Consider the following 51,124-nt stretch of genomic DNA (forward strand, 5'->3'; position numbering starts at 1 on the left):
ACCTCGTCAAAGGGCAAATGTTCTATCGGTGCGCCGGTCACGATCAGGCCGTCGAATTTCTCGTCGCTGGCTTCGATCTCGGCAAAAGGGCGGTAGAATGCCTCCATATGCGCCGCTGCGGTATTTCGGGTGCGGTGCTCGGTCATCCGGATGAGGCTGAGTTCGATCTGAAGAGGCGTTGCCCCGATCAAGCGGGCGAATTGTGTTTCGGTCTGAATCTTCTTCGGCATCAGGTTCAAAAGCCCGATGCGCAGGGGCCGTATGTCCTGGCGGTCGGCTGCTTCTTCGCCCATCACCATCACGCCTTCGCGTGTCAGAACGTCATAGGCGGGCAGGTCGCTCGGAATCTTGATGGGCATGGCCGCTTTTCCTCGGATCGTCAGACAGGTAGGCGGACTTTCATCGCGCCTCAAGGGCCGCGGCGATCACATCGACGAAGTCGTCGGGATGCCGGACCCGTGCGACATCCTCGGCGCAGATCCTGACCCCCCAGTTCCGGGCCATCGCCGCGTAACGCGGCTGGCGGTGCGCCAGCGCGCGGGCATAGGCCCACCGCACGAAGGCGTCCGGATCAACGTCGTTCTCTTGAAGTTTGTTTTCGAAAAGATATTCTTGCCATGCCGAGTGCAGAAAGGCCGGCTGGTAATACATCGGCTTGGGCGCGCGGTCAAAGCGGCGGATCAGTTCCTCGGTATGGGCGTCGCTTCCCTCGATCCAGACCAGCAACAGATTCTCTGACAGTGTCTTGAGGACCGGGTCATCGGGGTTGTCCGGCTCGACGACCTCGCAGATCGACCCGCCCGAGTCACAAACGAAATTGCCGATCCCGTACAATGTCCTGGCCCGCGCGACGAATTGCGGCGTGTCCATCAATGCGCTGATCTCGGCCACGCGATGCTGTTCCTGCCGCCGCATGTATTCGTCGAAGGGCAGACCGCCCTTTTCGGAGGCCCCGGGTTTGCCCAGGTAGGTCGAGAGCGGTGCCAGGTTATCGAATGTGATGTTGGATGCGATGTAAACGCTGTCGCTGAGCAAAAGCTCGCGCAACAGGGGTACTTTCATCGCTTCGCGCTTGAAATTGTCGGCGATATGCTCGCCCATGTAGCGCGTGCCGATGCGGTAATCGATCGAGTAGTGAAACCATTGCCCCTCTTCGCGCAACATGGACGAGACATGGGTTTTTCCCAGCCCCGACATCCCGAACAGCAGAACCCGCTTGTCCTGTGCCTGCCGCCAATCCCCGGCTGTTTCGTAGATCATCCGCGCCCTCATCGCCCGTTTGACAACCCTCGTAGCCAGCCCGCGCAAGGCGGTCAAACGAAACCGCCCGGCCATCGCGGACCGGGCGGCCGGGCGCGTCAAATCGCGCGGTTCAGAACATGTAGCCGATGCGCAGGCCCAGGGCGACACCCTCGTTATCCTGGAACCTTGCAAGCGTTGTTCCGGCCGGGTAGGGCGCGGGTGCTTGGGTTTCGGCATCGCCGATCCATATATAACGCGCGCCACCAGTGATCTTGACATTGCCCGCGGTGCGGGTAAGCGCCAGACCAAGCGACTTGTAGCCGTCGGTGGGCCCGAGATTGCCAGAGAAGCCGTCCTCTTCCTTTTCATAGCCGAGCGTGACCGCCCCCGACCACTTGTCCGAGAACTTGCGCCCCAAGCCCAACGAATAGGTGATCGTGTCATTGGTGTAATCGACCAGCGAACCCAGATTCAGGCCCGCGGGCGTTGCGTAAAGCGTTGGCGTGATATCAAAGGCTGTCCAGTCCACCCAGCGAACCGAGCCGAACAAAAGCGTGTCGGCCATGATCCCGGTCTGGAAATCCAGCGTCACGCTTTGCGGGACTTCCGTGGCGAAAGACGTTGCCGCGCCGATGATCCCGGCGGGTAGAATGGTTTCGGAGGCGTTGAAATCATGGGTGATCGAGGATTGGTAAGTTAGGGCTACTCGCGCCGCGATCTCGGGTTTTTCCCAAGCTATCCCGACGAGGTAGCCGAAATCCTCTGCGGTGTCGGTACGCATCTGATAGCCATTGAACAAGGCGACCTCGCCCGAGGTCCGCAAGTGGCGCAAGCCCCCATGGATGCTGAAATTCGAGGGAAATTCATAACGCAGAATGGCGGTAAAGCCGGTATTTTCGATCTCTGCGGTCGACCCACCGAAAAGCAGCGAACTGCCGCCATAGGCATAGCCGGAATCAGGCGCGTAATTGACATCGGCACCCAACGGCTGATCGATCAGGAAGCCAAGGCTCAGACGCTCGGACAGGTCTGTCTTGAACGCAATCGCCCAGGTCGTGTAGTCGCCGGTCATGTCACCCGACGAACTGGGAAACACTTCGCCCGGTGAAAACAGCGGTACGGCCTGCATGCCGCTGACATCCGGGCTGACACTGCCATAGGTGAATTCGGCATAAGTCCCCTCTTCGAACATGAAACCGACCGATCCGGTCGACCGTTCGATCCCGCCGGCATGTGCCGTGCCGACACAGCACAGGGCCAGCGCACTGAGGCTTGTGATTTTCTTCATTCTTCCTCCCCTCCGTTCCGGATGTCGGTCTACGTTATCGGCAACATTTTGCCGGTCAATCTTTGACGCCGCGTAAATCCTTCTAGGGGCGGTATTTCCTGCAAGGCGTGTCACCGGGGCCGCAGCTCTGAACGGAGATTGACGAAATTTGCCGCCAGGATCACCGCCGCGCCAACAAAGACAGCCAGTTCGATCGGCTCGCCGTAAAGGGCCATGCCGACCAACGCAATCACCGGCAGCCGCAGGAAATCAAGCGGCATCACGATAATCGCGGGCGCAACCATCAATGCGTTCGTCAGGCAGAAATGGGCGCCAAGCCCGGCCAAGCCGATCACGAGCAATGGCAAGAGATTGCCAGCAGAGGGCAGGGCGATCTGCCCGTCGATGCCCGCGCAGAGCAGCGCCATCGCCGCCTGCATCACGGTTAGCCAGAACAGGATCGATACGATGGACTGCGTGGCCGTCAGCCTTTTGGTGAACATCGCCGATCCGGCGAACCCAATGGCTGCCCCCAGCGCGGCGAGCGCGCCGGGATCAAGCGCGGCGGGGTCTGGCCGGGCAACGATAAGGGTGCCAACGAAGCCCAAGAACGCCGCCAGCGCCCGCGCGCGCGTCAGCCGTTCGCCAAGGATCAAAGGTGCCAGAACCGCCACCCAGAGCGGAGAAGTGAATTCAAGGGCGAAAACCTGTGCCAGCGGTATCGTGGCGATTGCCAAAAACCACAGGTTCTGGCCGGTAAAATGGCTAATGTTGCGAACCAGGTGCAGTCCCATCTGCCGTGTCGACACCTCGCCCAGTCGGCCCGCCAATGACGATATGCCAATCACGACGACGATCCCGATCAGCGAGCGATAAAGCATCAGCTCGAACGTATCGAGTTCCAGCGAAACCTCCCGCCCGGCAACTGCCATGGAGGAAAAAGAGGCGATTGCCCCCGTCATCCAGAGCGCGGCCCGCGCAACATGGCTTGTCATGGCGACAGACCCGTCACGGTATAGTGTCGCTGGATGTCGCGACTGACCCAGGCCCAGTCCGAGGCATCGCAGCGTCGCCGATGTGCGCGCAACGCGTCAGCATCGGTGAATTCCTCGTAAACGTTGAAAAGGCCAGGCTCTTCGGCGTCTTCCGTTATGTCGAAACAAAGGCAACCCGTTTCCGCCCGGCTCAAGCGGACATGGAGGGGCAGGGCCGCGCGAACGGCGTCAAGATGCGCCGGCGGAACCTTGAAATATCCCGACAGGATCACTCCCACTCGATGGTCCCTGGCGGTTTGGAGGTGATATCGTAGGTGACCCGGTTGATCCCCTTGACCTCGTTGATGATCCGGGTGGCCGTTTCGCCAAGGAACTCATGGCTGAACGGGTAGTAGTCGGCGGTCATCCCGTCGACCGAGGTCACCGCGCGCAACGCGCAGGCATAATCATAGGTCCGGCCGTCGCCCATCACGCCCACCGTGCGCACCGGCAGAATAGCGACGAAGGCCTGCCAGATCTCGTCATAGAGACCATGCTTGCGGATCTGGTCGATATAGACGGCGTCGGCCTTGCGCAGGATCTCCAGCTTGTCGCGGGTGATCTCGCCCGGGCAACGGATTGCGAGGCCCGGTCCGGGGAAAGGGTGCCGGCCGATGAAACTGGCCGGAAGGCCCAGTTCATGGCCCAGCGCACGCACCTCGTCCTTGAACAGTTCGCGCAAGGGTTCGACCAGTTTCAGGCCCATCTTTTCGGGCAGGCCGCCCACGTTGTGGTGCGACTTGATCGTCACCGAGGGGCCGCCAGAGAAGCTGACAGATTCGATCACATCGGGGTAAAGTGTCCCCTGTGCTAGGAATTCCGCGCCCTCGATCTTGTTCGCCTCGCGCTGGAAAACGTCGATGAACAGCTTGCCGATGGTCTTGCGCTTGACCTCGGGGTCGGAGACACCCTCGAGCGCGCCGATGAAGAGATCGGCCTCATCGGCATGGATCAGCTTGATGTTGTAATGGTCGCGGAACATCGCGACGACCTCGTCGGCCTCGTTCAGGCGCAACAGACCGTGATCGACGAAGACGCAGGTCAACTGATCGCCGATGGCCTCGTGCAGCAGAACGGCAGTGACGGAACTGTCCACGCCCCCCGAGAGGCCGCAGATCACATGGCTGTCGCCGACCTGGTCACGTATTTTCCGAATGGCCTCTTCGCGGTAGGCGCCCATCGTCCAGTCGCCGGTAAAGCCCGCCATCCGCACGAAATTCTCATATAGCGTCTTGCCGTTGGGGGTGTGATGCACCTCGGGGTGGAACTGGACGGCGTAGAACTGGCGCGACAGGTCCGCGGTGATCGCAAATGGGGCGTTGGGCGAGGTGCCGAAAACCTGGAAACCCGGAGCGATGTCGGAGACATGGTCGCCATGGCTCATCCAGACCTGCTCGCGCCCCTCAAGGAACCAGCCGGTCAGTAGATCGATGCGATCATGAGAGGGCGTGACATAGGCCCGGCCAAATTCCGCAGTGCCGTGGCCGCGCTCGACGCGGCCGCCCAGCATCTGCATCATCACCTGCTGGCCATAGCAGATCCCGAGGATCGGCACACCAAGCTCGAAAACGCTTTGGGGTGGACGGGGCGATCCTTCGTCCAGCACCGAGGCCGGACCGCCCGAGAAGATCACTGCCTCGGGCGCAAAATCGCGCAGGAAGGCATCGGTGACATTCTGGTAGGGATGGATTTCGCAATAGACGTTCAATTCGCGCAGGCGGCGCGCGATCAGCTGCGTCACCTGGGAGCCGAAGTCGATGATCAAAAGGCGGGCGTGTTGTGTCATGTTCACCTGATAGGGGGGCTTTGCGCGCCGCGCAAGGCCCGGCCCGATAATGCCGATTTCTCGACGAAAATAGCGGGCCTCCGGCCCTTTTGGGTATTTCAGCCAAGAAGAAGCGAGGCCATGTCGCGGATGGCGGAGGAAAGGCCGCAAACCGGCCGCGCCCGGGGGGGGCTTTGCCGCTAGGTAGGACCGGACGGATTGCACCCCAGGGGAGAGGGTCATGACAGAGGGCAGAGCGACAGGGCGAAGGGGCGGCGGCGGCGCGGCACGGCGTGCGGCGCGTGGGGCTGCAGGTGTTGAATGCGCGCGTTTCATAGAGCGCAATATTCCTGATTTCGATTTGCTGAATGCCGAGGCGCTGGAGATCATCGAGCAGAATGCCGAGATCGTCCTGGAAGAGATCGGCGTCACATTCGCCGAGAATCCCGACGCGCTGACGCGCTGGCGTGAGGCGGGCGCGGATGTACAGGGCGAGCGGGTGCGCCTTCCGCGCGGTCTGGCCCGGACGCTTTGCGCCACGGCGCCGGCACGTTTTACCCAGCATGCCCGCAACCCGGCCCGCAATGTCGATATCGGCGGCCGGTCGCTGGTGCTGGCGCCGGTCTACGGGCCGCCCTTCGTGCGCGACCTGGACGGCGGGCGGCGGTATGGCACGATCGAGGATTTCCGCCGCTTTGTCCGACTGGGCTACATGTCGAAATGGCTGCATCATTCGGGCGGCACCGTCTGCGAGCCGACGGACGTGCCGGTCGCCAAGCGCCATCTAGACATGCTGTTGGCCCATATGACGCTGACGGACAAGCCGTTCATGGGCTCGGTCACCGAACCCTCGCGCGCCCGCGATTCCATCGAGATGTGCGAGATCCTGTTCGGGCGCGATTTCGTGGCCGGGAACACGGTGATGACCTCGCTGATCAACATCAACTCGCCGCTCACGTTCGATGCCACGATGATGGGCGCGCTCGAGGTCTATGCTGCGACAAACCAGGCCTGCATCGTCTCGCCCTTCATCGTCGGCGGCGCGATGGCGCCGGTGTCGGTGGCGGGCACTCTGACGCAAGTGCTGGCCGAGGTAATGGCGGGGGTTGCCTATTCTCAGCTCGTACGTCCCGGCGCGCCGGTGATCTTCGGGGCGTTCGTGACGTCCATCGACATGAATTCGGGCGCGCCAACCTTCGGCACGCCCGAGGCCAGCCAGATCCTTTATGGCGCGGGCCAGCTTGCCCGGCGGCTGGGGTTGCCATTCCGTTCGGGTGGGGGATTGTGCGGATCAAAGCTGCCTGATGCGCAGTCCGCTTACGAGACCACCCATACGTTGAATGCGGCGCTCTTGGGCGGAGTGAATTTCATGCTTCACGCCTGTGGCTGGCTGGAGGGCGGGTTGGTTGCGAGCTATGAAAAATTCGTGATGGATGCCGACCAGCTTGGCGCGCTGCACAAGCTGGCAGCAGGCGTGGCCACCGACCCCGAGGCGCAGGCAATGGACGCGCTGCGCGAAGTCGGACCCGGAGGGCATTTCCTGGGCTGTGCCCATACCCAGGCGAATTTCCGCGATGCCTTCTGGCGTTCGGAGTTGCTCGATTACAAGCCTTTCGAAACCTGGGACGAGGAGGGTGCGCGCGACACCTCGATGCTTGCCGCAGACCGGGTTCGCGCGTTGTTGGCCCGTTACGAGGCACCAGCGATCGATCCCGGCCTGAAAGAGGCGCTGGAAGAGTTCGTTTCCCGGCGAAAGGCCGAACTTCCCGACAGCGCCTACTGATCGTCCGAACTGGCCGAGATCAGCCTGGCCTCGGCCAGCAGCGCGATCATCACTTCGACGTGTCGGGCCACCGGATAGGTGGCCTCGCCCGCGCGGCGCGCGGCGTCCAGCCCCTGTTCCATCTCCATCAGCCGACGCAAACCTGCAAGCGCCCCGCCCGGATATCCGCCCGGCATGAGTCGGGCCAGAACACGCTCTCGCCGGTAGTCGGCCTGTCCGGCGCGGGCGGCTTGTACCAACAGGCGCGGGCGACGAAGGGTCAGCAGGTCATGGGGCAAGGTGGCCATTACACTTTCTCCGATCGTTGATCGGGATCGAGAATGCGCAACCTAAACGTGTGTTGCGTAAATAGCGTGACCTCCGCGCGCAGCTTTCAGGAAAATTTATCTTTTGGAAACAATGATTGGGTAAGAGGCGTTTGTTAACGAAACGGTAACAATTACAACCTTGGATTGCATCCGGATACAGATGATCCCTGTTAACGATTTCGAAAGAACCCCGATGATGGACCGCGTATCTTCGTTTGACAACGCACCGTCCTGGCTGCCCCGGGGCGCGCGCTGGTACCTCGCCCATATCGAACAAGGCCTGTCGATGCGCATGCTGGCGCAACAAGCAGGCTGCCATGCCTCGACGGTGCAGCGTGCGGTGCGCCGCATCGAAGCACGGCGCGATGACCCTTTGATCGATAGCGCGCTCGACCGATTGGCCGGGCGTTCACCCTCTCGTTTCCTGTCCCCCTTGATGGAGTGTTCTGCGATGACTGCAACCATCCGAAAACCGCGTGCCTCCGCCGATGAGACAACGATCGCGCGTGAGGCGCGGCGTATTCTGCGCCGAATGAGCGAACCGGGATCGCTGTTGGCGGTGGCGCACGATCTTGAAAAGGCGGCGGTTCTGCGTGAAGGATCGCATGGACAGACCACACGCATCGCCGTGCTGGAACGCGCCGTCGCCGAGGCCTTTGCCGTCAAGGACTGGATCGCTGTGCACAGCCGAGGCAGCCGTGTGACCACCTATGTCATCACGCCGACAGGGCGCGCCGCGCTTGGACGGTTGCTGACACAGGAACAGACCCGCCGCCGTGCAGAGGAGGGCGCATCTCCTGAACGGCAGCACGGCGAGTGGATGGGCCCGCAAGAGAATGGGGAGGGTCGTATCCGTGGTCTCCGGGCGGAATCGCCACTCGCGATCCTTGCCCGAAGAAGGGGACCCGACGGCGCCCCCTTCCTCGGTTCCGACCTGGTGGCGGCGGGTGAACGGCTGCGCGAGGATTTCGAGATCGCCCAGATGGGACCGCGGGTTACACAGAACTGGGAGCGCTTTCTGACCGGCGCCGAGCGTGGCGGATTTTCCGGCCGTGGCCCGGCAGAAGGCCCCGCGGCCGCCCGGGAAAGGGTTTTGGCCGCGCTACGCGAACTCGGCCCTGGCCTGGGCGATGTTGCCTTGCGCTGTTGCTGTTTTCTCGAGGGAATGGAACAGGCCGAGAAGCGGCTTGGCTGGTCGGCTCGCTCTGGCAAGATCGTGCTCAAGATCGCGCTTCAAAGGCTCAGGCAGCATTACGCGAGGCAGGGCGGTGGGGGCCTGATCGGCTAGGATGCGGCCACCGCCACGCCCACCCCGTATGCCACCAGTGCACACAGGCTGCCGACCAGCACGGTCTCTCCGACAGAGCGCGCCAGCCTCAAACCGGTTGCATTCCAACGCAACAGCCCCAGAGCGATCAGCGCCGCAAGGGTGGCAACCAGCGAAAGCACCAGCGCAGTCGCTTCCGGGGGCAAGAGAAAATACGGAATCAGCGGCACCGAACCGAAAAGAACAAAGGCAATGAACGTGGCCAGCCCGTTTATGGCCGGGCTGTCTTCGTCGGGATGAGCCAGACCGGTCTCGTAGCGCATCAGCATCTCGGCCATCATCTCCGGGTTGCGCGCCATGATCGCGCTGGTCGCTGCGGCATCGGTCGAGGACAGGCCGCGCGCCCTGAGATGTCCGGCCAGGCGCGCGCGCGCATCCGGGGGCTCGCGCCGGATGCGGGTCATCAGCCTGTCGTGCTCGGTCCGGTAAAGGTCACGCTGCGCACGGCCCGACAGGAACTCGCCAAGGCCCATCGACACCCCGTCGGCGAAAAGGTTGGCAAGCCCGAAGACCAACACCGCCAGCGCACCGATCCCGGCCACTCCCTCGGCGCGTGCGCCCGAAAAGCCCGCAACGATGGCAAATGTCGTGACGATCCCGTCATTTCCACCATAGACGATCTGTTTGAGGAATTCCTGCGTTCGACCCAGCATGCGCGGCCGCTTGGGAATGGGGGACATTGCTGTTGCTCCGTTGTCGCGCCAGAATACAGCGCAAGACGCGCCCCGCAAGCGTCCCGGCCATTGGACAAGCCCGCTCTCGCGGGTTAAGTCCACCCCAGCAGCAGCAGGAGTTCCCATGCGCCCGCGCGATCTCAAACTTCCCGATCAACGCCATCCCGAAAAGGCGCATCGTCCCGACAATGCTCAGCCCAGGAAACCGGCCTGGATCCGGGTGCGGGCGCCGGGCGGGCAGGGATACCAAGACACTCACAAGGTGATCCGCGAACACGGGCTGGCCACGGTCTGCGAAGAGGCAGGATGTCCAAACGTGGGCGAATGCTGGGCGCTTGGCCATGCCACGATGATGATCATGGGCGAGATCTGTACACGCGGTTGCACCTTCTGCAACGTGGCCACCGGGCGGCCCGACGCGCTGGACCCGTTCGAGCCGGGCCGGGTCGCCGATGCCGTGGCGCGGCTGGGTCTGCGCCACGTGGTGATCACCTCGGTCGATCGCGACGACCTGGACGATGGCGGGGCCGAGCACTTTGCCCAGACCATCCGCGCACTGCGCCATCGCGCGCCCGAGACCACGATCGAGGTTCTGACGCCCGATTTCCTCAAATGTCCCGCCAGCGCGCTTGAAACCGTGGTTGCGGCGAAACCCGACGTGTTCAACCATAACCTCGAAACCGTGCCCGGCCTCTACCCACAGGTGCGGCCCGGCGCACGCTATTTCCATTCCTTGCGGCTGTTGCAAAGGGTCAAGGAAATCGATCCATCCGCCTTTACCAAGTCAGGCATCATGGTAGGTCTCGGCGAGAATCGCCAGGCCGTCCTTCAGGTGATGGATGACCTCCGTGCCGCGGACGTGGATTTCCTGACCATAGGCCAGTATTTGCAACCCACGCCGAAACATCACGCCGTCGCGCGCTTCGTGACACCCGAAGAGTTCGCATCCTATGAGAAAGCGGCCTATGGCAAGGGCTTCCTCATGGTTTCGGCAACCCCTCTGACGCGCTCCAGCTATCACGCGGGCGAGGATTTCGCGCGCCTCAGGGCGGCGCGTGCCGCGCGCCTTTCCGCGCTCTGATACGGCCCTTCTTCTTGGCCTAAATACCCATGATCCCGGCCCTGCCGCCGGAACCTGCGCCCGGGCACGGGCGCGGCCCCCTCAGCGTCGGGCATCGCGCCCCGAGATAACCATCAATTCACCGATATTCTCGCGCGTGATATAGCCGACCATCCGCCCCGAAAGGTCGGTCACAGCCACTGCGGGCGCACCACTATCCTGAAGCGCGTCCAAGGCGGCATCCAGGGGGGCGCTCAGGGCTACAGCCGGAATTCCCTCGGTCATCGCCTCGGCGACCGGGCGCATCTGCCCGCCTTCGTTAAGGCTGCGGAACAGCGCCGTGCGCGTGAGAATGCCGCGCAGGCCGCCACCCGGGTCCACCACCGGGAATTCGTGCTGGGTGGTCCGGATTACCGCGCTCGAGGCGGCCTGCAATCTGTCCGAGGGCGCGAGCGTCTCGAACTGGGTGATCATGGCATCGCGCGCGCGCATGTGCCGGGCCATGTCGCGCAGGCTGACCTCGGCGCTTTCGGCCCCGGCGGCTATAAAGACGAAGACAGCGATCAGGACCAGGACCGGGCTTGCCCAGGTCAGGCCGATAAAACCAAAGAGAAATGCCAAGGCCTGCCCGCTTCGCGCCGCGGCCCGCGTTGCGGCCACGCGGCCCATTCCGATCGACAAGACTGCACGGAACACCCTGCCGCCATCCATCGGAAAAGCGGGGATCATGTTGAACAGCACCAGGAACAGGTTGACCGCCGCAAGCTTGCCCCAGAACCCGCCCGCCGGGTCCTCGATTACTGCCAGCTTGTCGAGATCGGTCTCGGCCCCGAGCGCGACCAGTACCGCCCATATCACGATGTTTACCGCGGGTCCGGCCAGTGCCACGGCGATTTCCTGGGCAGGTTTCTCGGGCATCCGGTCGAGCCGCGCAAGCCCGCCAATCGGTAAAAGCGTGATATCGGGCGTGGCGATTCCATACCGCCGCGCCATCAGGGCGTGACCGAATTCATGGGCAACGACGCAGGCAAACAGTGTCAGCACGAAGATCACGTTGACCAGCGCTGCAAACGGTCCGGCCTCGATCCAGGCCGCGGCCCCGATCCAGGCCAAAAGCAGGAAGAAGGTTGCATGGACGCGCAGTTGCGAGCCGAGGATATTGCCTATCGAAAAGGACCAGACCATCGTCGCGCCACTACCTGCCTAATCTGCATCCCTCGCTGTCAGAAGGGGATCTCGTCATCCAGGTCGCCCATGGGGGCCGCACCGCCTCGGCCGCCGCCGCTCGAACCGTAATCGCCAGCGCCATAGCCGCCACCCTGGTCATAGCCGCCGCTATGGCTGGCGCCGCCTCCGCCGCCTTCACCACCCCGGCCGTCCAACAAGGTCAACTCACCCCGGTAGGGCCGCAAGACGACCTCGGTGGAATAACGGTCCTGGCCGGACTGGTCCTGCCATTTACGGGTTTCGAGCTGACCTTCGACATAGACCTTGGAGCCCTTGCGCAGGTATTGCTCGGCGATGCGTACAAGCGGCTCGGAAAAGATCGCCACGGTGTGCCACTCGGTGCGCTCGCGACGCTCGCCGGTGTTGCGGTCCTTCCATGTCTCGGAGGTCGCGATGCGCAGGTTGCACACCTTGCCGCCGTTCTGGAAACTGCGCACCTCGGGGTCGCGGCCCAGATTGCCGATGATGATGACCTTGTTGACCGATCCCGCCATGTGCGTCCCCTTCGAATCCGCTAGAGTTTCCTCGTTTACACCATCGCCAAAGGTTTAAGGAAAGTTGAAAACGCCCATTGGCGGCCCACCTGCCGCACGGGTCAGGTCGGCAAACAACTCGCACAGGCCCCACAGCGCACAGAAGTGCCGCTGGGGACTGGCCGGTATCGGCGTTTCAATGTAAGCTGTCCGGGAATTGCTCAGAGGATCGAGGGGCAGGGTGAATCCGCGTTTCATGGCTTTCGGGATCTGCGCGTTATTGGCTATCCCTGCGCAGGCAGAGACAACGGTATCGTCGAAATCCCGTGCTGCTCTTTTCAAGAGCCAGCTCAAGGTTCTAGACGGGCGCGCGGCTCAGCAATATGCGAACTCCATCCGGTTGCAGCCGCGCCCGGTGATCACGCCGTCGCGAACGCCGCCCTATTCGGGCAGCTATAATGGCGAATACCTTGGCTTGGCGCGCGCCGCGGCGCGCAGGCATGCTATCCCCGAGGACATCTTTCTTCGGCTGGTTCAGCAAGAATCGGGATGGAACGCACAAGCTGTATCGCACAAGGGCGCGATCGGGCTGGCACAGCTCATGCCCGGCACGGCGCGCAATCTTGGGGTCGATCCCGAGGACCCTCGTCAAAACCTCGAAGGCGGCGCGCGTTACCTGCGCCAGCAATATGACCGTTTCGGGTCGTGGCGGCTGGCGCTGGCGGCGTATAATGCGGGCCCCGAGGCTGTCGAGCGCCACAAGGGCATCCCGCCTTATGCCGAGACACGCGATTATGTCGTGAAGATCCTCGGCAGCTAGGGATCAGCAATCGGGAATCACAGGATCGCGCGCGTCTTGCGTGCCCCGGCCGAGATATCCTCGCCCAGACCCTCGACCGTTGCACAGCCGGCCAGCCACAGCAAAAGCCCCAACAGCACGACCCGGATCATGCCTCACTCCTTTTCCGACAGGTCCGACCACCAGATATCGGGCAAAAACCCCATCCAGTCCCCGTAGGCAGGGATCGTCGCCGGATATCGCAACCAGGCCCGGTGGGCAAGGCGCGACACGGGAGTGTGCCAGATCGGGATCACGTAACGGCCCGTGGTCAGCACCCGGTCAAGCGCGCGGGTGGCGGAGACGAATTGATGGTGTGTTTCCGCGGTCAGGATCGCGTCGATCAGCGCTTCGGCGGCAGGGCTTTGCATGCCCATCAGGTTTCCGGTACCCGGCACGCTGACGCCTTCGCTGCCCCAGTAAAGGCGCTGTTCGTTGCCGGGAGACAATGACAGGGCGCGTATGTAAAACGTCATGTCAAAATCGTATGTATCCGTGCGCTGTGTATACTGAGCACTGTCAACCGCGGTGACGCGCACGACGATCCCAAGCCGTTTGAGCTGTTCGACGAAGATGTCGACGATTTGCTGAGTTTCGGTCGCGCCCTGGCGCACCAGGATCTCGAAGCTCAGCGCGTCGCCCTGCGCGTTGCGCATCATTCCGTCATCGCCCACAGTCCAGCCCGCTTCTTCCAACCGGGCAAAGGCCGCGCGCAGGTTCTTGCGGTTGGAAGGACGGCCATCCGAAACGGGCAGGGCATAGCCTTCCAGCGCACCCGGCAGCAGGCTTTCGGCAAACGGTTCCAGCATCGCACGAACCGGCCCCTCAGCTGGGCCAGAGCGCATGGCCAATTCGGAATTCGAGAAATAAGAGGTTATTCGAGGCGCTTTTCCCCCGTTCAACATGGCGTTGATGAACTCGAAATTGAAGGCATGCAGCATCGCGTCGCGCACCCGCCAGTCGGCAAAGACGGGCCGGCGCGTGTTCATCACGAAGCCCGCGATGCCCGAGGGGCGCTGATGCGGAATCTCGGCCTTGAGGATCTGGCCCTCACGCATGGCGGGAAAGTCATAGGCACTGGTCCATTTCGCGGCGCTGCTTTCGCGGTAGACGTCGATGGCGCCCCCCCGGAACGCCTCGAAGACGACATCGCCGTCGCCGAAATACTCGTACCGGATCTCGTCGAAATTGTGCTGCCCGCGATTGATCGCCAGGTCACGGCCCCAATAATCGGGATTGCGCATCAGCGACAGCATGCGCCCGGGAATTGCCTCCGCGAGCTGGTAGGGGCCGCTGCCGATGGGCGCCTCCATGCCGCTGGTGGTGAAATCGCGCCCGTCCCATTGTGCCTTTTTGAGAACCGGGCGCAGGCCCAGGATCAGGGGCAATTCGCGATCCGGCGTGTTGAAGGTAAAGCGGATGCTGCGCGGACCCGTGGCCTGGGCGCTGGCGATCTTGGTCCAGGCGGCGCGATAACGGGGATGGCCCCGGGTGCCAAGTATCTCGAAGGACCATAGCACGTCCTCGACCGTCACCGGGCTGCCGTCGTGGAACCGTGCCTCGGGGCGCAGGGTGAATTCGACCCAGTCGCGCGCCGGTCCTGTTTCGATCGATTCGGCGAGCAGCCCATAAAGGGTGAAAGGTTCGTCCCACGACCGGCCCATCAGGCTTTCGTAGCTGTGAAGCCGCAGACCCCACGGCGCGTTGCCTTTCAGGATGAAGGGATTGAGACTGTCAAAGCCGCCTGCCTCGCCCAGCACGATGCGTCCGCCCTTGGGCGCATCGGGGTTCACGTAAGGGAGCGCGGTGAAATCCGGGGGCAGGGCGGGGGTGCCGTACATGGCAAGCCCGTGCTGTGGCGCGGCCTGGGCGAATCCGACACCGAGCACGAACGCCCAAAGCCCGCCGCGCGCTAGGTTCCGAAGGAAAAAATCTAGTCTCATTTGCGCAACACTCCTGCTTGCCCCTTGTTTTCTTGGCGCCGAACCTACGGGCAGCGGCGTGCTATTTCAAACTTTTAGCTTGGATCGGGGTTCGGGATTGCGTATAGTCCAAGTACTGCTCGATAGGTTTCTTGCCTGTATGAAACCTGCCTCAATAACTTGACGCCCGCCTTGCGCGGGCGTTTTTTTCTGCTTGCCACCTTGGGGGACGCACCCGTGGCACGCGCAGCGCCATGGGTATTTTTCCCAAGAAGAAGGGGGCGGTGATCTTTGCGGAAAGCTGCTCTAGTCTGGTGGCGTTCGTATCTGCATGGGGAATCGCAGCATGTCTCTTTCGGGCAAGACCGCCATCGTGACGGGATCGAATTCCGGGATCGGTCTAGGGATCGCGCATGAACTGGCGCGCGCGGGCGCGGCGGTGGTTCTGAACTCTTATACCGATCGCGAAGAGGACCATGCCCTTGCCGCCGCAATGGCGGCCGAGCATGGCGTGGACGTGCGCTATATCAAGGCTGACATGGCCGATGGCAAGGAATGCCGCGCCCTGATCGAGACGGTCGGAGCCTGTGACATCCTGGTGAACAATGCCGGGATTCAGCATGTCGCGCCGATCGACGATTTTCCGGCCGGAACGTGGGATGCGGTTCTCGCGGTCAACCTCTCGTCGGCCTTTCATACAACGGCGGCCGCGTTGCCGAAAATGCGCGCCGCCGGCTGGGGCAGGGTGATCAACATCGCCTCGGCCCACGGTCTGACGGCCAGCCCGTACAAATCGGCCTATGTCGCGGCCAAGCACGGCCTGGTCGGCCTGACAAAGGTGGTCGCCCTGGAGACAGCGCGCGAGCCGATCACCGCGAACGCGATCTGTCCGGGTTACGTTCTGACGCCGCTGGTGGAACAGCAGATTCCCGACACCATGAAGGAATACGCAATGGACCGGGACGAGGTGATCGAGAAGGTTCTGCTGGAGCGGCAGCCCTCGCGGCAATTCGCTACCGTCGCGCAGTTGGGCGGAACCGCGGTTTTCCTGTGTTCTGAGGCGGCGGCACAGATCACTGGCACCACTATCAGCGTGGACGGCGGCTGGACCGCACTTTGACAAGGGGAGGCACGCTCAGAGGCCAAGCAGCAGGGTCCCGGCGATTACCCACATCAAGAGGCCGATCCCGAGATCCAGCAGCCGCCAGGCGCCCGGGCGGGCCATGACCGGTGAAAGGTGGTGCGCACCGAAGCCCAGCGAGAAGAAAAAGACAAACGACGCCGCCACCGCCCCGAGTCCGAAAGCGAACCTTTCACCTGGCACCTCGTATTGCGCAGACACGGCGCCGATCAGGCCCAGCGTATCGAGATAGACATGCGGGTTGAGCCATGTCAGAGCCGCCGCAACGCCCAGCACACGGGGCAGCGAACCGCCATCCTGCGCGCCGGGCAGCGCCTGCCCCCCGGCACGGGCCGCGCGCAACCGCAACGCGCCATAGACCAGCAGAAACCCCGCCCCGCCAAGCGTAAGGGCGAGCGGTATCCCAGGCAGGGCCGCGGCCAGAGCACCGAACCCCGCGACCCCGGCAGCAATGAGGAGCGCATCCGACAACCCGCAGAACAGGCATAACCAGAAGACATGCCGCCTGGCCAGGCCCTGGCGCAGCACGAAGGCATTCTGCGCCCCAATGGCCAGAATCAACGAAAATGATGTTGAAAAGCCGGTAATGGCCGCACCGGTCATGGCCAGATCACGCGCCGATCTTATGGCGCCGGGCAGTTCGGTGCAGGGCATCCGGGGCGGATATCACCTTGGTGTCTTCGGGGGCCACGAGGCCGGCCGAGATCACCAGCTTGGCGGCTTCTTCCACGCTCATGTCAAGTTCGATCACGTCGCTTTCCGGCACGAACAGCAAGAAGCCCGAGGTTGGGTTCGGCGTGGTCGGCAAGAAGACAGACACGATCTGTTCGTCACGCGGGATGCGGCGGTTCACCTCGCCCTTGGCGCGGGTCGATATGAATGCGATTGCCCAAATACCGTCTCGCGGGTATTGAACCAAGCAGGCGCGGTCAAAGCTGGTCTCGGACTGTGCAAACACAGTCTCAGCGATCTGTTTGAGCCCATTGTAGACCGAGCGGATCACCGGCATCTGACCGACAACGCGTTCCCCCCAATGGATGAAGAACCGTCCGATCATGCCCTTGGCGGTCCAGCCGATGACCAGCGTGAAAAGAAGGAAAACAATCACACCCAGGCCGCGGATATCGATCCCGATATACTGTTCGGGCTGGAACCGGCTGGGCACCAGGGGCAGAACGACGCCATCGATCCAACCTGTAACCGTCCAGATCAACCAGATCGTCAGCCCGACCGGTGCGATCACCACCAGCCCGGCGATGAAGTTGTTGCGCAGCCGCGCGAGGAGCGCCCGGACAAAGCCCGGTTTCTGCGGCTCTGACGGGTCCATGCCCGAGGTCTGGGAAAGCTTGTTATCGTCGTTCATCGGCCCGGTCCCTTTTCCCGACATAGCTAGGCGCGGACCATGACGATCACAATAGCCTGCCCGACGATGAAAAGTGAGATATGTGTGGTGGCCAGCCACGCGGCGTTCTTTGGCCGGGTCTGCCATCGATTTCGGCAGAAAATCCGTGCCCCCTCGGGGTGGGGGTTGCGGCAGACCGGAAAACCGGCTAAGCGCGCGGTCACTTCGACAGGCGGGGCTGGGCCCTTGCGGGGAGAAATCCCGCTTGGGTCCGCCGGTTGGGCGCAATGCCCTTAACGTCCCGCCCAGGCGCAAACCGGAAAGGAACATGCTTATGGCGCTTCCCGAATATTCCATGCGTCAGCTTTTGGAAGCTGGCGTTCACTTCGGCCACCAGACCCAGCGGTGGAACCCGCGGATGGCCGAATTCATCTATGGCGACCGCAACGGGATTCACATTCTCGATCTCACGCAAACGGTCCCCATGCTGGACGCGGCGCTGAACGTCGTGCGCGAAACCGTGGCCAAGGGTGGTCGCATCCTGTTCGTCGGTACCAAGCGGCAGGCGCAGAAACCGGTCGCGGACGCGGCCGAGAAATGTGCCCAGTACTACATGAATCACCGTTGGCTGGGCGGCACGCTGACCAACTGGAAAACCGTCAGCCAGTCGATCAAGCGTCTTGCCGAGATCGAAGAGCGGATGGCCACGGGCGCCGAGGGCCTGACCAAGAAAGAGCGCCTGGGGATGGAGCGCGAGCAGACCAAGCTGCAAGCCAGCCTTGGCGGCATCCGTGAAATGGGTGGCCTGCCGGACCTTCTGTTCGTCATCGACGTCAACAAGGAAGACCTGGCGATTGCCGAGGCGCGCAAGCTGGGCATCCCGGTCGTGGCCGTGGTCGATACCAACTGCTCGCCCGATGGCGTGGATTACGTGATCCCGGGCAACGATGACGCGGCTCGCGCGATCTCGCTCTATTGCGATCTTGTCAGCCGCGCCGCCCTGGACGGCATGTCCGCGCAGATGGACGCGGCCGGTGTCGATATCGGTGCGCTGGAAGAAACCCCTGCCGAGGAGCTGCTGGCCGAGGCCGAGGCGTCCGCGGAGGCCTGATCGGCCTGTCACTTTTCTGATACCGGGCGCGGGCATACCGCGCCCGACGAATGAATCCGAAATCGAGGAGAGCCAACAGATGGCAATCACCGCTCAAATGGTGAAGCAGCTGCGCGACCAGACCGGCGCGGGCATGATGGACGCCAAGAAGGCGCTGACCGAGACCGCTGGCGACATGGAGGCGGCGGTCGACTGGCTGCGCACCAAGGGTTTGGCCAAGGCCGCCAAGAAATCGGGCCGGACCGCGGCCGAGGGCCTGGTCGCCGTTCGCGTCGCTGGTGGCAAGGGTGTGGCCGTGGAGGTCAATTCCGAGACTGACTTCGTTGCCAAGAACGCCGAGTTCCAGGACATGGTTGCCGGCATCGCCAACGCGGCGCTGACCGCCAACGACCTGGAGGCACTGAACGCGGCCGACATGGGCGGCAAGACGGTGGCGGACACGATCACCGACAAGATCGCCACCATCGGCGAGAACATGACCCTGCGCCGCATGGCTGCGATCGAGGGCGAAACCGTCGTCGCCTATATGCACAATGCCGCGGCCGAAGGCATGGGCAAGATCGGTGTTCTGGTCGCGATGACCGGCGGGGATGAAGGGTTCGGTCGACAGGTCGCGATGCATGTCGCCGCCGCCAACCCCGCATCTTTGTGCGCCGACGATCTGGACCCGGCCGTGGTCGAGAAAGAGCGCCAGGTGCAGATCGAGATTGCACGGGAGTCGGGCAAGCCCGAACAGGTCATCGAGAAGATGATCGAAGGCCGGATGAAAAAGTTTCTGTCCGAAGTCACGCTTCTGGGGCAGGCCTTTGTCATCAATCCCGATCTGACGGTCGAACAGGCCGCCAAGGATGCCGGCGCCACCATCACCGGGTTCGTTCGTATCGAAGTCGGTGAGGGGATCGAGAAGGAAGAAGAGGATTTCGCGGCCGAGGTCGCCAAGGCCGTACAGGGCTGAACCTCCTTTCGCCTTTATCGCAGCGGCGCGGCCCAAGGGTCGCGCCGTTTTCGTTCGGGGACCAGGTCTTGCCGATCGATCCGGGGGCAGGGGGACGATGCAAGGAAACGATGCGGGGAAGGGCGGTAACCCACCCTTCCCCTTGACAGCCGCACCTCGGGGATGAGGACAGAACGGACTGAAAGAAGTGCGCCGGCCGAGAATTGACCCGCGGACCACGCGCCGGATACCCGGCCAAGACAGCGCGCTGACGAAACACTGTCGGATCACGCCATCCCGATGTTCCTTGGCAAATAGCCACCACTCACGGAACCTCGTGAATGTATCCAAGCGCGACGCCGTGGCAAATACGGGAATTCCTGACCTGCCCCCCGCGATCAGGACTTCCTTGGTGGCACGACAAATATCTGTTTTTGGAACCAGGCCTTGAGTACGGCCTGTGCGGTCGTTTCAACCCCCAGCGCCTGTCGCGCAAGGCGCAGGTGCTTTTCCACCGTCGCGGGCGATACGCCGAGGATCGTGGCGATATCCTGGGTAGTCTTGCCATCACCAACCCATTCCAGCACCTCGCACTGCCGAGGCGTCAGAAGTCGTCTGGAATCACCCGAAGGCAGGTCGAGGATCTTCAGGTGCATCACCTCGTTCATCAGCATGATATCGGCCCCATGCAGGGCCCAGACCGCATCTACATCGTCCTGCGTCGTTCCGGGACTCGCCGACAAGCCGATTGCTCCCTTGCAGCGGACAGATATCTGGCGAAAGCTGATCGTATAACCGGCAACAACCCCACGCTCGCGATTGAATTCGACCACGCGTCGCTCGGCGGCGGACAATGCGCCCGAACGATAGGCATCTTGCATGAGTTTCCAGCTGCAATGCCCCTCGTTTTCTGCCGCCCATTGGACCATCGGGGCGTTCTCGAACAACCGTTGGTCAACGAAACCCCGCGTATAAGCCTCGTCATGGCTAGACAGCAGTCGAACGTCTTCGGGGTCACCCAGCGACCGGTGCGTCTTGAAATGCGTCAAACCGTAGAGCAGCCGGTCAAAGCCATATTCTTCCATCTTGCGGGTGTGCAGCGCCCAAAGCTCTTCGATCGTGGTCGCCGCAACAACGCTGCGAAGATGGTCCACGATCATCACGCTCTCCGTCCTGTGGGATCCACAACCTGGCGATGTCACCGGCCTTGGAATGCACGGATTAATATTGTGTTCGGGTAAATTCAAGCCCGAGCCTGCAAAAGGGGCGCGCCACAAGGCCGAACGCGCAACGCCACTGCGCATGGCAACGGGCGTCGCAATAGGAATCACGATAACGTCTTTTTTACATAATACTTATTATCGGCCTAATTGATCCCGCAACCCTTGCGCGCGAAAGCGATCAGTTCGGTCCCCTAGTCGTTCAGGATATCGCGGTTGTATCGATACAAAAGCAGCATCCCCAATGCAAAGCAGATGGCGGATACGCCAAAGACGTATAGTTCGGAAACATAACTCGCATCGTAAGTGGCGTAGATGCCGTCGCGCGAGGTGCCGACCACCTGCACCAGCGGGTTCCACCAGATCCATTCACGATATGGCATCGGCACGGAATCGTAGAGAAATATGATACAGGACACGATGAATAGAGGCCGGTTCAGGATCGCCCAAGTCCGTTCCCAGACTGGAAACACGGACAAGAGAAAACAATTCAACGTCCCAATTCCCAGCCCCAACGCGATGGCCATTGAAAACGCCACCGCGATACGAACGGGTTCCAGGATGACATCTAGATCGTAAATCATGATGATCCCGGCCAAAACGATCACGGAGACCATCGTTTGCGTGAAAGTGTTCAGGATCAACCGCCCGATGATCGCGTCCAGAAAGGTGACCCCGGGATAGAATAGCAATTGTCGAGAAAATCGAATGGATGTCGATACTTTCTGGCTGATATCCATGTAGAGCATGAACGGCAGAATCCCCGAGGCAAAGAACAGGGGAAAGGATGTTCCGATCCCCGGCGAGCGGAATGCCAGCGAGAAAATGAACGTCAAAAGGAAGATTCCCGCCACGGGTTCTAGAATGGCCCAGACATAACCCAGTGCTGAACGGCCATAGGTCGAGGACATCTCGCGAAGAACCAGCGCCGCAACCACGCGCGCTGTGCCTGTCCGGCGGGGCGTGCGCGCCGGTCCGCGCGGTAATGGCGGCAGGTTCGTGGGGTTGCTATCGGTCATCCCGGTTCCCGTGAGGGCGCTTACCTCGAACCGGTTACGCCGCTCTGGGTGCAATGACAACCCCCGCGCCGGACTGCTTTAATAGGGTCTCAGGCGGCTTTGGCACGGGCCGCGCTTAGCCCCAGCTTTTTCATTTTCTCTATAAGCGTCGTGCGCTGAAGCCCGAGTTGTCTCGCGGCCTGCGCAACGCGGCCATCTGCCTGCGCCAGCGCTGCCTGGATAAGGGTTGCCTCAAGCTCTTGAAGATGACGGCGCAAGTTGATGCTTTCACCCGGTTTCAGAATGCAAACAGGCGCTTCTGCATCCCCTGCCCCCTCTACCGCCGATGCGAGGGGACTGACCCCCAACAACCTTTCGATATCGGCTGCGCCGATATCGCGGCCTGCAAACAGAACCATCGCGCGTTCAACCGTGTTGCGCAACTCGCGTACATTTCCCGGCCAGTCGTGGCGCGCCAACGCCGCCAGGGCCGCGTCGGTAAAATGAGGCGCCCCGCCCCGTGGCGCGCGCGCGGTACGGGTTTCGATCATGTGCTCGAGCAATAGCGGGATATCCCCGACACGTTGGGCAAGAGGCGGAACCTGAACCGGGAAAACGTTGATCCGGTAGAACAGGTCAGCCCGGAATTTCCCTTCTTTTACAGCTACCTCCAGGTCTCTGTGGGTCGCGGTCACAAGGCGGAAATCGACCTCGATGTCATGGCTTCCTCCCAGGCGGGTTATGCGGCGGGTTTCCAGCACCCGCAACAGCTTGGCCTGAAGCCCGTCGGGCATGTCGCCGATTTCATCCAGAAACAGGGTACCGCCCGCCGCGGCCTCAATCCGCCCGATGCGCCGGTTCTCTGCGCCGGTAAAGGCACCCTTTTCATGGCCAAAAAGCTCGGATTCAAGCAACTCTGCAGGTATCGCGGCACAATTCACAGCCACGAAAGACCCAGACCGGCCAGAGGCGGCATGAACCGCCTGGGCAACCATTTCCTTGCCCGCGCCAGTCTGTCCTGTGGCAAGTACCGGGGCATCCGTGGGTGCCAGCAGGCTGAGCGTTTCTTTCAAAGCCACCATGGGCGCCGTCTCGCCCAAAAGGTATGATGCGATCTCGGGCGCAATCGCGCTATTTTCAAACTGGACGCACTGATCAAACATCGGCACCCTCGCGTTGGGATCGAGAATAGGAAACATCAAACTAGAATATATCTAATGGCTGGTGCGCGCCCAGCAATTGCCCGAGCGAGTGGCAGGTGAACGCATCGGCGCCGCTCAATACTTCATGAGGGTAATGAGCGCTATTTCGAGCAAATGTTATACCCACCGGAATATAATCCTGCCCGTAGCTCATGCTGAATAGTCGGCCGGCTCCGCAAGACAGCGCACCCGTGGTTGGCTTGCTAGATGGTGAGCGGGGCGATAGGCCATAGCCAGCAAGCCAGCTCCAACGAGGTCAATAATGACGCTGTTCCCGATTTTTCTTGCCACCTGCGCCGTTCCGGCCGCGGCGGGCATCCTTTTCAAACCCGGACAGTGGTATCGTGACCTCGACAAGCCAAGCTGGACACCGCCAAACCGTCTGTTCCCAGTGATTTGGGCAATACTGTACACGCTCATGTCTCTGGCCGCTGCACGGGTCGCGACGCTAGCGGGCAACGACCTTGCGATGGCACTTTGGGGATTGCAGATCACGATCAACACGCTTTGGTCCGCCGTTTTCTTTGGCCAACACCGGATTTTCGGGGGAGCGATCATCATCGCGCTCCTCTGGGCGGCGGTGCTGGCCACGACGGTCGCCTTTGCCGCGCTCGATCCGCTGGCGGCGGTGATGATGGTTCCCTACCTTGCGTGGGGGAGTTACGCGTTGGCGCTGAATATCTCGGTCTGGCGCCGCAACGGGGCGGCCGTGGCCTGAAACCGACAGGGTCGGTTGCGCGTCACGCAAGCCGGGGCAATGATTTAGGCGGTTAGCCCCCATGTGCACCGCCCTACCCCTCTTGCCCCGACATCCGGGGGCGGGAACGGAATATCATGGTGTCCGAACGTGAATCCTGCGTCGAGGCACTACATGGTCCCGCTTACCGTTTATCCCCGCACGGGTGGCCGCGTAGACGTAACTGCGGCACGGCTGGTTGGAATGCGCCTTGGGCCTTCGACGGCCGATGCCAGGTCGTCCGTCGATCCGATCACGCTGTTGCCCGCCTATCCTTCACGCATGTACACCCTGCCTTTTGATACGTCCCTGCCCGTTCTCGTGGTGTCGAAAAAGGATACCGGCCTCGCCCAGGCTGTCGGCTGGATGCGGGCCGGCGGTTTTTCGGTGGGTCGTGCGGACGGAATAGAACAGGCCCTGTCCACCCTTCGAACCGGGGCCGGCAGTTGGGGTGGTGCCATGGTGAATGTAGACGACTTTGGCGGGATGGAAATCCTGGCCGGGGCGCTGTGCGAATTGCGCCTTCGAATCCCCGGATTGCCCATCATTCTGATCACACGCGATGCAGATCAGGATGACTTCGGTCCCTCGAGGCTTGGTCTTGCCGATGTCACGTTGCGTGCGCCATTGACGATCACGGCGCTGGAGGCTGGCCTTGCCTTCGCAGCCGAGAATAACCTTCGCTGGCAAAGAAGCTTGGCCACGCGCACCTGACTGGCGTTCGGCGCGTGCCCGAAGGGGCACTTGCCTTGTTTGTGCTTCAGGCTAACGGGCGTCTGCCTCGCCGCTTCCGTCCCCGTCCTCTTCAGGTGGGTCGGTCGGTATCTCGTCAGGGTGCATTGGGGCACTGGGTGCCACCGGGCGACCTGTCATCGCGGGGGCCAAGGCCTCGACATTGCGCACCCAGATGTCACGCTGTGCAAAGGGTATCTCGATCCCTTCCAGGGCAAAGCGTTCGGCAATCTGGTGGTTGAGTTCGGTTCGCACACCGAGCCCGTAATTGATATCGCGCAGGATCACCCGAAGTTCGAAATCAAGCGAATCCGCGCCAAACCCCTGAAACACGATCGTCGGAGGGGGGTTGATCATCACCAGCGGATGATTTTCGCCGATTTCACGCAGGATCTTTTCAACCTTGCGCGTATCGGTGCCATAGGCAACGCCCACCTTCAGGATCACCCGCCCGGTCAGGTTCTGACGGGTCCAGTTCGTCACCATGCCCGAGACCAGGTCAGCATTGGGCACGATCACATCGGTCCGGTCAAATGTCTGGATGCGGGTCGAGCGCACAGAGATATCCTGCACGATGCCTTGCACACCGCCGACCTCGATCCAGTCGCCCTGGCTGACGGGCCTTTCGATCAGAAGGATGATCCCCGAAACGAAATTCGACACGATGTTCTGCAAACCAAAACCGATGCCGACCGATAACGCGCCGGCGACGATCGCCAGCGAACTGAGATCGATACCGGCCGTCGTGACCGCGATGATGGCGGCAAGGAAAATCCCGATATAGCCGACCCCGGAGACCAACGCGGTCTGGCCGCCCGGATCGATCCTGGTCTTGGGTAGAACCGTGGATCTCAGCGTGCCCTGGATCAACCGGGTAAATGTATAGCCCAAGGCGAAAATCAGCGCGAAAGTCAGGAAATCAACGGGCGAGATACGCGTTTCACCCACCGTGAAACCGATCGTGAACCGGGACCAGACCTCGGTCAGGTCGGCCACGCGCGCGCCCCAGATCAGTGCAAGAACCGGCAACGCCGCCAAGGCCAGAACAAGCCCCATCAGGACCGGAACAAGTGCATCTCCCGCGGTCTCGCTGTCTTGTGCATGGCCTATCAGTAAACCATAGAGATCTGTCACGAAACGCTGAAGAACCAACAAGAACCCCATCAGCGCCAGCGTCATCAGCGAGGGGTAGACAAAGAACTCGGCGGCCTCGGTATAGCCAACCGCTGCCAGCACCGGACCGGCCAGCCCGACCACCACCGAGGCCCGCCCCAAAAGACGCATCACCCGCGTCCGGTATGGAAGTTCCCCGCTCGGTTGTGAATCCGTCATGGCATGGGTGATCAAAAGCTGTCCCATGCGCGACAGCATCAGACCCGCGGCCAGAAGCGGCGGAAATGACAACACGGCCACCGCCGCGTCGGAGTAGGACTCGAACTCGGCGGTCGCCGCCACCAGCGTCGACAAGGCAAGGATCAGGCCGATTATGCCCGTATTGATCCGTCCCTCTCGCTGGCGTTCGGGTGTCAAAGCCAGGATTGTCTGGCTAACACCCACCTCTGCAAAGATGCGCCCACCCAGCCAGCGGGCAATGAGGATGATCGCTCCCAGCACGGGCAGCAATTGCACGAGCCTGTCGCCGCGAAGCCCCAGCAACCCCGAACTTTGCAACGCTCCGGCCAATGCAAAGACACCGACAAGCGGCAGCACGATCTGGCCCAGCGAGACCAGCGCGCCGTAGACAGTGCCGCCCTCGGAGGGCGCGCGCGCGGTCACGAAACGCGACAGACGGACCATCCAGCGCCGTCCGCGCGCCAAGAGAACGACCGCGATCACCAAGTATAGAAACGTCGCAGGCAGAGCGTCGCGCGCATCTGCCCGGACGACGGGGTTACGCCAATTATCCCCGACTTCGGTCCCAACCGTCAGCACCGTCTGGCGCAAGACGCGCCACCCCTCGCCCCAATTGACCGGGTTGATAGGGCTTGGCCCGAGATTCAAAAGGGCATCGGCCTGCCTTTCGCGGATGATCGTGTCCAGTTCGCGTATCAGACCATCGGCCCGGCTATGGGCCTCTATGGCGCGGACCGCTGGGGCCTGCAAATCGTTGAGCTGTTTTTGCAACGCGTCGCGACGCGCACTAATTTCCTCGGGTTCACTCGCGCCTTCGACGGGCGGCGGGCCGATCGACGCTATCTGGTCGCGCAAGGTCTGGATGCGCGCCGCATTGACATCCTGGGCGGCGAGAAACTGCGAACGCCAATCTACAAGCTGTGCACGAAGTTGACCCAGGGCAGCATCAGAGGCACGCCCGACACCCAGAACGTCTTCGGCGCGCGAGGCAAGCCTTTCCCAGTCCTCGTAATCGAGCGCGGCTTGCCGTTGAGTGTCATCCTGCGCCAATGCGGGGGGCGCGCTAGACAACGGTAACGCCGTCAGCGCCAGAAGAAGGGCAAACAGTCGCAAGGCATGAATCATGTCGCAAACACCTTCGGTATGTCGCGGGGCGCATCGGCAAGCCATTCAGGCACCGGAAGCCCCTTTTCAATCAGGAACGAGGGGTTGAACAGGCGCGACTGATAACGCGTGCCATAATCGCACAGCACCGTCACGATGGTATGACCCGGCCCCATCTCGCGCGCCATGCGCATCGCACCGGCGACGTTGACGCCGGATGACCCGCCAAGGCACAGGCCCTCGTCCCGCAACAGTTCAAAGATGACCGGTAGAGCCTCTTTATCGGGTACACGACAGCAGAAATCTGGCCTCAGCCCTTCGAGGTTGGCGGTGATCCGTCCCTGCCCGATGCCCTCGGTTATGGAATTGCCATCGGATTTCAGGACGCCGGTGGTGTAATGGCTGTAAAGCGCTGCGCCTTCGGGATCGGCCAGCCCGATCCGAACGCCGCGGGGCTGAAGCGCCATGGCAACGCCCGCCAACGTCCCGCCCGAGCCCACGGCACAAATGAACCCGTCGACCTTGCCTCCGCTCTGATCCCATATCTCTGGACCGGTGCTCTCGAAATGAGCCTGTCGGTTGGCGAGATTGTCGAACTGGTTGGCCCAGACTGCGCCATTCGGTTCGCTTTCGGCAAGCCGCTCGGCCAACCGGGCGGAATAGCGCACGAAGTTGTTCGGGCTGGAATAGGGCGCGGCGGACACTTCGACCAACTCTGCTCCCGCAAGGCGCAGCATCGTTTTTTTCTCGGGGCTTTGGGTCTCGGGGATCACGATCACCGTGCGAAAGCCCATTGATGCACCCACCAGGGCCAGCCCGATACCGGTATTGCCCGCGGTGCCCTCGACAATCGTTCCACCCGGTTTCAACATGCCGCGTGCCACCGCGTCACGGATGATCCACAGTGCGGCGCGATCCTTGACCGACTGGCCGGGATTCATGAATTCGGCCTTGCCGAGAATGTCACAGCCGGTTGCCTCTGACGGCCCCCTCAGCCGAACCAGCGGTGTGTTGCCGACCAGCCCGGCAAGATCGCGTTGCATATCGATGAACCCTCCCGTCCCCTGCCCATAGTGCTAAAGCCGGGGACAGACGAACTCAACCCGATGCCCGCAACCGCTCACGGTTGCGTGTCAGCCACAACAGCGTGAGGATCAGCGGCGCGTTGTTGATCTCTCCGCTATCGAGCAGGCCCAACGCCCGATCAAGGGACACCACATGGGCACGGATATCCTCGCCCTCGCAGGCCAAACCGCCAAGCCCTGCCGCCGCCTCGGGCAGTTCTGCCTCACCGACATAGGAATAGATGAACTCGGCCTTGGCCCCCGGCGAGGTGTAATAGCCATGCACGGGGTGCAACCGGCCGATCTCGACCCCCGCCTCCTCGATCGCCTCGCGGCGCGCGGTGGTTTCCGGGGTCTCGCCCGGATCGATCAGGCCGGCGATTGCCTCTATCGACCAGCATTCGCTATCGCCGCGGGCATAGGGGCCAACGCGGAACTGTTCGATCAGAAGAACCGTATCGCGGGCCGGGTCATAGGGCAGCACGGTTGCGGCATCCCCCGACAGGAAAGCCGCGCGGTTCATGTCCTGGCTCCAGCCGCCGTCAAAGCGACGATGGCGAAAATCATATTCCTCGACCGCAAAGAAATTGGCATAGGGCTGGCGGCGGGCGCGTTCGTCGATATCGCCCCGGCTGGTCCCACGGCGCAGTGTCGCCGGACCCGGCAGTTGCGCGCGCAGGCGCGAGGCCGCGCGGGCAAGGATCATGCGCCTTCGGCCGGCATTGACCGCGGGCGAACGCAAACCAAGGCTCAGCATCACCTCGCCCGCGGCGGCAGTCGCCAACATTCCACAGCGCGCGACCCAGTCGACCAGATCGAAGGGGGCGCCTGGCCGGGTGCCAGGTGGCGCATCATAGGCCCGCGCAATCACGCGGCGATCATCGAGATTGGGTTTGACCGTGACCGCAACCAACCCCTGGCTTTCGGCGTAATGATCCAGCCGCGCGACAGCCTCCGGCGACAGAGGCTCCAGCAAAAGGCCCTGCGCAACCGCGCCCGGCGAAGTGCAGAGCATGGCCAGCCCCTCACCCGGCAAGCAGCAGGCGGCCTGATCCTCAAGCCAGGCTGGAACCGCCTGAACTGGCATATCCAGAACCCGGCTCAACAGCTGGGGGTGGCGCAGCGTGCCGAACAGGAACACGGCGGTCATTGCGCGATCAGCTCCAGCGGCGGGATACGAATTCGGAAATCCAGGCCGCGGCAATTCCGCCGATCAGCAGGATCGCCACGGCCGGCGGATATGTCACCAGCACGAATGTGAACTCGCCGAAGAGCGAGACGAGGCCGGTCAACGCCTCCATCACCCCGGAATACCGCATCCCCAGCGCGCGTTGCAACATTTCCCAGAGGGAATGAACAAGAAGCGCGTAAACCGTCAATACTACCACCGTGCGAATGCCCGAGGTCACCGCGACCCCGTAGCCATGACCAACCAGCCGCCCCATGACCAGCCATCCTGCCATGATGCCAATGATGCTATTCACAACGGCAAAATAGCCAAGATCGGCGTTCTCGGGAAACGCGGGAACAAGCGCATCCGAAACGAACCACGCCAAAAGACCGTAGGTCATGGCAGAAAAAAGTTTTGCAGCAGTAGGCATGTCTCAGGCAGGCCGGGTCACGGTAAACTGGGTCACGTCGCAGTTTCCGCTGTGAAAGGTGGCCGCGCAAGAGGTCAGGTACATGTTCCACATGCGCCGAAAGCGCGCGTCGAAACCAAGCGCCGAAATCTCGTTCCAGCGCGCGTTGAAGGTGTCGTGCCACCGCCGCAGCGTCTGGCTATAGCTTTCGCCGAACTCGATGGAACGGATGACCTCCAGACCCGAGGCGCGGGCCAGGTCGCCAAGGACCGTGTGGCTGGGCAACATCCCTCCGGGAAAGATGTATTTCTGGATGAAATCGACGCCTTTTCGATAGATCTCGAACCGGCGTTCCTGCACGGTAATGATCTGCAAGGTGGCGCGGGCACCTGGGTTCAGGCAGGTCGAAAGCTTGTTGAAATAGACCGGCCAGTATTGTTCGCCCACTGCCTCGAACATCTCGATCGAGGCGATACCGTCATAGCGCCCCGTCTCGTCGCGGTAATCCTGCAACTTGATCGTGACACGGTCCGACAGGCCGGCCCGTGCGATCCGCGCCACCGCGTAATCGTGTTGCTCGCGGCTGATCGTCAGGCCGGTGACGCGCAGGCCGCGCTGTCCAGCGGCATATTCGGCGAACCCGCCCCAGCCACAGCCGATTTCCAGAACATGGTCACCGGGTTGCACGCCCATCTCGTCGACCATCGAGGCGTATTTCTGTTCCTGCGCCTTTTCTAGGCTTTCCTGTCCGGTCCGAAACAAAGCCGAGGAATAGGTCATGCTTTCGTCCAGCCACAGCCCGTAGAAGTCGTTGCCCAGGTCGTAATGTGCCGAGATGTTCTTTTTCGCCTGCCGTCTGGTGTTGCGTTGCAACCAGAACCGCAGCCGTTCGTAGGCGCGCACGAGGGCTTGCCCCGGAAAACCATCATAGATTTCGTCATTGTCGGCATGGACCAGGTCCATGAAGGCCATCAGGTCGGGGGTTGACCAGCCTTCATCGAGATAAGCCTCGCAAAAGCCAAGGTCGCCCTCGCGGATCAGCCGGGCAAAGACCTCGGGGTCGTGGATGTTAAGTTCGGCCACTGGCCCCGGCCCGCGCCCCTCGGCACGAAAACGCCGCCCGTCGGGCAGCACGAAATCGAGCCGTCCATGCCCCATGCCGCTGGCCACGTCGAAGACTTGCGTGAAATAGCGCGGCAGGTTTTCCTGCCCCTTGGTTGTTGTCAGGATGTCCATTGCGGCTCCCCGTTCCCATTTCATTTTTTCCCAAGCCGCGGCGACCGGCAATGGGTTTCAGAATTTTCGTGCCTGGTAGGCCTCAAGGGCGCGCTTTCGTCCGGCCTCTGCCGTCACGACAGGCGCGGGATAGGCATCCTGTGCCGACAGGCCCCATGACGGCGGAACCGCCTCGAAATAGGACAGGGCCTTTCGTGAGGGCCGCCGACGCCCCTCTGCGATCCAGGTATCGACATAGCGCCGCCCCGGATCGAACCGGGCAAGCTGCGTGACCGGGTTGAAGACCCGGAAATAGGGTGTGGCGTCGGGGCCCGAACCTGCCGACCATTGCCAGCCCATCGCGTTTGCCGCAGGGTCCCAGTCAATCAGCGTGTCGGCAAACCAGTCGAGCCCGATGCGCCAATGGGTCATCAGGTGCTTGGTCAGGTAAGAGGCCACGATCATCCTGCCACGGTTGTGCATGGTGCCGGTCACGAAAAGCTCACGCATCGCGGCATCGACGAATTCCATGCCGGTGCGTCCTTGCCGCCATGCGATTACTTCGGGCGCGTTTTCATCGGTATTCCAGGGAAACGCGTCCCATTCGGGTCGCCAGTTCGACGTCGCGATATGCGGACTGTGCCAAAGCAGGTGATAGGCAAATTCACGCCAGGCCAGTTCCTTGAGAAAGGTTTCTGCGCCCGCCTTGCCCTCGTGCATTGCCCGCAGCCCCGCATGCCAGCACGTGCGCGGAGAAATCTCGCCATAGGCCAAGTTTTCGGACAGGCGCGAGGTGCCGTTGCATGCCGGGAAATCCCGCGCCGTGGCATAATCCGCGATCGCGCTCGCGGCAAACTCGTCAAGCCTTGCCTGCGCGGCTTCCTCGCCCACGCGCAGGTGGGTGGCCACGATCTCGGCCCCCTTGCGCATCGCCGTGCCCATCTGCCAGCTATCCAACATGTCGCTTTCGGGCCAGGTGGCGGGTGCGGGCAATGCCCGCGGCGCGGCACAGGGTTCGGGCACCTCGCGCGTGCGAACCACCTTCCAGAACGGGGTGTAAACTTTGTAAAATGCCCCCTGCCCGGTGGCGACCGTCCAAGGTTCGAACAGCAGATGTCCGGCCAGCGATCGTGCCTCGATCCCGTCCTGCTTCAGCGCGGTCTTTACCCTTGTATCGCGCGCCACGCTGTCGGGGTCATAGGCACGTGTCCAGACCACCGCTCCCGCCCCGCTCTGGGCCACCAGCGCACGCAAAACCTCCAGCGCATCGCCCCGGCGCAGCACCAGGCGTGATCCGATGCGGGCCAGGGTGCTCGCAAAGCATTCCAGCCCCAGCCCCAGCCGCCATTTAGGTGCCGCCCCCAGCCGTGCCACGCCATCGTCGTGGATAAAGACCGGGATCACCGGACGCCCGCCCGCGCAAGCGGCCAGGGCGGCAGGATTGTCGGACAGGCGCAGGTCGCGCCGGACCCACCAGATTACAGGGGAAAGTTCTACCATGTCACAGGTCTGGAAAGGCCCGTTTCCGGGCGGTCAGATCTCGGTATCTAGCGCGGCAATCAGGCGGTCAACCTCTTGGGGAAGGGCGTAGTGCAACAGGCTGAGCCGCAGCACGCCGCGCGCGGGGTCCACGCCCATCGCCCGCAACAGCCCGGGCACGGAAAAATCCCCCCCGCCCGTGATGACCGCATGGCGCGCCAGACGGCGGACGGCCTTTATCGCGGGTTCTTCCAGGACAAGCGACAAGATCGGCATACGCGCGGCACCGGACCGGACGCCCCCCAGAACCCGCAACTCGGGACGCGTGACAAGGTAATCGGCAAGCGGCGCCAATAGTTCGTGTTCGCGCGCCCTGATCAGTTCAGCCACCTTGGCCGCGCGCCCCCGCGCATCGCGACCGGCCTTGAAATGATGATCGTAAAGCGCGTCGAAATAATCCGCGATCCCGGCGCAGGCGGCGATCTGCGCAGGATCGGCACCGGCGGGATTGAACCGGGTGGTGGGGTCCGCGGCGTCACGATCACGGACCTGAACCGGCAAGCGATGGGCCAGTTCGCGCCGCATCGCCATTAGCCCCTGATGCGGTCCGAATGCCATTTCGCCTGAAAAGAGATAGATGTCGGCGCCAAGCGTGCGCAGATCGGGCAAGCCATGCGGCGCAAAGCCATCGCCGTCCACGCAGGACAAGGCCCCTGCCCCGCGCACGAGCGCGCAGATTGTTCTCGCGTCATTCACATGCCCAAGCAGGGTGGAGACATGTGGAAAACACACCAGCCGCACCCTGCCATCGAGAATGCGATCAAGCCCCGCCGGATCAAGAATTCCCGTTGCCGGATCGGCCCGCCAGACGCGGATCTCGATACCTGCATCGGCCAGGAGCCGCAAAGGCCCTGTATTTGGCGTGCTATCCTGCTCGCTGACCACGATGGCAGATCCAGGGTGCAACCATTCTCGGAAAGCCTGAGCCAGAACGTAGACATTCGCCCCGGTCGAGGGGCCGAAATGCAGTTCGTCCCCGGCGATACCCAATAGCGCCGCCAGCCGGATGCGGGCCTCGTCCATCTCTTCGCGGGCCAATTGCGCCGCACGGCACGACGCCTGGGGTGGAACCTTGCGTTCCTGGTAGAACCTGCTCAGCCGCCAGACCGTGTAACGGCAAGGATAAGAGCCGCCCGCATTGTCAACCAACACCTCGTCGCGCAAGGTGGGCGCGCGAAAGGCGGGGAACTGATTGCGCACATAATCCGCATCGAACGCAACCATCAAGCCTCCGCACGGGTGGAAATATCGAGGTTGCGGCTGTGGTATCGGGTCGCAAGGACGTTGCAAAGCCTTGAAATGGCTTGTGTTGGCCCTATTGATCCGAGCCCGTCTGGCCGCGGGTTTCGCTTAACAACCCGCGGAAGATCGCGAAGCACATCAACAACAACACCACCGTGAACGGCAAGCCGGTTGAAATCACCATGGCCTGTAGCGCCCCAAGACCGCCGCCGATCAACAAAACGATGGCGACCGCACCCTCGAAGGTGCACCAGAACACGCGCTGCGATACCGGGGCATCTATCTTGCCTCCCGCGGTGATCGTATCGATCACAAGGGAACCCGAGTCAGAAGAGGTCACGAAGAACACGACCACCAGGACGATCCCGATGACCGAGGTGATCGCGGCCAGCGGCAGCCCCTCCAGCATCGAGAAAAGCGCCATAGGCGGGTTGTAGGCATCGATCACCTGCGCCTTGACCGCGCTGCCTGCCGGATCGCTCAGCACCTGGTCGATCGCCGTGCCGCCAAATACCGCCATCCACAATATGCAAACCAGGCTGGGCACCAAAAGCACGGCGATCAGGAACTCGCGCACCGTGCGCCCCCTGCTGACGCGTGCAATGAACATGCCGACGAAGGGCGACCAGGAGATCCACCAGGCCCAGTAGAACGAGGTCCAGCCCTCGACATAGCCGGCATCCTCCCGGCCGAAGGGGTTGGACAGCGCGGGCAGTTCCTTGCCATACGCCACCAGGCCGCTGGTGAAATCCGACAGGATCGTCAGAGTGGGTCCGGCGAGCAGCACGAAAACCAGCAAGAGCGCGGCCAGCCCCATGTTGATCTCGGAAAGAACCTTGACGCCCCCGTCAAGGCCACGCATCACCGATACCAGCGCCACGCCGGTGATCGCCGTGATCAAGACGACCTGCACCGTTACGTTCTCGGGTACCCCGAAGATGTGACCGAGCCCCGCATTAGCCTGTTGCGCCCCGAACCCCAGGGATGTCGCCAGCCCGAACAGCGTTGCAAAAACCGCGAGCGTGTCGATCAAGTGGCCCCACCAGCCCCAGACGCGGTCCCCAAGCAGCGGGTAAAAGGCAGAGCGAATGGTCAGCGGCAGACCCTTGTTATAGGTGAACAGCGCCAGCGCCAGCGCCACGACTGCATAGATCGCCCAGGGATGAAGGCCCCAGTGATAGATCGTGGCCGCAAGGCCCATGGTGCGGGCTGCCTCGACATTTTCCGCGATGAGCGCACCATCCGGCCCAAATGGAGAAGCAACGCCCAGCGGCTGGGATATTGCCATGTGATAAACAGGCTCGAGCACCCCGAAAAACATCAGCCCGATCCCCATGCCCGCCGCGAACAGCATCGCGAACCAGCCCAGATAGGTATAATCGGGCGCCGCATCGCGACCGCCCAGCCGCACACCGCCCACCGGCAGGACGATCAGCAACAGGCAGAACAGCACAAACAGGTTCGCCGCGCCCATGAAGAACCAGTCGAAGGTCGAGGTCAGCGCCGGTCGCAACCAGCCGAAAAGTGCCCCCGCCTGTTCCGGCAAGGCCAGCGCGTAGAAGACAAAGACCATGATCGTCAGGCCAGAGATCATGAAAACCGGGTTGTGAATATCAAAGCCGAACGGGCCGAGGCTGCCTTCGATATTGTCCTGGCCGATCTCATAGTCGGTCTCTATCAACTCGGTGGGGCCCTCGGGCTCGGGAATTCCCTGGTCCGTGATATCGTCTGTCATGGCTAAGTCCCTTTGCAGGCGCTCGGGTTTCTCAATCTTCGTCACTGGCCGCGCCACGACCTCAGCGGTCGTGGTCGCGCACCAGCATGATCGAGGCATGGGAATGCAGTGCCAGCTTACCGCCATGGGATGGCGAGACGTAATCGCGCCATCCCGGAACATGCGAGCCCATGACCACAAGGTCGGCGGCAAGATCCTTGACGACCTTCAGCAAGGCATGGTCGAGCTCGACGGCGGGATCGTGACAATTTATGGTGCGGGCCTGCGCCACATGCCCGAATTCCTCTGTCTGGCCAGCGACAAAACTGTCGAGCTTGCGTGCGAATTCCTCTGGATTGTGGGCAACGGTACCGGGCTGAGGCGTGGTCACACCCACATAGGTTACCGGTATGTCGTAATGACGCGCGAGGTCGGCGGCGACCTCCAGCGCGCGACCAAGCCTTTCGACATGCGCAAGATCCACCGGCGCGAGTATATGGGTAAACACATCGCCCTCCTGTCAAAGGCGCCCGCATCAACTCGGTCATTGCCGCAATCCGAGGCAGGGCGCACGTCGTGGCGTCATCCGGAAAAGGGCAGAGATCGCACCGTTTTCCGGCGACGATCCTAGCGGGAAAGTCCCATTCACGCAACCGGACGCCGGATCGCGCACCAGACAGCCGCGTCATCCGCAAGCTTGCCCCGGCGCCAAGCGCCCCCGCGAGAGGTACTCGGCGCAGTCGGGGCCCGTGAGGCAGTCGCGCTTTTCAGGCGTTCGGATCGACCAGGATTCGGCCCCGCACATGACCTTTCAGAATCTCTGCACCCAGCTTGGGCAAATCCGATAGGACCGCGGGCTGAATCATCGATTCAAGCTTCTCCAGGGGCAGATCTGTCGCGATCCGGTTCCAGGCGCGCACCCGATCGGCATGGGGCCGCATCACGCTGTCGATGCCAAGCAGGTTTACGCCGCGCAGGATAAAGGGCGTGATCAACGCCCCCTCGATCGCCGCGCCACCCGCGAGCCCAACCGCCGCGACCGATCCGCCATATTTCATCTGCTTTAGAACCCGGCCCAGCATCGCTCCCCCGACCGCATCCACGCAGCCCGCCCAGCGTTCGCTCTCCAACGGCTTTCGCGTGATCTCGGTCAACTCTTCGCGCGGAACGATCTCGTTCGCACCCAACCCGCGCAGGTAGTCCGCGGCTTCGGGCCGCCCGGTTACGGCCGCAACCTCATAGCCCAGATGCGAAAGAATCGCAGTGGCCACCGACCCAACACCGCCCGCAGCCCCGGTTACCAGTACCGGCCCCTGCCCCGGTTCAAGGCCGTGATCTTCCAACGCCATCACTGACAGCATCGCCGTCAAACCCGCCGTGCCTACCGCCATGGCCGTGCGCGTGCTCAGCCCCTCGGGCAGCGCCACCAACCAGTCGGCCTTGACGCGCGCCTTTTGCGCGTAGCCACCCCAATGCGTTTCGCCGACGCGCCAACCGGTCAGTACAACCCGGTCGCCGGGGCCATAGCGGTCATCTTCGCTGGTTTCCACCGTTCCCGCCAGATCGATCCCCGGAACATGCGGATAGCTTCGCACCAGGCCGCCGCCCGGCCCAATGCACAGACCGTCCTTGTAATTGAGAGTGGAATAATCAACCGCAACGGTTATCTCACCCTCGGGCAACTGCGCCTCGTCCAGATCGCGCACCGCCGCCGATGTCCGGCCTTCCGCGTCCTTTTCAACCACCAACGCCCTGAACATCTTTAACCTCCCTTGCCGGAACTCTCGGCCCCAGTTTCCCTCTGCCCATTCCTGCCAGAGACCTTTCGCGATGACCAGTCCTGCGAAGATCCTCCAAGACCCCTTGAACCCGACCGCGCGCCCGCCTAGATTTATATCGTTCCCTTGGGAACTATGGCGATAAACGCGCCCGTAATAAGCGGATCGGACCCGGGGGCGGTACCCGGCGGCTCCACCATAAATCCCACATTGGCGGGATCATGGGGCCGAAACAGGATCGACGGACGTCTAAAGGGGTTTTGCTTTCGCCCGGTGAGCTACCACCGTTATCGGTGCAAGCATGATAGTTGCCAATGACAACCGTGCTCCGGTGGCGCTGGCCGCGTAAGCGGTCCGCAAAACCAAATCTAAGCCCTTGCGTCTAGCAACGTAAGGCGGGGTCCGCAGGTACCTGGCAACAGAAACCTGCACTCTCCTTCCTGCGTTAACCCAACCTGAAGCTTTCACGGCGAGAACCTGTGGCAGACCAGGTATCAAGGGGACAAGGATGGGCCGCGTATCGCAACTGGAAGAATGGTATCGCCGGGTTTATCTGCTGGGCGAACTCGACGCGGTCGAAACCCTCTTTACCGCTGATACGCGCGCAGAGGGTATGCTGGCCGATAGCTGCGTCGGGCCCGAGGATATCCGGGTGTTTGCAATGGCTCTGATGCACATGGTCGAGGCACCGCGCTTTCGTATCGTCAACGCGGTCGAGGCCGGCGACTGGCTGGCTGCACTGATCGAAACCGAGGCGATCCGCGCAGATACGGGCCGCCCAATCCGGGTTTTCGGACAGTTGATGGCGCGGTTCCAAGGCGACCGGATCGCCGAGGCCTACAACAACTTCGACTTCTTCTCCTTTTTCGAACAGATGGATATCCTGCCTCCGAATTCGCTGGCACTCGGAATGGGCGGACAAAGGATCGCCTGAACGACGGGACTCGCGTCATCCAGCGAACCGCCGGCTCTTGTATCGAAATTTGGCGCGTCCCCCCTTTCGCTGGCTTTCGAATCCCCTATGCTGAGGTCATGTTTCGAATGAGGCTTGAAACGCGATGCCGCGCCAGATCGACTACGGCAGATTGATGCATTCCGCCATGCGCGGGCTGATCCGCGAGGTGCTGTCGGACGTGGCCGAGAACGGTCTTCCGGGAGATCATCACTTCTTCATCACCTTCGGCACGACAGAGCCCGATGTCGGCATAGCCGACTGGTTGCACGCCCGCTATCCAGACGAGATGACAGTCGTTCTCCAGCATTGGTTCGACGATCTCGAAGTGGGCGAGGACGGCTTTTCCGTCACGTTGAACTTCGGCGATACGCCCGAGCCTCTGTTCATCCCCTATGACGCGATCCGCACCTTCGTGGACCCCTCGGTCGAGTTCGGCCTGCGGTTCGAAACCCAGGAAAGCCTCGACCCGGCCGCCGACGACGCCCTACCCTCGACCGCGCCCACGCATCCCGAGGGCAACGCAACCGAGGCCGAGATCGTCAGCCTGGACAAGTTCCGCAAATAACGGCAACGCCTTCGTCCCGCACCAGGATTATATGCACCACCAGCGTACACCCTGCCCGAATTCGCCTTTCCACCCCGGCTACGAAGCCTTTGCAAACACGACATTGCCATCAACATGCGGGAATTTTTCACAGAACCCTTGCATAGGGTTGGGAATTGGAAGATAGAGACACGCCAGAGGAGAGGTGGCCGAGTGGTCGAAGGCGCACGCCTGGAACGCGTGTAGGCGGGAAACCGTCTCCAGGGTTCGAATCCCTGTCTCTCCGCCATCCACTCTTTTCAGATCAATAAAATCAAGCCCTTACGGGGCAAATTGTCAAACTTTCGGGGCCGGTTTGACAATGTTCGTTCGCGCTTCGGTCTCTTCCAGAGCGCGCATCCCTTCCGCCGCGAGTCTCTTCCGGTCAGCGGCGGCGGTATATCTGGCGGCTTCCGCCAGCGCCGCGTGGCCCAGGACGGCCATGATCTCATTCGCGGAACGCCCATGTTCCGCCAGCCGTCGCGCCGTCGCCTTGCGAAGCCCGTGCGGGCTCAGACCCTTGGGCAAGCCCGCTTCCGTCGTCACGTCCCGAAACCAATTCGTGAAGCCCGCTGGGCTGAAGGGCTTGCCCTGGGCCGTGGTCAGGAAGGTGAGGTTGTCGCGCGGGGTGGCGTCGATTGCCTCACGCAACGGCTTCAGGACAGGGACGTGGATCGTCGTTCCGGTCTTCTGTTGCGTGATCGACAGAACGCCGTCGCGGACGTGCTGGCGGCCCATGCGGACCACATCGCTCCGCCGCTGCCCCGTGTAGAGCAAGAGCATGAAGGCGAGATGGGCGCGCGTCCCAGGCTTATGCGTCGCCAGGAAGGTAGAGATGTGCTGTTCTTCCCAGGTGGTGAAACCCGAAGAGCGGACCTTGATCTTGCGGACGCCCTGGGTCGGGTCATCCCGCCGCCAGCCAAGTTCCACCGCATGGCGCATCAACAAGTGGATCATCCGCAGAAGGTTGTTCGCGGCGGTGGGAGTCGAAGCCTTCGCGCCGATGATGTTTCGGACGTGCCGGGTTTCCATCTTCGCCACGCGCTTTTCGCCATGTTCCGCACGAAACCGTTCGATGATTCCGCGATAGGTGGTCTTGGTCGAGCTTCGAAGCCCCGCGAAGTCGGCGGTCTGATAGTAGCTCACCACAAGCGCGTCGATTGATCCCGGACGGGTCTTCTTGGCCGCCACCTGGGCGGGTTCGCCTTTCAGGGCGTCTTCATAGGCCGCCATGAATTCAGGGCTCCAGGGCAACCCAGGAAGCGCCGTGCGGGGAATCCCAGGCTTGCGGAGATACCAGCGCGCCTTTCCGTGTCTGTCTGTGAAGCCCTGACAGTAGGGCGGAGGTCGTCGGAGTTGCTTCATACTTGGTCCCATTCATTGTCTTCGGGACCTTCATCATGCGCGGACGGAGTGTCCCCAGGCAAGGCGTCGAAGGCAACGTCCAGTTGATACCTGTCCCAAAACACGCGGGCTTTCACGCGCTTGGGGCCGGGCATGAGCCCTTCGCGGACCATGGAATCGAAGAAATTCGGGCTCACGCTGACATAGGCCGCCGCCTCTTCACGCGACAGTCCCCGCCGTGCAGGCAGGGGCAGCGCGGTATGACGGGCGGCGGCCATGGTGTCAGAACGCGCCGTTCAGGCGGACGCGGACGCTCGCCGCACCGTTGCCAGCGGCGGTGACGGCCACGCCGACTTTCGTGTTCCCGCTCGCCGTCGTCGTCACCAGCCCGTCGCTGGACCGCCAGTAGATGGCAGCGCCCAGGGTGATGTCGTCGGCGGCCACCTTGGGCATGTCGAAGACGCCCGCCGTCACCAGGACCAGCGGGTCCCCGGTTTCGGCGTCACCCGCCGCGATGCCGAACAGGCTGCCGATTTTCACGCCGTCCCCGCTGGTGGCAGCGGCGGCGGCGGTCACGGTGATGTTCTCACCGGCTTGAACGAAGTTCTTCATGTCAGAGTCCTTTCGAGGTCTGGAATCGGATGGTGTGCGGGGGCTTGTTTGCCCCCGCCAGTTGGGCTTCGAGGTCCGCCACATACCGTTCCAGCGCGGCGCGGTTCGCGGGGCGATACTCCACCCGCTCGCCGTTCTGGTCGGTAACAGCGACGGCTTGCGTCCCTGTCAGAAGCTGGTGAAGCGCCTCTTGCGCCTCTTCCAGCCGTTCAGAGGTCGTCAACACGGCCACGGTCAGCTTCCTTCGTGGAGATACGCGCCGCGCCAGTCGAGCCAGCCCGCGCCGAAGTCCAGGAAGGCCCGGAATTTCATGCCCAGGGTGTCCCAGGCTTCCGTCCGCTGAATCTGGACGCCCTGGGCGGACGACAGATAGGCGTATTGCATGGCCGCCAGCCGCGCCGGATCGGCGAAGATGTAGACCGCATCCCCTTCCAGGCGGGGTTCCACCAGAAGCGTCATCTTCGAAGCGGCCACGTTCACTTCGTCCGATTTCGTCGGGTAGGTTTCCGCCAGGATTTGTTCCGCCAGGGTCTCGATTTCCGGCCCGACGATCATGAAGCGCGGGGCCGCGCCGACGATGGTCTTGCCGTCCATGCCCTTGACCGTCCGCATGGCTTGCCGCGCGTCCGTGAACACGTCCACGCCCGCCGAACCGATGGCCCCGGCGGAACCGCCGCCAGCATTGCCCAGGTTGCCACGGGTGGCGTCGAAGACCGGGGTCCCGTCGCTGAGGTTCGGATTGCCGGTCAGCAGCGTGACCAGGATGTCCGCTTCCGTCTGGGCCGCCGCTTCGCCCAGGGCCGCCGTCATGTCGCCCAGAAGGCCCAGATCGTCGTCGATCATCAGCTTCCGGGAAACCGTGACGCCCCGCGCGAAGGTCTTCAGGCGCATGGTCTCGCCGCTTTCGGCGCGGCTGGTGTGGGTGATCTCACCGGACTCGGCGAGTTCTTCCAGGCGGCCCATTTCGCCCAGGCGGATGGACGTGGAGTCCTTGAAGTTGGGAAGCGTCCGCTGGCGGCAAAGCGTCTTGAGCGGGGACTCTGCGGCCTTGTAGGTGTCCAGCGCCACCTTGCCCATGGCGTTGCTCACGGTCAGGGCGAAGTCGCTGGTGGTGTGCTCACCGGCCCGCGTGAACACTTCGTCCGCCGACATGCCGCGCGTGGACACGCCCGCACGGGTCAGGGAATCGACGGCCATGTCCCGAAGGCTGAGGTTCAGGAAGGGACGCACGTCTTCGGCGGGTTCCCCGCCGCCGCCCATGCGGAAGGCCAGCGCGTCGGACTGGCGGCGGATGATCGTCGCCGGATCGTCGTTCGCGGGGGCATGGGACCGGATGATCGGGGCCGCGCGGCGGCGGTCCTGCATCGCGTCGAAGATTTCCGCCTTGGCACGGGTCATGTCCGCGCCCGCGTCGATCAGATCGTCCGCCACCTGGGCGTCCAGGCCAGCGGTGCGGACCAGGGCGCGGATGTCGCGGCGGCGGGTCTGTTCCGCCACATCCGGCGAAACGGTTTCGGTGATGTCATCGGGCATGGGGGACTCCTCTTGTTGCCGCAGACGGGCGGACGGGTCCGCCGGGTTGGAGGTCAAAGTGACTTCTGTGATCGTCCAGGCGGTGGGGGTCTTCACCCGTCCCGCCTGGGTTTGTTTCTCGGTCCATCCCGCGACGCGGTAGCCGATGCTGACTCCGCTCACGGTCCCGTCCGCGATCCGCTGCACCACGGGCGCTGCATCTTCGGCGGCGGTGAGTTCCAGAACGGCGGTCACAGACCCACCTTCCAGAGCGATGGACCGAACCCGCCCCAGGGTGTCACGCACCGATGCGGTTCGGTGACTGTCCAGAACGGGCAAGCCTTCGGCAGCGGACAGGTCCAGCGTGTCCGCCGTCAGGACTTCCAGGTAAGGCCCCCGCGCGTCTCGGCGGCGCACGGGAGTCGGGGATGCGATGACCGCCGAAACGGTTCGCGTGTCAGGGTCGAAAGAGTTCGGGCGGGTCTGAGCCCCCCGCGTCAGGGTGTCAGTCGTCATTGGAGGACTCCGGTTTGTCGGGGGACCCGAAGGTCAGGCCAAGGTCGCTTTCACGGGCACGGTCGGCGGCGATCTCTTCGTCCAGATCGTCGGCGTTCCAGCCCATTTCGTTGATGGCCTTGGTTCGGCTGGTGAGCCCCAGGGCCAGCGCCTCTTTGACCGCCGCCAAGTCCTTCTGAGGGTCCACCTGCATCGGGCGCGGCATGATCCATTCGGCGGCCATGTCAGGCGTCAGATCGAGACGCCCAGACAGGACTTCGGAGACGATCCACCGCCGCCAGACAGGCCGCAGGAATTGCGGGACAAGGGTCCCGTATTGCGTTTGTTCCACGCGCGCCCGGAAGGGCAGAAGCCCCGCCCGAAGGGACGAATAATTGGCGTTCGTCAGGTCGCCAGACAGTAGGTGTTCGGGCAGCCCCAGAGCGGCGGCAAGCGCCTGAAGGTTCATCCGCAGGAAGGCGGGCGAGTCCTTGGCCGCGTCAGGGGCAGAGAATTTCACGTCGATCCCGGCGGGCAGGACCTTCAGCGCCCCAGGTTCCAGGCCGGTGTCGAGAATACCGCCCGTCTGATCTCCGTCGAAGGGCAGCGCGCCCGTGGCGTTCAGATCGGTCAGGAATCCCGCGAACATGGCGGACGTTTTTGCCCCCACCAGGAGGGCGTCCATAAGCTGGTCCAGTTCGTTCGCGGACAGGACAGCCGGGGCCAGCCAGGACAAGCCGCGAACCTGCCCCGCGCCTAGGGGGCGCATGATGTGCAGCACGTCGGCGGCATCGAAGCGGATCGACGGGGCGTAGTCGGTGAAGGTCGCATGGGGGCGCGACGGCAGAATCCAGTAGGCCACCCGGCGGCCTTGGGCGTCGAATTCCACGCCGCTGACGATCATCCGCCCGCCGCCAAGTTCCGCCGTCTTCGATTCGTCCAGTTGTTCGGGCGCGACGGTCTGAAGCCTCAGCCCGTCCCCGTCGTCGTGAATGATAACCAGGGCTTCGCCGTCCACGATCAGGTGGCGGGCAATGTCCCGTTGCAGCCCCCAGAAGTCCGTCCGTCCCGCCGCGTCGGCGTCGTCCGCCCAGGTCTCGAAAGCGCGACTTGCGGCGCGGCGGCTGCCCGCGTCTTCAGCGCGGGGCGTCGGACGGATGCCAGCCCCCACCAGCGCGGCGGACCAGTTGTCCACCCCATTTGCCAGGAAGGGATTGTTGGCGGCGAGGTAACGAGCGCGGGACCGCGTGAGCGTCGCCCCCGCCGCCACTTCGGGATTGATCGGCCCGAAGGTGCCGAAGCCGCCGCCCCGACGCCCGCCAGCGGCGGCGTCGATCATGCGACGCGCCGGGGTTTCGGTCGTCCGAAACAGTTTCGGGAGTCGAAGGCGGAAGGCCATGGTCAGTTCATCCCTTCGCGGTCGCCCAGGATGATCGGAAGAATCCGGTCCAGCGACAGAACGGTTTCCGCATGGGGGATGACGGGTTCGGGGCCGCCGAAGAGGTTCGGCATGAAGCCGTTCTGGACGTTCCAGAGCTTCGCCCCGACACGCTTCTTGCCCGCGTCGTCCAGCGTCGCGGCGACATGCAGGGACCAGCCGGTCACGCCCCGCCGATAGTCGAGAATGGCCCACGCGGCAGGGCTGGGGCCGAAAGCCCGGAAATAGGCATTCACGTTCTCGCCTTTCGGGACACCGTTCGGAAAGTGGTCTTCCACGGCGAAGGACTTCATGGCGAGGGACACCGCCCGCCCGATGCCGTCAGGGCCGTCCACTTCGATGCTGGCGAAGGCCAGGGTGTGAAGGCATTTGGCGATCAGAACGGAGTCGATCTCATAGAGGTAGGGTGCGCGCTTGTCGGCGGCGTCGATCCCGACGGGGCGCAGGAAGTCCCGCGCCGCACATTTCTTGACAAAGGGTTCCAGCGAGTCGCGGGACAGCCCAGGTTCGAGACAGCGCGCCACCACATCCTTGCGGGACAGATGCGACGGCTGGCGGTCAAGCGGCGGCAGATAGTGGATGGTCGGAAATTCTTGATCGGTCACGGTAGGTCCTCCGGCTATATACCGGACCTTCATACACCGATTCGGGGCGCTTGGGAATTGAACAGGCAGTTTAACAACTTATAGTTCAATGGTTTAGACTGCAAGTTGACACCCCTAAACCTATTGTCGGATTGTGCAAATCCGACTATACAGGTGACACGGCGCGTTTGGTCGCGCGTCGTCTCTCCAGTGATGGTGAAGGGGAGTCGGGGGCGGTTTGCGAGTGCCGCCCCCGACGCATTAGGAATGCAGAACAGAAGCGACATTCAGAGGGCGAAAGCCCGCGTTTACTACAAGGCCCGCCGTCGCGGCCTGTTCTTCCGGTCCTGCCCCAATCCCGAAAATGGGGTGCCCAGATACCGCGTTATCACTGAAGACGGCGGCCTAGTATGGTGGGCAGATCACATCGGAGACGCGGAAGCCTATCTGGACAAGGCCCCGCCCAGGGGGTGGGTGGACTAGAAAATGGGCCGCAGGGGACCCGGCTTCCCGTGGTTCTTCAGGTCTTCAGCCTTGTGGACCACGATTTTTCCACCGGCACCGGGAATCTGGCAATGGACGCCCTTTTCGTCGATCTTCACCACAACAAGCGCCCGCCGTTCATCGGCAAAGGTCACTTGATCCCCGATTTCAATTTGCTTCGCCATGGTCAGTCCTTTTCCGAAGTAAAGCCGATTCGGGAACGCCCCTGGGCTTCGTCCAATTCTATGGAAAAGGCTTCGCGGGCGTCTTGGAAGATCGCTTCACAAATTTCAGTCATGACGCTTTCCACATCTTCCCCAAGGTGGAATTGTCGTTCCCGGTTCCCGACAGTTAGGCGGACGCCCCCACCGAAAGGGTGAAACTCCAAGACGGTTCGAACCCAGGTCGCGCCCCTGTCCGATTGGTTTCCGATTTCAGTGCAAACACCCATGCGGATCGGTTCCAGGTAGATCGTGCCCCGCCCATGGCTATCGAAGGCCGCGCCACGGTAAAGCGCGCGTGGGTCAAAATCACCTTCCGGCGGGACCGCATTTGCCGCCGTCTTTGGTCCACCCAAATAGGCGACATAGGCTTCCACGATTTTCGGCCCAATGGCCTTCACCTTCTTGTAGAAAGCCCATGTTTCTTCGCCGTATTTCTTCGTCAGCGCCTGAAGCTCTTCATATCTGGTCTCTGCCATTTCCTGCCCTTTTCTCAAATCAGTTACCGATTCATCCAAGCCGACTTTACCACGGGGGGCGTTCTTGTGGGGGCGGCTTTCGTGGAGACTTCCGCTTCCCGGCGTCCCAGGTCAACTCCCACCAGCGGGCGCACTGCGAGCGCGTAGACCATGCAGTCCAAGGATTCCGCCCGCCTCCCCGTGATCCGTTCCCAGACGCGGACAGGTGCCCCGCGCTTGTAGCGCACCAGACGGCGTTCGCTGGCGAGTTCTTCGAAGAACCTGTCTTCCAGGGTATCGCTGAAGCGGACAGTTCGCCCCCGCGACAGGTGGGACGCCAGCGTGGCCTTCAGCCCGTCCACGCCCAGGATGAACAGGCGGGACCCGCGCGTCTCGCTGGCCTTGATCGACGGACGCGCCCCAGGTGCCCCCTTGATTGCCACGATCCGGCGGGCGAAGCGCGGACGGCAGAAAGACATAACCGGGTCCATGGTCTCGCCGTCCCCGGCGTCGATTGCCACCGCGTCCAGGCGCAAGGTCCCGCCGCCGGGGTGCGGCCACTGGCCCCGAAGGAAGTCGTCCAGTTCCGCCCAGGTATGATCTTCGTGGGGGCTGCCCCAGATGACGTGTTGCGCCAGGACGAAGTAATCGGTCTTCCCGTGCCCCAGAATCACGATCTCCAGGCGGTCCCGCTGCACGTCGACTCCGGCGGTCAGGACCAGCACTTCCGGGGGTAGCGCATCCAGGCCGAACCGTTCCCGACGCGATGCCAGGGCGGCTTCGTCGATCTCTTCCGCCGCCTCTCGCCAGCCTTCTGCCAGGATTGTGTTGACGAAGGTTTGCAACTGGTCCGGGTGCGCCTTGGCCGCGATGAATTCCGCCGCCAGCTTGCCCCAGGACGCATTCGCCAGCGTGGACACCAGCGCGTTGAGTCGGAAGCCCGCGTGGCCTTCGATCTCGGGGCGCATGGCCCGCCACGCCCCGGCTTCCACCATGCCCGCTTTGTGCTTTTCGTCGATCAGGGACTCGCAATGGGGGCAACGGAAGGCCGCCGTCTGGGGCTTGTCCGGTTCCCATTCGATATGCCGCCACTGGATTTCGGTGAAGGCCCCACAATCCGGGCACGGGACTTCGAAGACCCGCTGGTCGCTCTGGGCGTAGGACCGCAGCACGTTGGACGTGTCCAGCAGAGTCGGTGTACTGCCCAAGATGATCTTCCGGTTTGCGAAGCTGAGGGTCCGCCGCTCGGCCAAGGTGATCGGGCTGCCTTCGGCGGACGGTTCCATGGCGTCGGCTTCGTCGATCAGAAGAATTCGGACATTGTGGCGGCGCAGGTTCCGGGGGCTCTTGGCAGCGACGATCTTCAGCGACCCGCCGGGGAAGCGGCGGGACAGAAGCGTGGACCGCCCGGACTCGTCGGCGTCGCCAGAAATGAGCCCGCGCAAGGCCGGGGTAGCGTCGAAGATCGGTTCCAGGTCGGAGACGACATAATCGCGGGCGTCCGCTTCCGTGGGCAGAAGGGCCAGGATCGGGGACGGCTCATTGGCGACGTAGGACGCCAGCGCCCCGGTGAGCAAGGTCGTGAACCCGACGCGGACGGGCTTCACCAGCGTCACACGCTCCACCAGCGGGTCGCTGATAGCCTGTGCAATGCCGCGCTGGTAGGGCCAGAGGGTAACGCGCCCAGGGAGGGCAGAGACGCCTTCGGGAAGCCGCATGTGGGCTTCCATCCAATCCCCCAGGGACAGGTGCGGTGGCGGCTTCAGAGCGGCCAGGGCGCGGGCACGGGTGGCGGTCAGGATTTCATTCGTCATGGCTTGCCTCTTCGAGCGCGTCGCGGACTTCGCGGTCGATCATCTGCACGTCATGGGCGGTCAGGTGCCCAAGCCGCTGTTGAACGCGGGCGGGAATGGCGAGCATGGCGGCGCGCACGTCCCGAAGGACCGATGCCCAGGCGGATTCGACTTCGGCCACGGGGACCAGCGTCGCGCGGGTCTTGGCGTTCGCCAGTTCGATCTTCTCGGCATTGGCGCGGGCCAGCCGCAGCTTCTCCGCGTTCAGGTCCGGGTCCGTCGATTGTCGCCCCCGCTGCCCCGCCCGCAGGTGTTCCACATAGGCGCGAATGGTTGGTTGCAGATCGAAGCGCCCGTCCGTCCGGGGGATGACGCCTTCGCGGGCCAGCGCATGAATCCGGGCGGTGGACAGGTTCAGCCATTCCGACAATTCGGCGGCGGTCACGGTCTCGCCAGGAGAGGTTTCAGGGCCGCCGCCCAGGATGGCTTCGATCTCGGCGTCATAGGCAGTCATGCGCGCCCCCGTTCTCTAGGATTTCTGGAAATTCCAGAGTGAGCCGGAACGCGGGAGTTGGATTCCCGATTCCAGAAATTCTGGAGAGCGTGAAAAGCCGGGGCTCCGCGCCCCCCGCGACGCGCCACGCCCAGGAGGGACCCGTGCGACAAGTGCGACATGTGTTCCATATGAGCCCCTAGTGCCGGGATTCCGGTGTTCTCGCGCGCGTAAGGCGATAATTGGATGACATGTCGCACATGTCGCAGATCAAGGGATTTCAACGGGTTAGAGGATTTCGAAGTCATCGGTGAAGTCCTCCTTCTGCACGCGGAGTCCGCGATACCCACGCCCCCGAATTCCCAAAGTGTCCTTGATCGCGTCAAATCCACGCTGAGAAAGCGTCTCAGGGAAAGACCGCTTCCTGTTTCCAGGGTGTTCCCCGATTTCCAGGGCGAAGGCGTTCCAGGAATCCCAGAGGTTCGCCGTCGTGTCCGCAACGTGTTTCCCGGTCTCGCAGCACTCTTCAATCCATTGCGCGAAAATGTCCTGTTCCGCGAAGTAGGCTTCCGTCGCGCGCCGCGCGACTTCCGGGCGGAAGAGCCCGTGCGCTTGCCAGTCCAGGCAACCTTCGATCATCCACGACAGAATCCCCGGCCATTCCGCCTTCAGTTTTGCGGGAAGATCGGCGTCCTTCTGTTTCGGGGGATGATCGAAGGGCAGGATGATGAACCGCCGCTTCACGGCTTCGTCCACGCTGGTCAGGGACGGGGCGTTGTTACCCACGATGACCAGTTTCATTTGAGGCGTGAATTCGAAGCTGTTCTGGCGCATGAAGCGCGCCGTGATCTTGTCCCCGCCCGTGAGCGCCTTGATACGGTTTTCCGCCCAGGCCCGCCCCTTTTCGGTTTCCGACGCCCAGGCCAGCCGCGCCCCGTCCAGGCGGGCAATCTCTTCCGGGTGTGCATCGTGCTTGGCTGCCGTCAGAGTCGAGGTCGCCACGTTGATGGAATACTCGCCCAGGATGTCCGCCATGGTGTTGATCGCCGTGGACTTTCCTGAACCCCCGCGCCCGTAGACGAAGACCAGAGCGTGTTCTTTGGTTTCGCCGGTCAGGCAATAGCCGCCCCACATACGAAGGAAGCGGATGGCTTCCGCGTCCCCGTCCAGGGCTTCGTCCAGGAAGGCCAGCCACCGGGGGCAGTCGCGCGCCGGGTCGAACCGTTCCAGCGGCACCGGCGGGGCAGCGGTCAGCCGGGAAATATGGTCCGCCGGATCACCGTCCCGAAGGACTCCCGTCCGAAGGTCCACCGTCCCCTTGGGCGTCCCCAGAAGCCACGGGTCCCGGTTCCAGTCCGCCGACGTGGCGACGAATTCCCGAACCGTCCGCGCGCCCCGTTCGATGGCTTCCCAGACATTGACCTTGCGAAGCGGCTTCGCCTTCGGATCGTCGTCCGCCATGCTGGTGGCAAGCTGGCGGGCGTAGTGGTGCGCCAGCTTCGTTTCTTCCCGCCGCCAGGAATTCCCGTCGAACCGGAACCAGCTTCCCGCCGCATGATCGAACCGCAATTCATCCTTGTGGGCCGCCGTGAAGGCCCGGATCACGCCGTCTTCGTCCAGTTCGAAGTCGTGGTCCGTTCCCGGCGGGTCGATCCCCAGGATATGGGCAGCCTCCACGTCCGGGTCGTCCAGATCGTCGAAGAGCGCGATGATTTCCGCCCCTTCGCCCGTGATCCGCGCGCGGGCGTTCTGAAGGGTCCGGTCCTGTTGTCGATCCCCCGCGCGATGCCACCACGCGCCCGCGTCGCCGTCATCCTGGGCGATTTCATCGCGGGCTTCCTCTTCGCTCATGCCTTCGCGGAATCGGTCGCAAAGGAATTTGAACCCGATGCCCGAACCGGACTCGTCCCCGCCCTTGGGGCTGGCCTTCCCGGCGGCCCGCTTGAACGCGGGGCCATGGTCACGGATCAGCCATTCCAGATCGGCGCGCTTCACGGGGCGGATGGTCGACTCGTCGCCAAGCTGGTCTTCGGTGACAGTGAAGTATCGCCCGCCCAGGAACAGGGCGATTTCGGTATGACCGCCCAGGGAGAATTCGGCACCGCCCTTCGGCGTGACCAGCCCCGCGTCCCGCAACGCGGCCATGTCCGAATCCCGGCAAAGGAACAGGATGTGGGCACCCGTGCCGCTCGGGGACCGTTCGGTGTAGCTCTTGAAGCGGTCCACCACGGCGGACGCCCAGGGGGCCAGCTTGTCGCCGTCCAGGCACCCGTCCAGATCGACGCCACACAGCCGCCAGCCGCGCACCTGGGGCACGGGGGCGAACATGACGCCAAGCCCCGAAGGCCGCCCGTTCTGAAGCCCTTGGGCGCGCTTGTGAGCGGCTTTCCGGCTGCCCCAGGTGCCGGGGCTATCAGACTTCGCCGCGCGCCCCGTGGAGGGGTTCACGGGCAGCTTTCGCCCGTCGCTGTTCTCCCTCCACGCCACCCAGATCGGGGCTTCCTTCAGGTCGCCCAGGGTGACAGTGGGGTTGCCCTTGCGGGGCTTGGTGTGGTATTTAGATACCGCGCTAGTCATGTGCCAACTCCATGGTGGATGGTTATCGTCTTGAGTCCTCAGTTCGCTCCCGCCGCCCAGGATGACGCCCCTGGGCGGCGGAATTCGTTTCCCCGAAGAGTTCCGAAAGGTTTGACAATCGTTCTGAAAAGCGTTGGGATTCAGTGAGGCGATTTCACCGGGTTTGACACTGTAGAGCTTTGTTTTCGCTCAGTTCGTCCAGTTCCTGTCTCTCCGCCACATTCAGACACTGAATCCGTCCAAGGGCCCCGATTGGGGCCTTTTTTCTTTTTGTTTCAAAGGGCGTTGGCAGGTCCATCCGCCCTTCGGAGACTGGGCGCTTTACGCATAATGCGTCTCCGAACGGCCTGCGTCTCTCTTCGAGCGCCCCTCGACTGTCACGGGACGGCGTGAAACATCCTCGCATTTCCAGTGGGTTGCCGCGCTCATGGGGTCGTCCCGTTCGCGAGTTAATCCGGTGACGGAGACGGACACGAAGGCGCAGGGCGGCCAGAAGGGCGGCTCCGTGGCGGCCGATGCGTTCCTGATCGGCACCGAGATGCCGGGGCTGACGACCATCGTAAGCGTCGTCTGACGGTCACCCGGCTTTCAGCTTGACGGCCGGAAATTCCACGGGAGCAGTTCGTCGAGCCGGCTTTGGGGATGGCCGTT

The 51,124-nt window shown here is 62.8% G+C and carries 50 protein-coding genes, 1 tRNA gene and 1 other RNA gene (1 of these 52 only partly in view); 13 read left to right on the top strand and 39 right to left on the bottom strand.

Going from position 1 to position 51,124, the window contains the following annotated elements:
- From metA to guaA, 6 genes are all read right to left on the bottom strand, one after another.
- Window positions 1-359: the 5' end (the start) of a homoserine O-acetyltransferase MetA gene (metA, locus tag EV663_RS10210; RefSeq protein WP_132951697.1), read on the bottom strand. Its footprint begins 568 nt before the window's first position; only the first 359 of its 927 coding nucleotides appear in the window; its start codon is at window positions 357-359; its stop codon lies off the left edge, out of view.
- Window positions 360-399: 40 nt separating this feature from the next.
- Window positions 400-1,260, bottom strand: coding sequence for an ATPase (locus EV663_RS10215; protein WP_132951698.1), 861 nt, complete (start codon window positions 1,258-1,260; stop codon window positions 400-402).
- 112 nt (window positions 1,261-1,372) lie between these two features.
- Entirely contained in the window at window positions 1,373-2,530 is a 1,158-nt protein-coding gene (locus EV663_RS10220) for a hypothetical protein (RefSeq protein ID WP_132951699.1), read from the bottom strand.
- 110 nt (window positions 2,531-2,640) lie between these two features.
- The gene (locus EV663_RS10225) at window positions 2,641-3,504 is read right to left on the bottom strand and encodes a DMT family transporter (protein WP_132951700.1); all 864 of its coding nucleotides are present in this window, start codon (window positions 3,502-3,504) and stop codon (window positions 2,641-2,643) included.
- Window positions 3,501-3,782 (bottom strand): putative quinol monooxygenase, encoded by a 282-nt coding sequence (locus tag EV663_RS10230; RefSeq protein ID WP_132951701.1) that lies wholly within the window; start codon window positions 3,780-3,782, stop codon window positions 3,501-3,503. Before EV663_RS10230 ends, EV663_RS10225 begins: the two co-directional genes overlap by 4 nt.
- Window positions 3,773-5,329, bottom strand: coding sequence for a glutamine-hydrolyzing GMP synthase (guaA, locus tag EV663_RS10235; protein ID WP_132951702.1), 1,557 nt, complete (start codon window positions 5,327-5,329; stop codon window positions 3,773-3,775). Before guaA ends, EV663_RS10230 begins: the two co-directional genes overlap by 10 nt.
- 220 nt (window positions 5,330-5,549) lie before the next feature.
- Between guaA and EV663_RS10240 the strand changes: the two genes are divergently transcribed.
- Window positions 5,550-7,091, top strand: a complete 1,542-nt coding sequence (locus tag EV663_RS10240) for a trimethylamine methyltransferase family protein (RefSeq protein WP_132951703.1) — start codon at window positions 5,550-5,552, stop codon at window positions 7,089-7,091.
- Here the strand turns inward: EV663_RS10240 and EV663_RS10245 are convergent.
- Window positions 7,085-7,378 (bottom strand): DUF6477 family protein, encoded by a 294-nt coding sequence (locus EV663_RS10245; RefSeq protein ID WP_132951704.1) that lies wholly within the window; start codon window positions 7,376-7,378, stop codon window positions 7,085-7,087. The two genes, EV663_RS10240 and EV663_RS10245, sit on opposite strands and share 7 nt — an antisense overlap.
- 217 nt (window positions 7,379-7,595) lie before the next feature.
- Between EV663_RS10245 and EV663_RS10250 the strand changes: the two genes are divergently transcribed.
- Window positions 7,596-8,687 carry a DUF6456 domain-containing protein gene (locus tag EV663_RS10250; RefSeq protein ID WP_243697936.1) on the top strand — a complete coding sequence of 364 codons (1,092 nt, stop codon included), beginning with the start codon at window positions 7,596-7,598 and terminating at the stop codon, window positions 8,685-8,687.
- Here the strand turns inward: EV663_RS10250 and EV663_RS10255 are convergent.
- Window positions 8,684-9,406, bottom strand: a complete 723-nt coding sequence (locus EV663_RS10255) for a VIT1/CCC1 transporter family protein (RefSeq protein WP_132951705.1) — start codon at window positions 9,404-9,406, stop codon at window positions 8,684-8,686. The genes EV663_RS10250 and EV663_RS10255 overlap by 4 nt on opposite strands.
- Before the next feature lie 118 nt (window positions 9,407-9,524).
- Between EV663_RS10255 and lipA the strand changes: the two genes are divergently transcribed.
- Window positions 9,525-10,481, top strand: a complete 957-nt coding sequence (gene lipA, locus EV663_RS10260) for a lipoyl synthase (RefSeq protein ID WP_132951706.1) — start codon at window positions 9,525-9,527, stop codon at window positions 10,479-10,481.
- A gap of 81 nt (window positions 10,482-10,562) precedes the next feature.
- Here lipA and EV663_RS10265 read toward each other — a convergent pair whose 3' ends face one another.
- Together EV663_RS10265 and ssb are read right to left on the bottom strand one after the other, a co-directional pair.
- Entirely contained in the window at window positions 10,563-11,645 is a 1,083-nt protein-coding gene (locus EV663_RS10265) for a site-2 protease family protein (RefSeq protein ID WP_132951707.1), read from the bottom strand.
- Between the two features lie 38 nt (window positions 11,646-11,683).
- Entirely contained in the window at window positions 11,684-12,181 is a 498-nt protein-coding gene (gene ssb / locus EV663_RS10270) for a single-stranded DNA-binding protein (RefSeq protein WP_132951708.1), read from the bottom strand.
- Between the two features lie 235 nt (window positions 12,182-12,416).
- Between ssb and EV663_RS10275 the strand changes: the two genes are divergently transcribed.
- On the top strand, window positions 12,417-12,980 hold the full coding sequence (locus EV663_RS10275) for a lytic transglycosylase domain-containing protein (protein WP_132951750.1): 564 nt from the start codon (window positions 12,417-12,419) through the stop codon (window positions 12,978-12,980).
- Window positions 12,981-12,997: 17 nt separating this feature from the next.
- Here the strand turns inward: EV663_RS10275 and EV663_RS10280 are convergent, their stop codons facing one another.
- Together EV663_RS10280 and EV663_RS10285 are read right to left on the bottom strand one after the other, a co-directional pair.
- Window positions 12,998-13,111 (bottom strand): entericidin EcnA/B family protein, encoded by a 114-nt coding sequence (locus tag EV663_RS10280; RefSeq protein WP_132951709.1) that lies wholly within the window; start codon window positions 13,109-13,111, stop codon window positions 12,998-13,000.
- 3 nt (window positions 13,112-13,114) lie between these two features.
- Window positions 13,115-14,941, bottom strand: a complete 1,827-nt coding sequence (locus tag EV663_RS10285; RefSeq protein WP_132951710.1) for an extracellular solute-binding protein — start codon at window positions 14,939-14,941, stop codon at window positions 13,115-13,117.
- Window positions 14,942-15,266: 325 nt separating this feature from the next.
- Between EV663_RS10285 and EV663_RS10290 the strand changes: the two genes are divergently transcribed.
- Window positions 15,267-16,040, top strand: coding sequence for a 3-hydroxybutyrate dehydrogenase (locus tag EV663_RS10290; RefSeq protein WP_132951711.1), 774 nt, complete (start codon window positions 15,267-15,269; stop codon window positions 16,038-16,040).
- A gap of 15 nt (window positions 16,041-16,055) precedes the next feature.
- Here EV663_RS10290 and EV663_RS10295 read toward each other — a convergent pair whose 3' ends face one another.
- Both EV663_RS10295 and EV663_RS10300 read right to left on the bottom strand, forming a co-directional pair.
- Entirely contained in the window at window positions 16,056-16,664 is a 609-nt protein-coding gene (locus EV663_RS10295; protein WP_132951751.1) for a LysE/ArgO family amino acid transporter, read from the bottom strand.
- A gap of 7 nt (window positions 16,665-16,671) precedes the next feature.
- Window positions 16,672-17,424, bottom strand: a complete 753-nt coding sequence (locus EV663_RS10300) for a DUF502 domain-containing protein (protein ID WP_243697937.1) — start codon at window positions 17,422-17,424, stop codon at window positions 16,672-16,674.
- Window positions 17,425-17,737: 313 nt separating this feature from the next.
- On the opposite strand from EV663_RS10300, the gene rpsB reads away from it, so the two are divergent.
- Both rpsB and tsf read left to right on the top strand, forming a co-directional pair.
- Entirely contained in the window at window positions 17,738-18,514 is a 777-nt protein-coding gene (gene rpsB, locus EV663_RS10305) for a 30S ribosomal protein S2 (protein ID WP_132951712.1), read from the top strand.
- A gap of 79 nt (window positions 18,515-18,593) precedes the next feature.
- Window positions 18,594-19,469, top strand: a complete 876-nt coding sequence (gene tsf / locus EV663_RS10310; protein ID WP_132951713.1) for a translation elongation factor Ts — start codon at window positions 18,594-18,596, stop codon at window positions 19,467-19,469.
- 377 nt (window positions 19,470-19,846) lie between these two features.
- Here the strand turns inward: tsf and EV663_RS10315 are convergent, their stop codons facing one another.
- The 3 genes from EV663_RS10315 to EV663_RS10325 form a co-directional block, all read right to left on the bottom strand.
- On the bottom strand, window positions 19,847-20,608 hold the full coding sequence (locus EV663_RS10315; protein ID WP_132951714.1) for a helix-turn-helix transcriptional regulator: 762 nt from the start codon (window positions 20,606-20,608) through the stop codon (window positions 19,847-19,849).
- A gap of 254 nt (window positions 20,609-20,862) precedes the next feature.
- Window positions 20,863-21,687 (bottom strand): ABC transporter permease, encoded by an 825-nt coding sequence (locus tag EV663_RS10320; protein WP_132951715.1) that lies wholly within the window; start codon window positions 21,685-21,687, stop codon window positions 20,863-20,865.
- A gap of 89 nt (window positions 21,688-21,776) precedes the next feature.
- Window positions 21,777-22,829: a sigma-54 interaction domain-containing protein gene (locus EV663_RS10325; RefSeq protein WP_132951716.1), complete on the bottom strand. Its 1,053-nt coding sequence runs from the start codon at window positions 22,827-22,829 to the stop codon at window positions 21,777-21,779.
- Between the two features lie 301 nt (window positions 22,830-23,130).
- On the opposite strand from EV663_RS10325, the gene tspO reads away from it, so the two are divergent.
- Both tspO and EV663_RS10335 read left to right on the top strand, forming a co-directional pair.
- Entirely contained in the window at window positions 23,131-23,586 is a 456-nt protein-coding gene (gene tspO / locus EV663_RS10330; protein WP_132951717.1) for a tryptophan-rich sensory protein TspO, read from the top strand.
- Window positions 23,587-23,808: 222 nt separating this feature from the next.
- Window positions 23,809-24,318 carry a hypothetical protein gene (locus tag EV663_RS10335; RefSeq protein WP_132951718.1) on the top strand — a complete coding sequence of 170 codons (510 nt, stop codon included), beginning with the start codon at window positions 23,809-23,811 and terminating at the stop codon, window positions 24,316-24,318.
- A gap of 51 nt (window positions 24,319-24,369) precedes the next feature.
- Here EV663_RS10335 and EV663_RS10340 read toward each other — a convergent pair whose 3' ends face one another.
- The 10 genes from EV663_RS10340 to EV663_RS10385 form a co-directional block, all read right to left on the bottom strand.
- Window positions 24,370-26,814: a DUF3772 domain-containing protein gene (locus tag EV663_RS10340; protein WP_132951719.1), complete on the bottom strand. Its 2,445-nt coding sequence runs from the start codon at window positions 26,812-26,814 to the stop codon at window positions 24,370-24,372.
- A complete protein-coding gene (locus tag EV663_RS10345; RefSeq protein ID WP_425057138.1) occupies window positions 26,811-27,836 on the bottom strand; it encodes a cysteine synthase A in 1,026 nt (341 codons plus the stop codon). The genes EV663_RS10340 and EV663_RS10345 overlap by 4 nt, the downstream gene beginning before the upstream one ends.
- Before the next feature lie 55 nt (window positions 27,837-27,891).
- A complete protein-coding gene (locus EV663_RS10350; protein ID WP_132951721.1) occupies window positions 27,892-29,007 on the bottom strand; it encodes an NUDIX domain-containing protein in 1,116 nt (371 codons plus the stop codon).
- A 7-nt stretch (window positions 29,008-29,014) separates the two neighbouring features.
- A complete protein-coding gene (locus EV663_RS10355; protein ID WP_132951722.1) occupies window positions 29,015-29,458 on the bottom strand; it encodes a TrgA family protein in 444 nt (147 codons plus the stop codon).
- 3 nt (window positions 29,459-29,461) lie between these two features.
- Entirely contained in the window at window positions 29,462-30,673 is a 1,212-nt protein-coding gene (locus tag EV663_RS10360) for an SAM-dependent methyltransferase (protein WP_132951723.1), read from the bottom strand.
- A gap of 57 nt (window positions 30,674-30,730) precedes the next feature.
- Window positions 30,731-32,152, bottom strand: coding sequence for a cryptochrome/photolyase family protein (locus EV663_RS10365; protein WP_132951724.1), 1,422 nt, complete (start codon window positions 32,150-32,152; stop codon window positions 30,731-30,733).
- A gap of 33 nt (window positions 32,153-32,185) precedes the next feature.
- Window positions 32,186-33,415: an aminotransferase class V-fold PLP-dependent enzyme gene (locus EV663_RS10370; protein WP_132951725.1), complete on the bottom strand. Its 1,230-nt coding sequence runs from the start codon at window positions 33,413-33,415 to the stop codon at window positions 32,186-32,188.
- A gap of 91 nt (window positions 33,416-33,506) precedes the next feature.
- A complete protein-coding gene (locus tag EV663_RS10375; protein WP_132951726.1) occupies window positions 33,507-35,168 on the bottom strand; it encodes a BCCT family transporter in 1,662 nt (553 codons plus the stop codon).
- Between the two features lie 61 nt (window positions 35,169-35,229).
- Complete coding sequence (locus tag EV663_RS10380; RefSeq protein ID WP_132951727.1) at window positions 35,230-35,655, bottom strand: universal stress protein; 426 nt, start codon at window positions 35,653-35,655, stop codon at window positions 35,230-35,232.
- Between the two features lie 259 nt (window positions 35,656-35,914).
- Window positions 35,915-36,907 (bottom strand): MDR family oxidoreductase, encoded by a 993-nt coding sequence (locus EV663_RS10385; protein WP_132951728.1) that lies wholly within the window; start codon window positions 36,905-36,907, stop codon window positions 35,915-35,917.
- A gap of 99 nt (window positions 36,908-37,006) precedes the next feature.
- On the opposite strand from EV663_RS10385, the gene ssrA reads away from it, so the two are divergent.
- The 4 genes from ssrA (at window position 37,007) to EV663_RS10405 (ending at window position 38,713) form a co-directional block, all read left to right on the top strand.
- Window positions 37,007-37,358: a transfer-messenger RNA gene (gene ssrA, locus EV663_RS10390) on the top strand.
- 75 nt (window positions 37,359-37,433) lie between these two features.
- Window positions 37,434-37,859 carry a nuclear transport factor 2 family protein gene (locus tag EV663_RS10395; protein WP_132951729.1) on the top strand — a complete coding sequence of 142 codons (426 nt, stop codon included), beginning with the start codon at window positions 37,434-37,436 and terminating at the stop codon, window positions 37,857-37,859.
- Between the two features lie 124 nt (window positions 37,860-37,983).
- Window positions 37,984-38,445 carry an SspB family protein gene (locus EV663_RS10400; RefSeq protein WP_132951730.1) on the top strand — a complete coding sequence of 154 codons (462 nt, stop codon included), beginning with the start codon at window positions 37,984-37,986 and terminating at the stop codon, window positions 38,443-38,445.
- Window positions 38,446-38,623: 178 nt separating this feature from the next.
- A tRNA-Ser gene (locus EV663_RS10405) sits at window positions 38,624-38,713 on the top strand.
- A gap of 47 nt (window positions 38,714-38,760) precedes the next feature.
- On the opposite strand, the gene EV663_RS10410 is transcribed toward EV663_RS10405, so the two are convergent.
- The 12 genes from EV663_RS10410 to EV663_RS10465 form a co-directional block, all read right to left on the bottom strand.
- Entirely contained in the window at window positions 38,761-39,696 is a 936-nt protein-coding gene (locus tag EV663_RS10410; protein WP_165910175.1) for a tyrosine-type recombinase/integrase, read from the bottom strand.
- A gap of 128 nt (window positions 39,697-39,824) precedes the next feature.
- On the bottom strand, window positions 39,825-40,085 hold the full coding sequence (locus tag EV663_RS10415) for a hypothetical protein (protein ID WP_132951732.1): 261 nt from the start codon (window positions 40,083-40,085) through the stop codon (window positions 39,825-39,827).
- A 4-nt stretch (window positions 40,086-40,089) separates the two neighbouring features.
- Window positions 40,090-40,419, bottom strand: a complete 330-nt coding sequence (locus EV663_RS10420) for a DUF2190 family protein (protein WP_132951733.1) — start codon at window positions 40,417-40,419, stop codon at window positions 40,090-40,092.
- 1 nt (window position 40,420) lies between these two features.
- Window positions 40,421-40,651, bottom strand: coding sequence for a gpW family head-tail joining protein (gene gpW, locus EV663_RS15635; RefSeq protein ID WP_165910176.1), 231 nt, complete (start codon window positions 40,649-40,651; stop codon window positions 40,421-40,423).
- Window positions 40,652-40,653: 2 nt separating this feature from the next.
- Window positions 40,654-42,447, bottom strand: a complete 1,794-nt coding sequence (locus EV663_RS10430; protein WP_132951735.1) for a prohead protease/major capsid protein fusion protein — start codon at window positions 42,445-42,447, stop codon at window positions 40,654-40,656.
- Complete coding sequence (locus EV663_RS10435) at window positions 42,437-43,765, bottom strand: phage portal protein (protein WP_243697938.1); 1,329 nt, start codon at window positions 43,763-43,765, stop codon at window positions 42,437-42,439. The genes EV663_RS10430 and EV663_RS10435 overlap by 11 nt, the downstream gene beginning before the upstream one ends.
- A gap of 62 nt (window positions 43,766-43,827) precedes the next feature.
- Window positions 43,828-44,469 carry a hypothetical protein gene (locus EV663_RS10440; protein WP_132951737.1) on the bottom strand — a complete coding sequence of 214 codons (642 nt, stop codon included), beginning with the start codon at window positions 44,467-44,469 and terminating at the stop codon, window positions 43,828-43,830.
- 458 nt (window positions 44,470-44,927) lie between these two features.
- A complete protein-coding gene (locus EV663_RS10445) occupies window positions 44,928-45,116 on the bottom strand; it encodes a hypothetical protein (protein WP_132951738.1) in 189 nt (62 codons plus the stop codon).
- Between the two features lie 2 nt (window positions 45,117-45,118).
- On the bottom strand, window positions 45,119-45,631 hold the full coding sequence (locus EV663_RS10450; protein WP_132951739.1) for a hypothetical protein: 513 nt from the start codon (window positions 45,629-45,631) through the stop codon (window positions 45,119-45,121).
- A 23-nt stretch (window positions 45,632-45,654) separates the two neighbouring features.
- Entirely contained in the window at window positions 45,655-47,424 is a 1,770-nt protein-coding gene (locus EV663_RS10455; protein ID WP_132951740.1) for a phage terminase large subunit family protein, read from the bottom strand.
- Window positions 47,414-47,917, bottom strand: a complete 504-nt coding sequence (locus tag EV663_RS10460; RefSeq protein WP_132951741.1) for a terminase small subunit — start codon at window positions 47,915-47,917, stop codon at window positions 47,414-47,416. Before EV663_RS10460 ends, EV663_RS10455 begins: the two co-directional genes overlap by 11 nt.
- 267 nt (window positions 47,918-48,184) lie before the next feature.
- Window positions 48,185-50,212, bottom strand: a complete 2,028-nt coding sequence (locus EV663_RS10465; RefSeq protein WP_165910177.1) for a phage/plasmid primase, P4 family — start codon at window positions 50,210-50,212, stop codon at window positions 48,185-48,187.
- Window positions 50,213-51,124 lie beyond the last annotated feature (912 nt).

This window comes from Rhodovulum bhavnagarense (assembly GCF_004343505.1).
Lineage (GTDB): Bacteria > Pseudomonadota > Alphaproteobacteria > Rhodobacterales > Rhodobacteraceae > Rhodovulum > Rhodovulum bhavnagarense.

What these genes read in the sequence shown, in the direction of transcription:
- EV663_RS10410 (WP_165910175.1), bottom strand. Translation starts at nt 39,696, where the DNA reads ATGGCGGCCTATGAAGACGCCCTGAAAGGCGAACCCGCCCAGGTGGCG.
- rpsB (WP_132951712.1), top strand. Translation starts at nt 17,738, where the DNA reads ATGGCGCTTCCCGAATATTCCATGCGTCAGCTTTTGGAAGCTGGCGTT.
- EV663_RS10450 (WP_132951739.1), bottom strand. Translation starts at nt 45,631, where the DNA reads ATGGCAGAGACCAGATATGAAGAGCTTCAGGCGCTGACGAAGAAATAC.
- EV663_RS10275 (WP_132951750.1), top strand. Translation starts at nt 12,417, where the DNA reads ATGGCTTTCGGGATCTGCGCGTTATTGGCTATCCCTGCGCAGGCAGAG.
- EV663_RS10250 (WP_243697936.1), top strand. Translation starts at nt 7,596, where the DNA reads ATGGACCGCGTATCTTCGTTTGACAACGCACCGTCCTGGCTGCCCCGG.
- EV663_RS10350 (WP_132951721.1), bottom strand. Translation starts at nt 29,007, where the DNA reads ATGACCGCCGTGTTCCTGTTCGGCACGCTGCGCCACCCCCAGCTGTTG.
- EV663_RS10335 (WP_132951718.1), top strand. Translation starts at nt 23,809, where the DNA reads ATGCGCCTTGGGCCTTCGACGGCCGATGCCAGGTCGTCCGTCGATCCG.
- EV663_RS10315 (WP_132951714.1), bottom strand. Translation starts at nt 20,608, where the DNA reads ATGATCGTGGACCATCTTCGCAGCGTTGTTGCGGCGACCACGATCGAA.
- EV663_RS10280 (WP_132951709.1), bottom strand. Translation starts at nt 13,111, where the DNA reads ATGATCCGGGTCGTGCTGTTGGGGCTTTTGCTGTGGCTGGCCGGCTGT.
- tspO (WP_132951717.1), top strand. Translation starts at nt 23,131, where the DNA reads ATGACGCTGTTCCCGATTTTTCTTGCCACCTGCGCCGTTCCGGCCGCG.
- EV663_RS10415 (WP_132951732.1), bottom strand. Translation starts at nt 40,085, where the DNA reads ATGGCCGCCGCCCGTCATACCGCGCTGCCCCTGCCTGCACGGCGGGGA.
- EV663_RS10345 (WP_425057138.1), bottom strand. Translation starts at nt 27,836, where the DNA reads ATGCAACGCGATCTTGCCGGGCTGGTCGGCAACACACCGCTGGTTCGG.
- EV663_RS10385 (WP_132951728.1), bottom strand. Translation starts at nt 36,907, where the DNA reads ATGTTCAGGGCGTTGGTGGTTGAAAAGGACGCGGAAGGCCGGACATCG.
- EV663_RS10370 (WP_132951725.1), bottom strand. Translation starts at nt 33,415, where the DNA reads ATGGTTGCGTTCGATGCGGATTATGTGCGCAATCAGTTCCCCGCCTTT.
- EV663_RS10430 (WP_132951735.1), bottom strand. Translation starts at nt 42,447, where the DNA reads ATGACGACTGACACCCTGACGCGGGGGGCTCAGACCCGCCCGAACTCT.
- ssb (WP_132951708.1), bottom strand. Translation starts at nt 12,181, where the DNA reads ATGGCGGGATCGGTCAACAAGGTCATCATCATCGGCAATCTGGGCCGC.
- EV663_RS10240 (WP_132951703.1), top strand. Translation starts at nt 5,550, where the DNA reads ATGACAGAGGGCAGAGCGACAGGGCGAAGGGGCGGCGGCGGCGCGGCA.
- EV663_RS10220 (WP_132951699.1), bottom strand. Translation starts at nt 2,530, where the DNA reads ATGAAGAAAATCACAAGCCTCAGTGCGCTGGCCCTGTGCTGTGTCGGC.
- EV663_RS10365 (WP_132951724.1), bottom strand. Translation starts at nt 32,152, where the DNA reads ATGGTAGAACTTTCCCCTGTAATCTGGTGGGTCCGGCGCGACCTGCGC.
- EV663_RS10245 (WP_132951704.1), bottom strand. Translation starts at nt 7,378, where the DNA reads ATGGCCACCTTGCCCCATGACCTGCTGACCCTTCGTCGCCCGCGCCTG.
- EV663_RS10420 (WP_132951733.1), bottom strand. Translation starts at nt 40,419, where the DNA reads ATGAAGAACTTCGTTCAAGCCGGTGAGAACATCACCGTGACCGCCGCC.
- EV663_RS10460 (WP_132951741.1), bottom strand. Translation starts at nt 47,917, where the DNA reads ATGACTGCCTATGACGCCGAGATCGAAGCCATCCTGGGCGGCGGCCCT.
- EV663_RS10360 (WP_132951723.1), bottom strand. Translation starts at nt 30,673, where the DNA reads ATGGACATCCTGACAACAACCAAGGGGCAGGAAAACCTGCCGCGCTAT.
- EV663_RS10265 (WP_132951707.1), bottom strand. Translation starts at nt 11,645, where the DNA reads ATGGTCTGGTCCTTTTCGATAGGCAATATCCTCGGCTCGCAACTGCGC.
- EV663_RS10320 (WP_132951715.1), bottom strand. Translation starts at nt 21,687, where the DNA reads ATGACCGATAGCAACCCCACGAACCTGCCGCCATTACCGCGCGGACCG.
- EV663_RS10255 (WP_132951705.1), bottom strand. Translation starts at nt 9,406, where the DNA reads ATGTCCCCCATTCCCAAGCGGCCGCGCATGCTGGGTCGAACGCAGGAA.
- EV663_RS10285 (WP_132951710.1), bottom strand. Translation starts at nt 14,941, where the DNA reads ATGAGACTAGATTTTTTCCTTCGGAACCTAGCGCGCGGCGGGCTTTGG.
- EV663_RS10435 (WP_243697938.1), bottom strand. Translation starts at nt 43,765, where the DNA reads ATGATCGACGCCGCCGCTGGCGGGCGTCGGGGCGGCGGCTTCGGCACC.
- EV663_RS10215 (WP_132951698.1), bottom strand. Translation starts at nt 1,260, where the DNA reads ATGATCTACGAAACAGCCGGGGATTGGCGGCAGGCACAGGACAAGCGG.
- EV663_RS10300 (WP_243697937.1), bottom strand. Translation starts at nt 17,424, where the DNA reads ATGAACGACGATAACAAGCTTTCCCAGACCTCGGGCATGGACCCGTCA.
- EV663_RS10290 (WP_132951711.1), top strand. Translation starts at nt 15,267, where the DNA reads ATGTCTCTTTCGGGCAAGACCGCCATCGTGACGGGATCGAATTCCGGG.
- EV663_RS10445 (WP_132951738.1), bottom strand. Translation starts at nt 45,116, where the DNA reads ATGGCGAAGCAAATTGAAATCGGGGATCAAGTGACCTTTGCCGATGAA.
- lipA (WP_132951706.1), top strand. Translation starts at nt 9,525, where the DNA reads ATGCGCCCGCGCGATCTCAAACTTCCCGATCAACGCCATCCCGAAAAG.
- guaA (WP_132951702.1), bottom strand. Translation starts at nt 5,329, where the DNA reads ATGACACAACACGCCCGCCTTTTGATCATCGACTTCGGCTCCCAGGTG.
- EV663_RS10455 (WP_132951740.1), bottom strand. Translation starts at nt 47,424, where the DNA reads ATGACGAATGAAATCCTGACCGCCACCCGTGCCCGCGCCCTGGCCGCT.
- EV663_RS10400 (WP_132951730.1), top strand. Translation starts at nt 37,984, where the DNA reads ATGCCGCGCCAGATCGACTACGGCAGATTGATGCATTCCGCCATGCGC.
- EV663_RS10295 (WP_132951751.1), bottom strand. Translation starts at nt 16,664, where the DNA reads ATGACCGGTGCGGCCATTACCGGCTTTTCAACATCATTTTCGTTGATT.
- EV663_RS10375 (WP_132951726.1), bottom strand. Translation starts at nt 35,168, where the DNA reads ATGACAGACGATATCACGGACCAGGGAATTCCCGAGCCCGAGGGCCCC.
- EV663_RS10395 (WP_132951729.1), top strand. Translation starts at nt 37,434, where the DNA reads ATGGGCCGCGTATCGCAACTGGAAGAATGGTATCGCCGGGTTTATCTG.
- EV663_RS10225 (WP_132951700.1), bottom strand. Translation starts at nt 3,504, where the DNA reads ATGACAAGCCATGTTGCGCGGGCCGCGCTCTGGATGACGGGGGCAATC.
- EV663_RS10325 (WP_132951716.1), bottom strand. Translation starts at nt 22,829, where the DNA reads ATGTTTGATCAGTGCGTCCAGTTTGAAAATAGCGCGATTGCGCCCGAG.
- tsf (WP_132951713.1), top strand. Translation starts at nt 18,594, where the DNA reads ATGGCAATCACCGCTCAAATGGTGAAGCAGCTGCGCGACCAGACCGGC.
- EV663_RS10355 (WP_132951722.1), bottom strand. Translation starts at nt 29,458, where the DNA reads ATGCCTACTGCTGCAAAACTTTTTTCTGCCATGACCTACGGTCTTTTG.
- EV663_RS10340 (WP_132951719.1), bottom strand. Translation starts at nt 26,814, where the DNA reads ATGATTCATGCCTTGCGACTGTTTGCCCTTCTTCTGGCGCTGACGGCG.